We start from the raw sequence: 54465 nt of genomic DNA, 5'->3' as shown, positions 1-54465 counted from the left end.
TCCATGATTTTTAAAGAGAAAGGAGGTGATTTACAGCCACGGCTTGAGAATATTGTTCTCGGCGGTGGCTGTAGATCACCCCAAAAAGTTTTTGGCGAACCGAAGCTGCAGTTGCCGGCCATCATCCGCGTGTCGACCGGGTTGCCCGGATCGCCGATCCGGTATTCGCCGTTGTCGAGCGCGACCGGCGGCGCGGTTTCGACGCCCGGCGGCGGCGGTTCGAGGCTGGACATCGCGACGCCGTAGGCCGCCGGAATCAGCACGAAATCGCCGGGCAGCAGCGCGATCGGCGCGTGTCCGTCGATCGCGATCCGGCACCCGCCGTCGAGGATCGCGCAATAGAACGGCTCGCCGGCGACCGTGCGGTTGATCGACCACGGGCTCGCACCGTGAACGGACTTGGAGTACCGCGCGCCCGGTTGCAGCAGCGTCACGACTTCGGTCAACGGGTCGATCATCGCCGGACTCTCGCAAAAGAAAAGCGGATTTTCGATTGTAGCGAATACGGACCCGGCCATCTATCGTACGGACACATGCCCAACACACCTCAGGAGTTCGCATGAAGACCGTACTGATCACCGGCTGTTCCTCCGGCTTCGGCCTCGAGATTGCCCGCCATTTCCTGGCCCGCGACTGGCAGGTCGTCGCGACGATGCGCACGCCGCGCGAGGACGTGCTGCCGCCGTCGGAACGCCTGCGCGTGCTGGCGCTCGACGTGACGAACGCGGACAGCATCCGCGCCGCGATCGACGCGGCCGGCCCGATCGACGTGCTCGTCAACAACGCGGGCTTCGGCGCGGCCGCGCCGGCCGAGCTGATGCCGCTCGACACGGTGCGCGCGCTGCTCGAGACCAACACGATCGGCACGATTGCAGTTACGCAGGCCGTGCTGCCGCAGTTTCGCCAGCGCGGGGCCGGCGTGATCGTGAACGTCACGTCGAGCGTCACGCTGAAGGCGCTGCCGCTGGTCGGGGCGTACCGCGCGAGCAAGGCGGCGGTCAATGCGTACACCGAATCGATGGCGGTCGAACTCGAACCGTTCGGCGTGCGCGCGCATCTCGTGCTGCCGGGCCGGGCACCCGACACGCGTTTCGGCGACAACGCGCGTGCGCACGTGCATGGCTTCGAGCACGAGGCCTATGCAGAGTTTGTCGGAAAGGCCGTCGCGAGGATGCTCGATGCGTCGGGGCCGATCACCCATGCGCAGGACGTGGCCGACGCCGTGTGGCGCGCGGCGACGGATCCGTCGAGCCCGATGCGCATTCCGGCCGGCGCCGATGCCGAAGCGTGGGCGGCCGAAACGCACTGATCGATCGGGAAGCCGTTGCGCCGGCCGGTCGCACCGGCGCGGCGGATCGCGTGATGCGGAGAAGGGCGTTACCGCACGCCGTTACAGCGCACGTTCGATTGCCTGACCGAGCAGCGACACGCCGAGATCGATCTCTTCGTCGCTGACGGTCAGCGGCGGCGCGATCCGGAACACGCCGCCCATGCCGGGCAACTGCACGATGTTCATGCTGAGCCCGAGATGCATGCATTCGCGCGTGATCTTCGCACCGAGCCCGTCAGCCGGCTCCTTCGTGCGGCGATCCTTGACGATCTCGACGCCGAGCAGCAGCCCGCGTCCGCGCACGTCGCCGATGCAGTCGTAGCGTTCCATCAGGTCGAGCAGGCCGCGCCGCAGCCGGTCGCCCATCACGTTCGCCCGGGCAACGAGCCCGTCGCGCTGCACCACATCGAGCACGCGCAGGCCGACGGCCGCGGGCAGCGGATCCGACACGTGCGTCGTGTAGAACAGGTAGCCGAGTTCGTGCGCGCGTTCCTCGATCGCCGCGGACGTCACGATCGCCGCGAGCGGCAGCCCGGCGCCGAGCGTTTTCGACAGCGTCAGGATGTCGGGTGTCACGCCATCGCGCTGGCACGCGAACATCGTGCCGGTGCGGCCGATGCCGGTCTGCGCCTCGTCGAGGATCAGCAGCATCCCGCGCTCCTCGCACTTGTGTTTGAGCGACGCCATATAGCCCTCCGGCAACTCGATGATCCCGCCGGAGCTGAGGATCGGCTCCGCGATGAAGGCCGCGAGGTTGCCGCTCGACTGGCGATCGATCAGGTCGAACGCGTAGTCGAGTTCGGCGAGGAAGTCATGAGTGCCGTTGCGCTCGAAGCGCGGCCGGTACGTGAACGGCGCCGGAATCGCGAACGAGCCGACGGCGGCCGGGCCGACACCCTTGCGGCCGGCGCTGTACGTGGCCGACGCGGCCGCGCCCGTCATCCCGTGCCACGACTGCGCGAAGCCGACGATCTCGTACTTGCCGGTGACGAGCTTCGCCATCCGGATCGCCGCTTCGTTCGATTCCGCGCCGGTGCTGAGCAAAAGCGCACGATCGAGCCCGGCCGGCGTGATGTCGGCGAGGCGAGTCGCGAGGTCGACGACCGGCCGCGACAGCATCCCGCTGAACAGATGGTCGAGCTTGCCCGCGTATTCGCCGATCACGGACACGATCTCCGGATGGCTGTGGCCGAGCACCGCGCTCATCTGGCCCGACGTGAAATCGAGGATTGCGCGGCCGTCCGCGTCGTACACGAAGCTGCCTTTCGCGCGCTCGATGATCATCGGCTCGAACGTGCTGCCGTAGCGGACCAGGTGCTGCCTGGCGTTGCGCCAGAAGGTCGGGTCGTCGTTCAGGGACATCGGGCGTCTCCAGACAAGAGGCAAGGGGTAGGGGGCAGAGGGCAGGGGTCGCTTGCAGTCTAGGCGCGCGTCTGGTTTGATGGAAACGAATAGTGCTTATGCAAGGTAGAAAAGGAGCTGATACCTTGGCGCTTTCGCTCGAAATCGACCTGCTGCGCTCGTTCGTCGTGATCGCCGAGGTGCGCGCGCTCAGTCGCGCGGCCGCGCGTGTCGGCCGGACCCAGTCCGCGCTCAGCCAGCAGATGAAGCGGCTCGAGGAGATCGTCGACCAGCCGCTGTTTCAGCGCACCGGGCGCGGCGTGGTGCTGACCCATCCGGGCGAGCGGCTGCTCGTGCATGCGCACCGCATCCTGCGGCTGCACGACGAGGCGATGGCCGACCTGTGCGGCACGGGGCTGTCGGGGACGATCCGCTTCGGCTGCCCGGACGATTACGCGCAGGCCTGGCTGCCTGCGCTGCTGCGGCAGTTTTCGAGCCAGCATCCACAGGCGATCGTCGAAGTCGTATGCGGGCCGACGCCGCGTCTGATGGAACAGCTGGAGAAACGCGCAGTCGACCTGGCGATGATTTCATTGCCGGACGACGGCGCGAACGACGACATCATTCGTCGCGAGCAACTGGTCTGGATCGGCTATCCGGGGCTCGAACCCGCGCATTTCGATCCGTTGCCGCTGGCGCTGTCCGATCGCGACACGCTCGATCACATCGCGGCCTGCGAGGCGCTGGATCGGGCCGGCCGCGACTACCGCGTCGCGTATGCGAGCAGCAGTCTCGCGGGGCTGGTCGCGCTGGTGCGTTCGGGGCAGGCGTTCGCGGTGATGACGCAGACGGCGGTGCCGGCCGACCTGGCGATCGTCACCGGCGATCCGCGCTTGCCGCCGTTGCCGGCGGTGGGCATTGCGCTGAAGTTCGATCGCAAGCGGCCGTCGCATCTGACGGCGGCGTTCGCCGAGCATATCCGGCTCACGCTGCCGCTGTTGTGATGCGCGCGGCCGTCGCGCCGAAGCATCACGCGAGCGTCGACGAGGCCGACACCTTGGCCGAGTCACCGGCATTGGCATCCGCCGTCGCATCGCGCACGCGGATCGCCGCCTGCATGCCCGACAACTTGAGTTCGGTTTCCTGATATTCGTTGACCGGCTCGGAATCGGCGACGATGCCGCAGCCCGCGAACAACCGGCAGGCGCCCCCGTCGACCAGCGCCGAACGTAGCGCGACGATGAAGTCGCCGTTGCCGTGCGCGTCGATCCAGCCGACGGGCGCCGCATACCAGCCGCGATCGAAGCCTTCGTGCGCACGGATGTGGTCGAGCGCCGCGGCGCGCGGATGGCCGGCCACCGCCGGCGTCGGATGCAGCGCCGCGACGACCTGCAGCAGCGTCGCATCCGCCTTCAGCGTCGCGCGGATCGGCGTGCTCAGGTGCTGCAGCCTCGGCAACCGGTGCAGCGACGGCTGCTCGGGCACGTCGAGCGCGCGTGACAGCGGCGTGAGCGCGGCGCGGATCGCGTCGACGACGAGCGCGTGTTCGAGCCGCTCCTTGGCGGAACCCATCAGGGCCGCGCCGAGCGCGCGATCGTCGTCGGGCGTGGCGCCGCGCCGGATCGTCCCGGCCAGCGCATGCGTGCGCACGTCGCCGGCCGCGACATGCGCGAGCCGTTCCGGCGTGGCGCCGACGAAGCAGGCCGCCTCGCGGCGGACCGCGAACAGGTGCGCATGCGCGTCGCGCTTGCGCAGCCGGCGCAGCAGCGGCGCGACGGCAACGGGCCGCGCGTATTGTTCGAGCACGTCGCGCGCGAGCACGACCTTGCCGAACGCGCCGCCGTGGATCGCGTCCACCGCGCGCCGGACTTCGTGCTGCCATTCGCTGGCCTGCAACGCCTGCGTGTGCAGCAGGTGCGGGGCATCGTCGTCATGGGTGGCGGCGAGCGTGCCGAGCGACTCGATGCGCGTGAGGCACGCATGCGCGAGCGCGGCAGGATCGTCGTGCGCGGCGACCACGTGCTGGCAGACGGCCCAGTGGGTATCGCCTTCGCGCACGATCAGCAGCTTCGCCACCGTCATGCCGGCGTCGGGAAACGGCGCCCAGTGCGCGCTGCGCGCGCCGCGCGGATCGAACCGGAAGCCGCCGACGAGGCGCGGCGGTTGCGGGCCGGCCGTCACCGCATCGCGAACGAGCGTGCGCCAGCGCGCATCGATCTGCGCGAAGCGCGTGTCGCCGGTGGCGCTCAGTTCGAGCGCGCAATCCCAGCCGAACAGCGTGACGGACGTATCGCCGGCTTCGAGGAAGAACCACGGCGTGGCGCCGTCGTCCCACGCGGCGATCAGGTCGAAGAAGTCGAGCGGGCGCAGCGGCACCGACACCGACGCGAGCGTCGGCGTGCCGGTGTCGGCGGCGCGGCGCGCCGCACGGGCGAACGTGTCGTGCAGCAGCGGGAGGCCGGCGTTCATGCGAGCCCCCGTTGTTGCCGCCAATAGTGCGTTTGCTGCGCGATGTACCACGCGATCAGGCCCGAGAACAGCGTCTCGACGTAGTCGGCGTCGAGGCCGGCCTGCTCGGCCCAGCGGCGCCGGTCGGGCAGCATCGCGGCCACCCGTTCCGGCGCGGCGATGCTCGCTTCGTCGGGCTTGAAGCGCGACGCAGCCTTCACGTACTGCATGCGTCGGCCGAGCGCTTCGATGATGTCGGCGTCCAGGCGATCGATGGCTTCGCGAATGTCGGGTAGCCCCGTGCAGGCGTCCGGTTTCTTCATGTGTGCTCCTTTCCGTAACGAAGGGATTGGCCGATTCGTTCGACCAGATGCGCGATCACCGCCGGGTATTGGTGGCGCAGGTAGAAGTGGTCGCCGCTGAACGTCTCGATGCGGATCGGGCGCGACGCGACGTCCTGCCACGCGTGCGCTTCGTCGTTGTCGAGCTCGGAATCGGCGAGCGGCAGCATCACGCCGAGCGGCGTGTCGATCCGCGGCGGCCGGTCGCGGCGATACGTCTCGATCGCGCGGTAGTCGCTGCGGATCATCGGCAGGTAGATCGCGCGCATCTCCGGATCGGCGAGCAGCGCGGCGTGCTCGCCGGACAGCCGCGCGACATCGGCCACGAGCGCTTCGTCGGATTGCAGGTGCAGATCCGACAGGCGCTGACGGTGCGGCGGCGGCAGCGCGGACACGGCCAGGTAAAGCGGCGCCGCGCCGCGCGCCTCGAGCCGCACCGCCACCTCGTAGGCGAGCGCCGCGCCGAGGCTGTGCCCGAACAGCACGAGCGGCGCGTGGGCATAGCGTTGCAGCGCGTCGGCGGCGGGGCCGGCGAGTGCGTCGATCGTCGTCAGGCACGGCTCGCCGAAGCGTTCCTCGCGGCCCGGATACTGCAGCGCGAGCAGGTCGACGTCCCACGGCAGCGCGCGACGCCAGCCGCGAAAGAAATTCGCGGTGCCGCCCGCGTGCGGGAAGCAGACGAGCTGCGCGCGCGGGCACGGCGACAGGCGCAGTTCGCGGATCCAGTTCGAATCGGTCGGTCGTGCGCTCATGCGGCCGCCGCCTCCAACTGGCGGCGCAGCAGGTCGCGCAGCGATTTCTTGCTGGTCTTGCCGATGCCCGTTTCCGGGAAGCGCGGCATGAACTCAATGCGATCGGGAATCTTGAACGCCGCGAGCCCGCAGTCGCGCAGGTGGCGTTTCAGCACCAGCCTGGACGGCGCGGGTGCGCGGGCGACGACGAACGCGCAGGTGCGCTCGCCGAGCAGTGGGTCGGGCATCGCGACCACCGCCGCGTCGTGCACCTGCGGATGCGCGAGCAACAGGTTCTCCACTTCCTCGGCGGAGACCTTCTCGCCGCCGCGATTGATCTGGTCCTTGTCACGGCCTTCGACGACGAGATCGCCGTCCGCGGTGCGCCGCACACGGTCGCCGCTGCGATAGAAGCCGTCGGCGGTGAACGCGGTCGCGTTGTGCTCGGCGAGCCGGTAGTAGCCGCGTATCGTGTACGGGCCGCGCACCTGCAGTTCACCGATTTCACCGGGCGCGACCGGTTCGCCGGCATCGTCGACGATGCGCACTTCGTCGCCGTCCGACACCGGGCGGCCCTGGGTCTGCGCGATCCGTTCGGGCGAATCGTCGAGCCGCGTGCAGCAGATGAGCCCTTCGGCCATGCCGAACACCTGCTGCAGCCGGCAGCCGAGCACGGGCGTCACGCGCGCGGCCGCGTGGTCCATCAAGCGGGCGCCGCCGACCTGCAGCACGCGCAGGCTCGACAGGTCCGCCTGCCGTTGCGGCTGTTCGTCGAGCCACAGCAGCGCGAGCGGCGGCACGAGCGCGGTATGCGTGACGCGCTCCTGCGCGATCAGCGCGAAGCTCTGTTCGGGCTCGGGCCGCCCGGTCGTGACCACGCGGCCGCCCGCGAGCAGCGCGCCGATCGTGCCGGGGCAGCACAGCGTGAAGTTGTGCGCCATCGGCAGCGCGGCGAGATACACGGTGCCGGCGTCGAAGCCGCTCGCGGCGCTGCACGCGCGCACGTTGTACAGGTATTCGCGATGGCGGCGCGGGATCAGCTTCGGCGTACCGGTCGTGCCGCCGGACAGCTGGAAGCACGCGATGTCGTCGGCGCGTGCCGCGCATTCGCGCAGCGGCGGCGCGTCGTACAGCGCGTCGAATGGGGTGAACGCGTGATCGTCGCCGGCCATCACGATGTGCTCGAGCGCCGGGCAGTCGGCCTGCAACGCGGCCGCGAGCGGCCGGCAGTCGAACTCGCCGAGTCGTGCGGCGCCCAGGTACGCACGCGCGCCGGCGAAGCGGCAGAACGCGCCGATCTCGTAGTGCCGGTGAGCGGGCAGGGCGAGCACCGGCCGTACGCCGAGCTGGAACAGCGCGAAGCACGTCTCGATGAAGCGCGCGCCGTTCGGCAGGTGGACGACGACCGCGTCGCCGCGCGCCAGGCCGAGACGCGCGAGGCCGCCCGCAAGCCGGCGGATGCGCGTGAGCAGGTCGCGGTAGCTGAGCCGGCAGGCGCCGTCGACGATGGCGAGCGCATCGGGATCGCGCTGCGCTTGCGCGTCGAGCGCATCGAAGAAAGTCGTCTCTTGCCAATAGCCGGCGTCGCGATAGCGGCGCGCGAAGTCGTCGGGCCAGTCGGGCGCGTCGGCCGGGAGGGCCGGTGCCACGGAGGGAAGGGAGGGTTGCATGGGCGGACCTTGGGTTCCGGCAAGTTGTCAACAAATGTAAATGAGAGGTATTATCATTTGTAACAAGTGCCGCGATAGCGTCGTTTCTTTCGATATCGCGGCAATTTCATTCGATCGGGCGCCTGTCGCGCGGCGCCCGCCCGGCCCGGCCGGACAATCGGCCGGTTGCCGCCGGCGCGCGCCGGGCCGCGCGTGCCGCCTAACCAACGGACCTCCGATGAGCTCGACCTCCTTCGCATCGTCACGACGTCACCCGCCGGTGCTCGTGCCCGGCAATCATCCGGGCGTGGTGCACATCGACGCGGGCATGAAACTCATGAGCGGCACGCTGTGCTCGGACAGCCGCGACTGGTACGAGGAGCCGCTCGAAAAAGGGCTGAAGCTCGTGCTCGTGCAGAGCGGCCAGTTGCGCTGCCGTGTGCCGGGCCAGCCCGAGCAATGCATCAAGGGGCCGGGGCTGTGCGTGATCGCCAACGATGGCGAATTCACGACGCACCAGATCTACGACCGCGACACGCCGCTGCGCTACACGATCGTGCAGCTCGGCCTCGACGCGCTCGACCGCAACCTGAGCCTGTTGCCGGAGAAGATGCTCGCGCCGGCGGGCGGCGATCCGCGCATCGTCAGCTGCCCGGCGTCGAAGGCGCTGCAGGCGCTCGCGGTGCAGATCGCGACCTGCCCGTTCGAGGGGGCGGTGCGCGAGTACTTCCTGAAGGCCAAGGCGTTCGAGCTGACCGCGCTGAGCGCGCAACTGCTGGCGACGCAGCGGCAGTTCGCGCCGGCCGACGTGCGCGTCACGTCGTCGGATGTCGAGCGCGTGTATGCGGCGAGCGACATCCTGACGCGCGAGCTCCAGCAGCCGCCGACGCTCGACGCGCTCGCGGGCCGGGTGGGGATGAATTCGCGCAAGCTGACGGCCGGCTTCCGCAAGGTGTTCGGCACGAGCGTGTATGCGTACCTGCAGGAATACCGGCTGCGGACCGCGCACGCGATGCTGTGCGCGGAGGACGCGAACGTGTCGACCGTGGCGTATCGCGTGGGCTACAGCCCCGCGCATTTCTCGATCGCGTTCCGCAAGCGCTACGGCATTTCGCCGAGCGATATTCGTGCGTCTTCGAACGCGATCGACGACGTCGGGACGGCGCGCGCGGCAATCTAAAACAACTGACCGGCAGCCTAAAGCAATCGACCGGGCTCATGGGAGTGAATGAGATAGATTCTCATTCACGGGTGGCCGCCGCCGCGCGGATCCGCCATCGAACGACCCATACAAGGCGTGCCCATGAGCCAGACCGCTGTCGATTCCAGCATCGATCATTCCGATCCTTCCCGTTTTTCTCCCATAGCCTTTCGCTCGCAGCTCGTCGCGATGATCGCCGAGCTGCTCGACGAACCCGTCGACGAAATCGCGTCGCTCGACGATGACGAGGACCTGCTGAGCTGCGGCCTCGATTCGATCCGGCTGATGTATCTGCAGACGCGCGTGAATCGCCTCGGTTACGCGCTGACGTTCGATGCGCTCGCGCGCACGCCGACGCTCGGCGCGTGGGCCGAGCTGCTCGCGAATGCGCCGCGCGTCGCGCCCGCGATGCCCGACGTCGGGGCGGCCGAGGCTGCCGAGGTCGACGTGCATGCGCCGTTCGACTTGTCCGCGGTCCAGCAGGCGTACTGGCTTGGCCGCAGTGACGAAGAAGTGCTCGGCGGCGTGAGCTGTCACGCGTTCCTCGAGTTTCGCAGCCGCGCGATCGATCCCGTTCGTCTCGATGCGGCGTGCCAACTTGTGCGTGCGCGCCATCCGATGCTGCGCGCGCGCTTCAGCGGTGGCCGCCAGCAGATCGTCGCGGCGCCGGACGCGCCGGTGTTCGCGCATGCGGACTGGCGCGACAAGATGGCCGCCGATGCGCAAGCCGAATGGGAGTCGCTTCGCGCGCGCCGGTCGCACGAATGTCTCGACGTCGAGCACGCGCAGGTCTTCATGATGGGGCTCGTGCAGATGCCCGGCGGCGAGGATCGCGTGTGGCTGAGCGTCGACCTGCTCGCGGCCGACGTGGACAGCGTGCGGCTGCTGATGCAGGAGATCGGCGCCGCGTATGCCGAGCCATCGGCGTTGCCCGATGCGCCGTCGACGTGGTTCCCGGCCTGGCTCGCGCGTCGCGCGGCCGATACGCGCGAAGCGCGGGCCGCGGCGCGCGATGCCTGGCATGCGCGGCTTGCCGCGTTGCCCGAAGGGCCGGCATTGCCGCTTGCCTGTGCGCCGGAAACGATCCGTGCGCCGCGTTTCAGCCGCGTCGCGCATACGCTGAGCACGGCCGAACTCGCGCGCCTGCAGGCGCGGGCCGCGCAGCATGGCGTCACGCTGTCGTCGGTGTTCGGCGCGGCGTTCGCCGCGGTGCTCGCGCGCTGGAGCGGCCGGCAGGCGTTCCTGCTCAACGTACCGCTGTTCGACCGGCACGGCGATGCGCCCGACCTCGGCCGCGTGATCGCCGATTTCACGACGCTGCTGCTCGTCGAATGCGACATGCGCGCCGACGCGAGCGCGGCCGACACGGTGCGCGCGCTCCAGCAGCGACTGCACGGCGCGATCGCACAGGCAGCCTATCCGGCGCTCGAAGTGCTGCGCGATGCGCGCCGGCAGGGCGCGCCGCGCGCAGCGCCCGTCGTGTTCTCGTGCAATCTCGGCGACGCGCCGTTCGTGCCCGACGCGTTCGCGCGCGTGTTCGGCGATCTGCACGACATGATTTCGCAGACGCCGCAGGTATGGCTCGACCATCAGCTCTATCGCGTGCCCGATGGCGCGCTGCTCGCGTGGGACAGCGTCGACGGCCTGTTTCCCGACGGCATGATCGATGCGATGTTCGGCGCGTATGTCGCGCTCGTGCAGGCGCTGTGCGATCGCGACTGGCGGCTGCCGATCGCAGTCGAGCTGCCGTCCGCGCAGCGGCGCGTGCGCGATGCGCTCAACGCAGTGCCTGCATCCGCGCGGCCGCGCACGCTGCATGCGGACTTCTTCGCATCGGCCGCGCGCGAGCCGGAGGCCGTCGCATTGCGCTGCGGCGAGCAGGTGGTGACGCGCGGCGAACTGGCTGCGCAGGCGCTGGCGATCGCGGGTGGCCTGCGGGCGGCCGGCATCGGTCGCGGCGATGCCGTCGAGATCAGTCTGCCGCGCGGGCCCGCACAGGTGGCCGCGGTGTTCGGCGTGCTGGCCGCCGGCGCGTGCTACGTGCCGCTCGATATCGCTCAGCCACCCGCGCGCAAGGCGCTGATCGAGCGTGCGGCCGGTGTCAAGGCCGCGATCGGCGACGCGACGCTCGCCGATGCGCCGCTGCCGCATTTCGGCATCGCGGCGCTGATGCGGCACGAACCGCTGGCCGCGCCGCTCGCGGTGGCGCCGCAGGCCACCGCTTACGTGATCTACACGTCCGGCTCGACGGGCGTGCCGAAGGGTGTCGAGATGACGCACGCCGCGGCGCTCAACACGATCGATGCGATCGATGCCCTGCTCGGCGTGCATGCGCAAGACCGGTTGCTCGCGGTCTCGGCGCTCGATTTCGACCTGTCGGTGTACGACCTGTTCGGCGTGCTCGGCGCGGGCGCCGAGCTGGTACTGCCGACCCAGGATGACGCGCGCGACGCGGTGCGCTGGATCGAGCTGATCGCGCAGCATCGCGTGACGCTGTGGAATTCGGCGCCCGCGCTGCTGGAAATGGTGCTGGCGGTGCCCGCTGCGGCCGACGCGTGCCGCAGCGTGCGCGCGGCGCTGCTGTCGGGCGACTGGATCGCGCTCGACCTGCCGGCGCGTCTGCGCGAACGGTGCGGCGACGCCTGCGCTTTCCATGCGCTCGGCGGTGCGACCGAGGCCGGCATCTGGTCGAACGTGCAGACGGTGCGCGACGTGCCGCCGCACTGGCGTTCGATTCCGTATGGCCGGCCGTTGCCGGGGCAGGCCTATCGTGTCGTCGACGCCGATGGCCGCGATGTGCCGGATTATGTGCCGGGCGAACTGCTGATTGGCGGCGACAGCCTCGCGCGCGGCTACCGGAATGATCCCGAGCTGACCGCGCAGCGTTTCGTGCAGCAGGCGTCGGGCCGTTGGTATCGCACGGGCGACCGTGGCCGCTACTGGCCCGACGGCACGCTCGAATTCCTGGGGCGCGAGGATCGCCAGGTGAAGGTGCGCGGGCACCGGATCGAACTGGGCGAGATCGAGGCGGCGCTGGCCGCGCATCCGCTGATCGACGGTGCGTGCGCAAGCGTCGTTGGCGGCGAAGCCGCGCGTATCGCGGCTGCGTTCGTGCCGGCCGATCGCGCAGCGGATGCCACGCCGTCGTCGCCCGCGCTCGTGGAAGCGGACCTGGCCGATACCGTGCACGCGGAAGTAGCCGTCGCGCGCGCGGTCGCCGATCGGCTGGTCGACGGCGATACGGGCTGGCCGCCGTCGCTGCGCGCGCATGGGCATGCAAAGGATGACGTAGCGATTTCGATCGACGGCGCGCTCGATCTGCTCGGCTGGCATGCCGCCGATCTCGACGACCTGACCGGCTCGCTGCGCGTGCTCGCCGCCGACCCTGAAGGCGCCGCGCGGCGTGTGCCGCTCGATCCGCGGATCGCGCCGCTCGCGTTCGCGGCGCGCCTGCCGGATGGCGCACGCGCGCTGCGCCAGTTTGGCGATGCGCTGCAGGCCCTGGCCGCCGCGCACACCGAACCGGTGCGGGTCGCGGTGCTCGACGCGCGTGCCGGGCAATGGTTCGATGCGGGGCTCGGCGTGCTTGACGATCCGCGCTTCGACGTGACGCTGTTCGACGCGTCGCCAGGCCTGCTGCACAACGCGCAGGCGTACTTCGTACACACGACGCCGACGCTGCAGGCGATGCAGGACGGCCTGCTGCCCGCGCGCCATCTCGGCCGGTTCGATTGCGTGATCAGCTTCGCGGCGGCCCACCTGCGTGACGATCCGCGCGACACGTTCCGGATCGCAGCGGCGTTGCTGGCGCAGCATGGCCACTTGCTGCTCGCCGACGTGCTGCGCGATTCGCCGCTGCGTGAGCTCGTCGCGGGGGTGACGGGCGATGCGTCGCTGCCGCGGCCGTTCGCGCACGATGCGCTGGCGTCGGCGGCGCACGCGTGCGGCTTTGCGCTGGACGATTCCCGGAGTTGGCGCTCGACTGCCTTTGCGTGCATCGACGCACGCCGTGTCGGCGAGGCGGCTCCGCAAGCGGCGCTGGCCGACTGGTTGCGCGACCGGCTGCCCGACGCGATGCGTCCCGATGCGCTGTGGTGCATCGCGCGCTGGCCGCTCAACGCGAACGGCAAGATCGATCGACGGGCGGTAGGCGACGCGCTTGCGCGAGCGCTCGGCGATGCGCCGGCCGCCCACGATGCGTTCGTGCCGGCCGACGAACGGCAGGCGACGCTGCTCGCGTGTTGGGAGCACGCGCTTGGCCGCCCGGCGAACGCGCGCGACGCGACGTTCTTCGCGCTCGGCGGCGACAGCCTGCTCGCGACGCGCCTGCTCGCGCAGCTGCGCGAGCGGCTCGGCGTGCGGGTCGGGATGGCTGCGTTCTACCGGCAGCCGACGCTCGCGGGTCTCGCCGCGCAGCTTGACGAGGCAGCATCGGCGGTGCCTGCGTCGAAGGCCGAGGGCGGCACACCGGTCGCCGCGATCGAGGAGGGCGTGCTGTGAGCTTCGATGACGTGCTCGATCTTTGCCGCGAACGCCAGATCGAACTATGGTGCGACGACGGCGGCCAGTTGCGCTATCGCGCGCCGGCCGGCGCACTCGATGCGGAGCTGGCCGCGCGCATCAAGGCCGAACGCGACGCGTTCGTCCGCTTCCTGCAGGACGGCGCGTGGCGCAGCGATCCGGCGCGCCGGCACGAGCGGTTCGCGCTGACGCCGGTGCAGGCCGCGTACGTGCTCGGCCGGCACGAATCGTTCGAGTTCGGCGGCAATGCGTGCCATCTGTACGTCGAATACGGCGAGCCCGCGAATCTCGACTGCGTGCGCTTCGAGGCGGCGTGGAATGCGTGCGTCGTGCGGCATCCGATGCTGCGCGCGATCGTCGAGGACAACGCATGGCAGCGCGTGCTGCCCGACGTGCCGTGGCAGCCGCTCACGGTGCACGACCTGCGCGATGCCGATGCGAACGCATTCGACGCGCATGTAGGCAGCGTGCGCGGGCGCCTCGACCATGCGGTGCACGCGCTCGATCGCTGGCCGGTGCTGCAGCCGGAAGTGAGCCTCGGGCCGGATGGCGCGGTGCTGCACCTGTCCGTCGATTTCACGCTGATCGATTACGCGAGCCTGCAATTGCTGCTCGCCGAATGGCGGCGCCGTTACGACGATCCGCAATGGCAGCCCGCGCCGCTCGACGCGACGTTCCGTGACTATGTCGTCAATCAAGCCCATGCCGGCACGCGCGCCGATCAGGCGCGCGACAAGGCGTGGTGGCTGGCGCGCATCGACGATCTGCCGGCGCGCCCCGATCTGCCGGTGGTGCCTGCGAGGCGTGCCGACGCGCGGCCGCGTTTCACGCACCGGCATGCGCGGCTCGATCGTGCGCAATGGGGCGCGCTGAGCGGCCACGCGAGCCGCTTCGGGCTGAGCGCGGCAAGTGTCGCGCTGGCCGCGTTCGCCGAGGTCGTCGGCCGCTGGAGCCAGTCGCCCGCGTTCTGCCTGAACCTGACGGTGCTGAACCGTCCGCCCGTGCATCCGCGCATCGACGCGGTGCTCGGCGATTTCACCGCACTGAGCCTGCTCGCGGTCGATGCGACGCAAGGGCGCGATTTCGTCGAGCGCGCCCGCACGATCGGCGCGCGGATGTTCGACGATCTCGACCATCGCGCGTTTACCGGCGTCGACGTGATGCGCGAACTCGCGCGGCGGCGCGGCAAGGATGCGGCGCTGATGCCGGTGGTGTTCACGAGCGGCATCGGCAGTGTGGGCCGCCTGCTCGGCGAGCACCCGTCTCGCGCCGAGCCGCCGCGCTACATGATCAGTCAGACGCCGCAGGTCTGGCTCGACTGCCAGGTGACCGACCAGTTCGGCGGACTGGAAATCGGCTGGGACGTGCGCGACGAACTGTTTCCGGACGGAATGCCCGCGGCGATGTTCGATGCGTATGTCGCGCTGCTGGGCCGGCTCGCCGCCGATGCCGAATGGTGGTCGCGCGCGGGCGACATCGTGCTGCCGTGCGACGCACCCGTTGCCGATGTCCACCCGGATGCGGATACGCATATCGCGGCCGGCTTCGCCGCGCAGGCGTTGCGTACGCCCGATGCGCCGGTGGTGATCGATGCGCAGGGCGCGCGCACGTATCGCGACGTCGCGCAACACGCTGCGGCGCTGCGATCCGCGCTCGAACAGGCCGGCGCCGGCCCGGGCGACACCGTTGCCGTGCTGATGCCGAAGTGTGCGAACCAGCTCGCGGCCGTGCTCGGGATCGTCCAGGCGGGGGCCGCGTACGTACCGGTCGACTGCCGCCAGCCGGCGCTGCGGCAACAGGCGATCCTGCGCAATGCCCGGGTGCGTGCGGTCGTCAGCGTGCAGGCGCTCGACTTCGAACATGATGGTTGCGTGCGCATCGATATCGATGCGTTGCCGGCCGATCCGCAATGGCCGCCGCGCGCTGCGTGCGATATCGACGGCGACGCGCTCGCGTATGTGATCTATACGTCGGGTTCCACCGGCGAGCCGAAGGGCGTGATGCTGAGCCACGCGGCCGTGTGCAACACGCTTGCCGACATCAGCGCGCGCCATCGAGTCGGCGACGGCGACGTGGTGCTCGGCCTTGCCGAACTGAGCTTCGACCTGTCCGTCTACGACTTCTTCGGCGCGACCGCGCGCGGCGCGTGCGTCGTGCTGCCCGATCCGGCGCGCGGCAACGATCCGTCGCACTGGGCCGAGCTGATCGTGCGCCATCGCGTGACGCTGTGGAACTCGGTGCCCGCGCAAGGGCAGATGCTGATCGACTACCTCGACGGCGAACCGGCGCTCGACGTGCCCGGCCCGCGCCGCGTGCTGTGGTCGGGCGACTGGATTCCGGTGACGCTGCCCACGCGCTGGTGGCGGCGCTGGCCCGACAGCGCGCTGTTCAGCCTGGGTGGCGCGACCGAGGCATCGATCTGGTCGATCGAGCATCCGATTTGTCCGGCGGACACGCAGCTTGCCAGCATTCCATACGGCCGCGCGCTGACCGGGCAGACGATGGAAGTGCTCGACGCACTCGGCCGGCCGTGCCCGCCCGGCGTGCGCGGCGAGATTCATATCGGCGGTGTGGGGCTTGCCACGGGTTACGCGAACGATCCCGTGCGAACGGCCGAACGCTTCATTCTTCATCGCGACGGGCGCAGGCTTTATCGCACCGGCGATCTTGGCCGCGTGCGCGCTGACGGTTCGCTCGAATTCCTTGGGCGGCAGGACGATCAGGTGAAGATCCGCGGTTATCGGATCGAGCTGGCCGAGATCGATGCGGCGCTGACCGCGCATCCGCTCGTCGGCGCGGCCGCGACGATCGTGCTCGGCGAAGGCGCGGAGCGCAGGCTCGCGAGCTTCGCGTCGCTGCACGGTGCCGAGCCGTCGACGTTGGCGCACGACGACGCGCTGCACGAGATCGCGAAGCACGTGCGCACGGCGTTCGACACCGCGCGCTGGCCCGCGCATGCGGACGTGGCGCGGTCGGTCGCCCAGCTCGAGGCGGCCTGCGTTGCGTCGCTGGCCGCGTGGATCGTGCCGGCGGGGGCGCTGACCGAGGATGCCGCGACGGATTTTGCGACGTTGTGCGAACGGTTGCGCGTGCCGGCGGCGCGGCAGCATCTGCTGCGCCACTGGCTCGCGATGCTCGACAGGCACGGCGTGCTGCATGCGGATGCCGAAGCAGGCGGCTGGCGTCTGCGGCCCGATGCCGGCCTCGCCGATGCGCACGCATGCTGGGACGCGTTTGCGAAGGAGGCGTCGCCCGATCTGTGGCCCGCCGTCCTCGTCGACTACTTCCGCGACAGCGCGGGATGCATCGACGTGCAGGTGGACGGCAGCGTGTCGCCTGCCGGCCTGATGTTCCCGGAAGGCGCATCGCATATCGCCGATGCGATGTACAGCGACGGCGAACATGCGCACGCACTGCACAACGGGATGGCACAGGCCGTCCGCGCGATCGTCGCATGCGAGCCGCAGCGGCCATGGCGAATCCTCGAGATCGGCGCGGGAACGGCTGCGGCGACGCGGACGATCGTCGACGCGCTCGCGCCGCTGGTCGAAGCGGGCGCACGGATCGACTACCTGTTCAGCGACGTGTCGAGCTATTTCCTCGCGGCGGCGCGCGAGCGCTTCGCCGCGTATCCGTGGATGCGGTTCGAGCGATTCGACATGAATGCGCCGCTCGACGCGCAGGGCATCGCGCCGCACTCGATCGACGTGATGATCAGCTCCGGCGCGCTGAACAACGCGCGCGACACGGTCGCGCTGGTCGCCGGGCTGCGTGCGTTGTCGGCGGCCGATGCGTGGTGGGTGATTCAGGAACTGACGACCGAGCATCCGGAGATCAGCGTCAGCCAGGGGCTGATGATGGAAACGCCGAGCGACGCGCGCGCCGAGTCGGCGCGGTTGTTCGTGCCGCGTGCGCAGTGGCTCGAATGGTTGCAGTCGGATGGGGGCGATCGTGCGCTGGGTTGCGTGGCACCCGGCACGCCGCTCGACGTGCTCGGTTACGACATCCTGCTCGCGCACGTGAAGCGCGGCGCGGCGCGCATCGCGCCGGATGCGCTGCTGGCGTTCGTCGCCGAGCGCGTGCCGGGCTACATGGTGCCGTCGCAATTGCGTGTGCTCGACCGTCTGCCCGTGACCGCGAACGGCAAGATCGACCGCCGTACGCTGGCCGGCATCGCCGACATCCGCGAGCCGGAGCCGGCGGCCGCTCGACCGGCCTGCGCGCAGACTGCCGCCGATCCGCTGCTGGCGCGGCTGATCGGCTTGTGGGAAGCCGTGCTCGATACGCGCGACGTCACGCCGGATCAGGACTTCTTCGCCGCGGGCGGCGATTCGCTGCTGATCGCGCAGCTCGTGTCGAGGCTGCGTGGCGAGGAACCGCTTGCGCAAGCGCATCCGTTCGACCGGCTGCTGCGCTGGGTGCTCGCGCAACCGACGCCGGCTGCGTTCGCGCAATGCCTGCGCGATGCGGGCGAGCGGCAGGCGGGCGCATCGTCACCGGCCGTCCCGCGCACGACTCGCGCATCGGCGGTGATCCACGCGCCTGCGCCCCGCGTGCGCGCCGGCGTACGCCCGATTCCGCTGGCGCCGGGCGACGGCGTGCCGCGCGTCATCGTGCACGAAGGGCTCGGCACCGTGCATGCGTATCGTCCGGTCATGCCGGCGCTCGCGCGGCTCGGCCCGGTGCTCGGCTTCGCGGTGCGCGACGCGCAGGACTATCTCGATGTGCCGGCGCGCCACCTGAACGCGACGCTCGGCCGGCGTTATGCCGATGCGTTGTGGCGCACCGGCGTGCGCGAGGTCGACGTGCTCGGCTACTGCTCGGGCGGGCTGGTCGCGCTCGAAATGGCGAAGTCGCTGGTGCAGCTTGGCGTTGAAGTGCGCACGCTCGACATCGTGTCGAGCTACCGGATTCCGTACCTGATCGAAGACGAGCGGCTCGTGCTGTTCAACTTCGCGGCGACGCTCGGGCTGCCGCTCGACGCGCTCGGGTTTCCGGAAACGTATGTGCTGGCCGACGCGCTTGCCGACGCATTGAAGGCCGACCCCGCGCGTCTCGCGCCCGGCAGCCTGCAGGCGCAGCTGGAGATTTTCGGCGATCGCTGCGAGCCGCTCGATGCATTGCGCCGCCGCGTGCTGCGCGCGGCCGCCGGATTGTCGATGCAGGACGAGCTCGCGCATCCGCTGCTCGACGAACGCGAACGGCTGTACCGGCTCTTCATGCATTCGGTGCAGGCGAGCCACTGGGCCGGCGACGCGCCCTACGTGGGTGCGCTGCGGCTGTTCGTGCCGGAGCGCTGCAACCCGCTGATTCCGCAGCAGCGCGCGGCGCTCACCGAATACTGGACGGCGCAGGCGCTCGGCGGCATCACGCCCGTCGATATTCCCGGCGGTCATTTCGACTGCCTGAACGGCGCGTTCGTCGACACCCGCCTGAAGGAGGCGCAATGAAGGTCCATCTGCTGCCGGTCGTCGTGGCCGGCTCCCGCTTCGGCCAGTTTTATGCGGCGGGCATCGCCGCGTCCGATGCGTATTGCGTCGCGGGCATCCTGGGGCAAGGCAGTGCGCGCACCGCCGCGCTGGCCGCGCGCGTCGGCGCGCCTGTATTCGACCGTCCGGAAGCGCTGCCCGACGACGTGCGCGTGGCGTGCGTCGCGGTCGGTGGCGCGGCGCGCGGCGCCGACGGGGCCGCGCTCGCGTGCCGGCTCCTCGAACGCGGGATCGATGTCGTGATCGAGCATCCGCTGCTGCCGGACGAATGGGATCGCGTGCTGCGCACCGCGTCGCGTCATGGCCGCCGCTGCCTGCTCAACAGCTTCTATCCGAACCTGCCGGTTGTCTCCCGCTTCATCGCCGTCGCGCGGCGGCTGCGCGAGACGAGTGCGCCGGTGCATGCGGATGTCGTGTGTTCGGTGCAGGCCAGTTTCGCGGCGCTCGACGTGCTCGCGGCCGCGCTGCAGGGCGTGGGCCCGTGGTCGGTCGAACCGATCGGGCCGGCCCTGTCGTCGATGCGCGAATGCGCGATGGTGCTGGCCGAAACGCCGGTCTCGCTGCGCGTGCACAACGAGATGGCGGCGGCCGACGACGGCCGGATGAGCATGCTGTTCGGCATCACGCTGACGACGGATGCCGGCACGTGGACGCTCGCGTCGCCGCATGGCCCGCTGTGGTGGGCGCCGGCGCTGCGCGAACCGGAGATCGACGAACACGGGCTGTTCCCGATCTTCGGCGACGCGGCGGGCAGCGACATGCCGAGCATCCAGATTTGCGACGATGCGCGCGACACGTGGGGCGCGATTCATACGCGCGGCTGGCCGCAGGCGGCCGTGCGCGCGGTCGATCGGCTCGTGTCGGGCGAAGGGCTGCAGGCGTGCAACCAGCGCTGCATCGACGTGACGCGCGTCTGGCAGCAACTGACGATGCAGCTCGGTTTTCCGGAGCCGCCGCCGGGCGACGCGTGCGCGGCCACGCTCGGCATGCTGCTGGAGCGTGCCGCATGAAGGGGCCGTTGCTGTCGATGTTGCGGCCGTTCGCGGTGCCGCTCGTGGCGGCGGTCGTGCTGCAGGCGCTGGCGGGTGTCGCATCGCTCGTGCCGTGGCTCGCGCTCGGCCGGGTCGCCGACGCGTGGCGTGCGGCGGCGCAGCTCGACGCATCGGCGCGCGGCTGGCTCGTCGCGGCCGTGGTGGCCGGCGTGGGCTGGCTGGGCGGGCAGACGGTCGCGCTGCACCTGACGCACCGTGTCGACGCCGATCTCGCCGATCGCTTGCGCAGGCGCCTCGCCGATCATCTGCAACGCTTGCCGCTCGGCTGGTTCGCCCGTGTGGGCAGCGATCGCGTCGCGCGTCACGTCGACCAGGACGTGCGTGCGCTGCACCAGCTCGTCGCGCATGCGCCGGCCGACGTCACGCAGCTGATCGTCGTGCCGTGCGCGGCGCTCGCGTGCCTGCTTTACCTGAATCCCGCGCTGCTCGCGTTCGCGCTCGTGCCGCTCGTCGTGGGTGTCGCACTGTTTCGCTGGATGCGCTCGGCGCGGTTCGCACCGGCCGTCGCGGCGCGCAACGCGGCGCTCGAAGGGCTGATGGGCGACTACGCACAGCTCGCGCAGAACCCGGCGCTCGTGCGGCAGTACCCGGGCGCCGGCATCGAAGCGGCCGCGCTGGAGTCGACCGGGCGCTTCGAACAGGCGTTTTCGGCGTGGGTCGGCCGTGTCGGCGGGCCCGGTGCATGCACGCAGGTGCTGCTCGGCACGCCGTTCCTGCTCGCGTGGGTCATGCTCGGCGCGATGGGGCTGACGGCAGGCCGCTTGCCGGTCGGTGAACTGTGCGCGTTCGCGCTGCTGATCTGGGCGGTCGCCGCGCCGGTGCGCGCGCTCGGCCACGGCGCCGACGCATTGCGCGAAGCGCGAGCGGCCGCTGCACGCCTTGATGCGTTGCTCGCCCAGCCGGGCCTGCCCGAGCCGGCCGATGGCACCGCACAGGTGCCGCGCGACGCGTCGATCGAGCTGCGCGGTGTGCGTGTCGACATCGACGGTACGTCGATCCTGCGCGGCATCGATGCGACGATCGCGGCAGGCACGACCACCGCGATCGTCGGGCCGTCGGGCGCGGGCAAGAGCACGCTGCTGATGCTGCTCGCCCGTTTCATGGATCCGGACCACGGCACGGTGGGGCTCGGCGGCGCCGACCTGCGGCTGCTCGCGTCGGATACGCGGCGCGAACAGGTGGCGATGGTGTTCCAGCAGGCCGCCGCGCTCGACGTGTCGATCGCCGCGAACATTGCGCTTTACCGGCCGGATGCCGATCGCGACGCGATTTGCGCGGCCGCGCGCGCGGCCTGCCTCGACGAACGCATCGACGCGTTGCCGGGCGGCTACGATTGCGTGTGCGGGCGCGACGTGCGGCTGTCCGGCGGCGAACTGCAGCGCCTTGCGATCGCGCGCGCGTGGTTGTCGCCGGCGCCGTTGCTGCTGCTCGACGAACCGGCCTCGGCGCTCGATCCGCAAACCGGGCGTGCGTTGCGCAATGCGCTGCGCGGCGACGCGCGCACGCGCGTGATCGTCAGCCATGATCTCGACGCGATCCGGCATGCGGACCAGATTCTCGTGATGGATCGCGGCCGCATCGTCGAGCGCGGCACGCATGCGGCGCTGCTGGCCTCGGGCGGGTTGTATGCGCGGCTATGGCGCGAACGCGGTGCCGCTGGCGGGGAGGCCGCATGATGACGAAGACGCTCAAACGTTTGCAGTGCCTGCCCTCCGAAACCCGCCGCGCGCTGTGGCGCGGGGTCGGCTGGGCGGTGGCCGCCGCGTTGCTCGACGGCGCCTGCGGGTTGCTGCTCGTGCCGTTGATCCGCGCATGGTTCGCCGGCGTGCCTGCGGCCGTGCTGCACTGGACGATCGCGCTCGGCGCGCTGACCCTGTGCCACGCCTTCGTGCTGTACGTCGCGCAGCGCGGCGGCTATCGCGCGGGCGGCGCGCTCGCGGCCGGTCTCGTCGAACGCCTCGTGCGGCACCTGCCGCGCATCGCGTCGTGGCAGACGGTGCGCGACAGTCATCCGGCCGGGCTGCTGCGCGGGCCGGTCATGCAGGCGATGGGGATGCCGGCGCACCTGCTCGGGCCGCTGATCGGCGCGGTCGTGACGCCGCTCGCGGTCGTCGCGGGGCTCGTGTGGATCGACTGGCGCATCGCGCTGTGCCTCGCGGCAGCCGCCGTGTTGTTGTTCGCGCTGCTCGAACGCGGCGGGACGCGGACGCTCGCTTTCGAACAGGCCCGCGCGTCCGGCGATCGCGAGATGGCCGTGCAGCTTCAGACCTTTGCCGCGCATCAGGGGCTGTTGCGCTTCGCGGGCCGGGAAGGTGACGCGCGCGCGGCGCTGCAGCACGCGTTCGACGAGCAGCATCGCCGCACCCGTGCACTGATGCGACGCTCGCTGCCGATCGAGCTCGGTTTCGCGGGCGCGGTGCAGGGCGTGTTCGTCGCGATGCTGGTGGGCGGCGCGTGGGCCGTCTCGACCGGCCGGCTCGATGCCGCGACGGCCGTGGCGGTGCTCGTGCTGCTCGTTCGCTTCATCGAGCCGCTCGCGCAGCTCACCCAGCTCGACCAGGCGCTGCGCGGCGGCTGGCGCGCGCTCGACACCGTGCTCGCGGTACTGCATGCGCCGCGTTTCGACAGCCCGGAGCGCGGTACGCCGGTACACGATGCGAGCGTCGACGCGGTGCGCGTCGGCTACCGGTCGGCCAGCGGCGCAACGCTGCTCGACGGCGTCGACCTGCATTGCCCGGCGGGCGGCTTCGTCGCGATCGTCGGCCCGACGGGCGCCGGCAAGAGCACGCTGCTGGGCCTGCTTGCACGGCTCGACGATCCGGGTGCCGGGCGCGTGCTGCTCGGCCGCTCCGATGTGCGGCACCTGAGCGAGGCGACGCTCGCCGCGACGCGCAACCTCGTGTTCCAGGACAACGGGCTGTTCCGCGGCAGCCTCGCGTGGAATGTGCGGATGGGCCGCCCGGATGCGACCGACGCCGAACTGCGCGCCGCGCTCGACGCGGTCGGCCTGCTGCGCGACGCCGAGCGCTTGCCGGGCGGGCTCGAGTCCGACGTGGGGCCGGGCGGCCAGTTGCTGTCGGGCGGGCAGCGCCAGCGTGCGTGCCTCGCGCGCGCGCTGCTGGCGCGTGCGCCGGTGCTGATGTTCGACGAGCCGACCGCGAGCCTCGACGAACTGAGTGCGCGGCGCGTACGCGACAGCCTCGTCGCGCTGCGCGGGCAGCGCACGCGCATCGTCGTCACGCACCAGCCGGCGCTCGCGGCCGCCGCCGACACGATCGTCGTGCTCGACGCGGGCCGGGTGCGGGCGACCGGCACGCACGCGCAACTGGTCGAGACCGATACCTGGTACGCGACGTTCGCCCGCGCCGGACGGCCGCCCGACAAGCCATCGGCCGCCGAAGCGGACGCGGACGTGGACGCGCAAGCGCGGCCGGCCGAATCCGAACACTGACGTGAACAATGCGATCCGGCATGCCCGGGATCGATAGGAAAAGCCCCTCGATCGAAAAAGCGCCCGCCGGTTCTATTTGATAATGAGAATGATTATCAAATACGGGGGCGTGAATGCGGTACGAGGTGCTGGAACCTGGGAGATCAAGGACGAAGGGTGCGCGCGTTGCCCGTTTGGGGCGAGGGCGCTGGCGTTCGTCGCTGTATCTGGGCCTGCTGATCGCCGCGCATCCGGCGGCGGCGTTCGCGGATGCGGCGCCGGCGGCCGGCGCGGAAGTCCGGAAGGAGGAAACGACCGCCGTGAAGCCCGCCGCGGGCGAGCTGAAGGCGATTTCGGTGAACGCGTCGCGCGGCGTGGCCGACGATCCGTCGGTCGCGACGGTCGGCAAGATGCCGCTTGCGCTGAGGGAGATTCCGCAGTCGGTCAGCGTGACGACGCGCGAGCGGATCGACCAGCAGAACCTGTACTCGCTCGACGAAGTGATGCAGCAGTCGGCGGGCGTGACGGTGCAGCCTTACGTGCTGCTCACCACCGCGTATTTCGTGCGCGGCTTCAAGGTCGATTCGTTCGAATTCGACGGCGTGCCGGTGGTGATCGGCGACATGGCGAGCGCGCCGCAGGACATCTCCGTGTACGAGCGCGTGGAAATCCTGCGCGGCGCGAACGGCCTGCTGCACGGCTCGGGCAACCCGGCCGCGACGGTCAACCTCGTGCGCAAGCGGCCGCAGTACCAGTTTTCCGCGAACGCGAGCGTGAGCGTCGGCAGCTGGGACCGCTATCGCGCGGAAGCGGACATCGGCGGGCCGCTCAATGCGGCCGGCACCGTGCGCAGCCGGCTCGTCGCCGCGTACGAGGATCGCCATTTCTTCTACGACCACGCCAAGCAGGACACGCGGTCGATCTACGGCATCACGGAAGTCGACGTGACGCGCGACACGCTGCTCACGTTCGGCGCGCAATACCAGACGACCCGATCGGTGCCCGACATGTCCGGCGTGCCGATGGCGCGCGACGGGTCGAGCCTCGGCCTGTCGCGCTCGACGTTCCTCGACACCGCGTGGGGCCACTTCGACTGGGACACGACGCGCGCGTTCGCATCGGTCGAGCAGAAGCTCGGCGCCGGCTGGAAGGCGAAGGTCAGCGGCGAATACCAGAGCGTGCGCTCGGACCTGAAATACGCGGGCTCGTACGGCGCGATCAACCCGGCGACCGGCGCGGGCGGCGCGCTGACGGGCGGCGCGTACCAGTTCAGCAGCTACAGCCGCAGCCTCGATGCGAACGTGCAGGGCCCGGTGCACGCGTTCGGGCTCACGCACGACCTGTTGTTCGGCATGACCTACGCGAACAGCAGCAGCGGGCAGATGTCGGCGCAACTCCTGGGCAACGTGGTCGGCACGCCGGTGAACGTGTACCGCTGGAACCCGAGCAGCGTGCCCGAGCCGGACGTTGGCCCGTACCAGCAGTCGCAGCAGAACGACATTTCGCAGAAGGGCGTGTACGGGCTCGGCCGCATCAAGCTCGCCGAACCCGTCACGCTCGTGCTCGGCGGCCGCGTGAGCTGGTGGAACCAGGACAGCCTCGGCGCGCACTACAACACCGGCCACCAGTTCACGCCGTACGGCGGGCTGATCTGGGATTTCGCGCGCGACTGGTCGTGGTACGCAAGCTATGCGGAAGTGTTCCAGCCGCAAACCAAGTCGATGTGGGGCGGCGGCATCCTGACGCCGGTGAAGGGGCGCACCTACGAGACGGGCGTGAAGGGCGAACTGGCGGGCGGCAAGCTCAACGTGTCGCTCGCGGCGTTCCGCATCGATCTCGACAACAACCCGCAGGTCGATCTCGCGCATCCGTGCGCGGGGCCGAACTGCTACTACGTGAACGGCGGCAGCGTGCGCAGCCAGGGCTTCGAGTTCGAGGCGAACGGCCGCATCACGCCGTGGTGGAGCGTGTGGGCGAGCTACACGTACGACACGATGCGCTATGCGGACAACCTCGCGAACGCGGGCTCGTCGTTCGCGCCGCTGCTGAACCCGCGCCACCTGTTCCGGCTGTGGACCAACTACGACCTGCCGTGGCAGGAGCGGCGCTGGAGCATCGGCGGCGGCTTGCAGGTGCAGAGCAATTACTCGGCGCAGGCGAACGGCGTCACGATGAGCCAGGGCGGCTACGCGCTCGCGAGCGTGCGGCTCGGCTACCGCTACGACAAGCACTGGAGCGCGGCGGTCAACGTCAACAACCTGTTCGACCGCAAGTACTACCTGAGCCTGAGCAACCCGGGCTGGAACAACCGTTACGGGGAACCGCGCAACGTGATGCTGACCGTGCGCGGGCAGTTCTGATGGCGGGCGGCTGGGGTACGCGGGCGGCGCTCGCGATCGGCGGCGTGCTGCCGGGCTCGGTCGCGCTGGCGGTCACGCTGGCCCGTCATTACCCGGCCGACGGATTGAACCGGCTCTACGCGGCCGTGCTGCTGTCGCTTGCCACGGGCGTCGCCGCGCTGCTGTGGGTGCTTGTCGCGCCCGGGCAGCGGCAGGCTGCGTGGCGTGCGGGGGCATGGCTCGCGGTGCTCGTGCCCTGCGCGATGCTCTGGGGAGGGCGCTGACATGGATGCTTCGTCGCGTTCGCGCTGGCGCGCGCTGCACCGCGGCGCCGGTGCGCTGTTCGGCGTGGTGCTGTTCGTCGTGCTGTTCAGCGGTACCTGGAGTCTCGCGACCGATTCGATGCAGGGCTGGTGGCGGCCAGCGTCGATCGCCGTCGCGCGGCCCTTGCTGCCGCTCGATGCGCTCGTCGCGCGTGCCGCGGCGCTCGGCGTTTCGTTGCGCGATGCGCACATTGTGCTGCCGCAACCGGACGATCCGGCGATCCGCTTCTGCGACGCGCGCCAGGCGTGCACGCTGGCGCTCGACCCGGCGACGGGCGAGCGGGTGGCCGACGGCGCACGCGCGGCGTTGCTCGTCACGCTGCACAAGACGCTGTTCGCGGGCTTTCTCGGGCGCATCTTCGTGAGCCTGTGGGGCATCGTGCTGCTCGTGCTCATCGTTGCGGGCCTGGTCGTGCATCACCGGCGCTGGCCTGACGCGGCGCGTATCCGGCGCGGTAAAGGGCTGCGCGCCGCGCTGTTCGACCTGCACGCGTGGATCGGCCTGTGGGGCTCCCCGTGGCTCGTGTTGTTCGCGTTCACGGGCGCGTTGTCGGGGCTCGGCGCGCTCGGCACGGTATCGCTCGCGGGCGTCGCTTATCCGGGGCAGCCGCAGCGCGTGTTCGCCGAACTGCTCGGCGGGCCGCCGCCCGCCGCGGCCGGCGATGCGTGGCAACGCCCGCCCGATCTCGATGCGCTGCTGCGGCGCGACGCGGCGCGCATCGCGGATTTCCGACCCGAAGCGGTCGTGCTGCATGGCTGGGGCGACGCGAACGCGCGCGTCGAGATTGCCGGTACGACCGCCGGCCTGCCGAGTACGGCGGTGTTCGAGCGTCACCTGTATCGCGCGGCGGACGGGCAATGGCTCGCGGATGCCACGTCGCGCGGCCGCGGCTTCTGGCTGCGTACGTTCATCGCGGTGCAGCCGCTGCATTTCGCGCAATACGGCTGGGTGGGGGCGATGGGCGGCGTGCTGCGCGTCGTGCATTTCCTGATGGGGCTCGCCGCGTGCGCGCTGTGCGCGACGGGGCTGCATCTGTGGATCGAGCGGCGGCGGGCGCAGCAGGATCGCGCCGCGAACGGGCTGGCCGCGATCGCCGTCGGCACATGCGGCGGGCTCGTGCTCGCGGGCGGCGTGCTGCTGTTCGCGGGGCGCGCGTTACCCGATGGCGTGCACGTCGACCATGTGCTCGCGATGCTGTTCTGGGCCGTGTGGGGCGGCGCGGTCGTGCTTGCGGCCGGTGTGGCCGATCGCGCGGCATGGCTGCGCAGGCTGATGCGTGCGGCCGGCGCCGCGTACGGGCTGGCCGGCGTGACGCACTGCGCGATCGCACTGCTCGGCACGGGCGAACCCGTGTACTGGCCGATCGACGCAGCACTCGTCGCGTTCGGCGCATTGCTGTTGCGTGCCGCGCGTCGTCCGCGCCGCGACGCGATACGTGCCGCGCGCGTGCCGGCCGGCGTCGAACCTTTTTAATGTCATGCAACTGGAGACTTCGATGCGCGATCTGCTCGAACATCGCCGCCTGGTCATCACGATCACGCTGCTTTACCTGTCACAGGGAATCCCGATCGGCATTGCGATGGATGCGATGCCGACCCTGCTGCGCCACGACGGCGCGCCGCTTCACGCACTGGCGTTCCTGCCGCTCGTCGGTTTGCCATGGGTCGTGAAATTCCTGTGGGCGCCCGTCGTCGACAACCGCTGGTCGCCGCGCATCGGCCGGCGGCGCAGTTGGATGCTGCCGATGCAGGCGCTCGTCGTGCTGTGCCTCGGCAGCCTCGCGCAGATCGGCATGACGGTCGCGACGGCCGGCTGGGCGGTCGGCCTGCTGGCCGTCGCGTCGCTCGCGAGCGCGACGCAGGACATCGCGAACGACGGGATGGCCGCCGAGCACTTCCGCGGCGACACGCTCGCGAAGATCAACGCGATCCAGATCGCGGGCGTGATGATCGGCTTCTTCGGCGGCGGCGCCGGCACGTTGACGCTGATCGGCCTGTTCGGGCAGCGCGCCGCGTTTCTCGCGCTGGCCGCCGTGCCGCTCGCGAGCCTTGCGTGCGTACTGTGGGTGCTGCCGCGCGATGCGGATCGCGCACGCGTGCACGCCGAACACAACGCAAGCCTCGTGCGCTTCGCGAAGCGGCCGCGTTCGTGGTCGCTGCTGTCGCTCGCGCTGCTGTCGGCGATGACGGCCGTATCGGGCTTCGGCCTGTCGAAGCTGTTTCTCAACGACGCGGGCTGGTCGCTCGACGCGATCGGGAAGCTCGGGATGGCCGGCGGCATCGTGACGGTCGTGCTCGGTTGCGGCGGCGGCGCGTGGCTCGTCCGGTGGCTCGGGTTGTGGCGTGCGTTTACGGCCGGCGTGAGCTGTGCGGGCGCGGCCGCGCTGCTGTGGTTCGCTCAGGCGAGCGGGTGGCTGCCGGTGTCGCCGTCGTGGGCATGGCTGTGCACGGTACTCGGTTCGCTGGCGACCGGCATCACGTCGGTGTCGATCATGACGGCCGGCATGCGCTTCGCGGGCGGCAGCGACCAGGCCGGCACCGACGTGACGGCCGTGCAGAGCACGCGCGATCTCGGCGAGCTGATCGCGTCGTCGACGATCCTGTCGCTCACCGCGAAGGTCGGTTATACGGGCGGGTTTCTGGCCGGTGTGGCGCTGGCGGTGCTGGCCGCGTTGATCGCGCTGCGGTTGCGGCGGCGGGAGGCGGCGTATGCGGTGAAGGGGGAGGATGTGCTGGCATCGTGATCGTCGTCATGCATTCGCTCGCGCTCGGCCGGAGAAGGGCGAATGCGCAGACGCGCCGCACGATGCTCAAGCCGACGATTCCGTCGGTCGTGCTTACGCGGAACGTGCTCGAATCCGGCGGCGATTGACCGGAAAACGCGGGGTGCCCGCCGCGTCCGTTACGCGCGGGCCAATCGCCGCGCAGCCATCAGTCCGAGGACGAGCAACACCGCGACATACGCGGCGACGCTTGCCCACGCGCCGTGCTGCCAGAACGACCCGCCGACCGAGCCGAGCACGCTCGATCCGAGATAGTACGCGAGCAGGTACAGCGAGGCAGCGTGCCCCTTCGCGGATCCCGCGAGGTAGCCGACCCAGCCGCTCGCCACCGCATGGGCGACGAAGAAGCCGATCGTGACGAGCACGATGCCGACGACGATCGCAGCGAGCGAGTGCGACAGCGTCAGCGCGAGGCCCGCCGCGAATACGAGAATGCCGCCGACAAGCACCGGTGCGCGCCCGAGACGATCGGCGAGCGCACCGGCGCTCGATGACGACATCATCCCGAACAGGTAGGCGCCGAAGATCAGGCCGCACTCGGTCGAGCTCAGGTTGAAAGGGGCCGCCGTGAGCCGGAACCCCGCGTAGTTGTAGATCGTCACGAACGCGCCCATCACCAGGAAGCCGATCGCGAACACGAACGGAAGCCGGGCATGATGCAGTTGCGCGTTCCACAGCCGAAGATGATGACGCAGCGTCAGATCGGTGCGCTTCACGAAGCGCCGCGATTGCGGCAGCAGCATCACGAAGGCAACGGCCGCGACGAGATCGATGACGCCGATCGTCAGCATCGCCGTCCGCCACGAGAAATGTTCTTCCAGCGCGCTCATGCCGATCCGACCGATCATGCCGCCGAACGCGGTCCCGCCGACATAGAGCCCCATCGAGAAACCGAGCCCCTCGGACGCGATTTCTTCCGCGAGATAGGCCATCGCGACCGCCGGGACGCCGCCCAGCGCGAACCCTTCGAGCGCACGCCAGACCAGCAGCAGGTTCCAGTTGGGCGACAGCGCGGCGAGCACATTGAACAGCGCGGCCAGCGTCATCGACGCGAACATCAGCCCGCGTCGTCCGACGCGTTCGGACAATGCGCCGGCGCACAGGATGGAGACCGCCAGCATCCCGGTCGACAGCGACAGCGAGAGCGAACTCGATGCGGCGCCCAGCCGGAACTCCCGTGCGAACGCGGGAAGCAGCGGCTGGACGCAGTACAGCAGCGAGAAGGTGGAAAAACCGGCAAGGAAAAGCGCCAGCGCGATGCGCTTGTACGCGGCCGAGCGCGGGGACACGCCTGCAGGCAGCGCGTCGGATGCGGCGTTCTGCGTGCCGGGCGTGGATCGGGAAATCGAAGCGGAGGACATGGGTGCACTCGATGTGCGACGGAATGCCTGAATTCTTGCGCACCGTCATGTATATGTCCAATATATGAAAGAAACCGTAGCGATATGTTTTACCACTGGCTGAAGAGCCGGTCCGGCTCACCGTGAGGTCACCTGGCGAATGGAACTCCGACATCTCCGATACTTTCTGGCCGTGGCGGCCACGTCGAATTTCACCAAGGCTGCCGAGACGCTCGGCATCGGGCAACCGCCGTTGAGCCAGCAGATCAAGGCGCTCGAGAGCGAACTCGGCGTGGAACTGTTCAAGCGGACCGCGCGCGGTGCCGAGCTGACGCTGGCGGGCGAGGTCTTCGCGGAAGAGGCGCGCCGCGTGCTCGACGATGCCGAGCGGGCGGCGCGGGCGGCCAGGCGGGCCGCACGCGGGGAAACCGGGCATCTGCGGGTGGGCTTCACCGGGACGGCGGCGTTCAATTCGAAAGTGTCGGATCTGATCCGCCGCTTCAGGGAGGCGTTTCCGGAGGCCGAGCTGACGTTGCAGGAGGCGACGTCGCGCGTCCTGCTGGAGGCGCTGGACGCCGGGCATCTGGACGTCGCGATCGTGCGGCCGGAACGCCGTGCCGCCGCGACGTTGCGGGTGTCGGACTGGGACGAGGAACCGATGTTCGTCGCGCTGCCCGTGGCGCACCGGCTGGCGCGGCGTCGGCGCATCGATCTGGCCGAGCTGGCCGACGAGTCGTTCGTGCAGGTGCCGCGGGAAGCCGGCAGCGCGCTGTTCGACGACATCGTCGCCGCATGCAACGCCGCCGGATTCGAGCCGCGGATGGCGCAACCCGCACCGCAAATCGCGTCCGCGGTGACGCTGGTCGCTGCCGGGCTCGGCGTGTCTGTCGTGCCGAAGGCGATTACGCAGGTGCAGGTTGCCGGTGTCGTCTATCGGCCGTTCGCCGGTAATGCGCTTCGTGCAAGGCTGGCCATTGCGTCGCGATGCGACGAGCCGTCGGCGGTCGTTCGCAATTTTCTGTTGCTGGCCTAGCGGGGTGCGCCGAGATGCTTGCGGCGGATCCGTCCCGCGCTTGAATCTCCCGGTGCGCGCCGGGCTTGCATCGGCATCGTGTCGTCGAACGCGATAAAAACAAAAAACCCGCGAGGCCATGCGCTGTCGCGGGTTTTTGAAAATGCTGGAAACGCGGAGAAACCGCATCTGGTGCCGACGGCGAGACTCGAACTCGCACAGCTTTCGCCACTACCCCCTCAAGATAGCGTGTCTACCAATTTCACCACGTCGGCACTGCACTGCAAGGGGCGCAATTCTAGCGCCACATTGCGCGTTTGTGAAGGGGGTATGACAGGGTTGCGGTGTGCGCGAAAGCGATCCCGGTAGAATTCGGGCGATCGGTCCGACGACCATCGCTACTGCCATCCGCTTTCTCCCCGTGACCACCACCCTCGAACAACTGCAGGCCGGACAACTGTCGGGCGCCCGGCAACTCAAGCTCGCGTGCGGGCTGACCGAGTTTCCGCGCGAGATTTTCGATCTGGCCGACACGCTCGAAGTGCTCGACCTGTCCGGTAACGCACTCGCCGCGCTGCCGGACGACTTGCCGCGGCTGCATCGCCTGCGCATCCTGTTCGCGTCCGGCAACCGCTTCACCGCCTTCCCCGACGTGCTCAGCGCGTGCGCTCAACTCGACATGATCGGCTTCAAGGCGAACCGGATCCGCACGGTGCCGCGCGGATCGCTGCCACGTGCGCTGCGCTGGCTGATCCTGACCGACAACGAAATCGACGCGCTACCCGCCGGGATCGGCGACTGCTCGCGATTGCAGAAGCTGATGCTCGCGGGCAACCGGCTGCGCGCGCTGCCTGCCGAAATGGCCGCGTGCCGTGCGCTCGAACTGGTGCGCCTGTCGGCGAACCGGCTGGACCAACTGCCCGACTGGTTGCCGCGCCTGCCGCGCCTCGCGTGGCTCGCATACTCCGGCAATCCGTTCAGCGCCGCGCCGGACGCCGCGGCGTCGGCCGGGCCGGAGGTCGCGGACGTCGACTGGGCGTCGCTCTCATGCGAACAGAAGCTGGGCGAAGGCGCGTCGGGCGTCATTTACCGCGCGCAATGGCGCGCGGACGATCATGCGTCGCGAGCGGTCGCGGTCAAGCTGTTCAAGGGCGCGGTGACGAGCGACGGTCTGCCCGACTGTGAAATGGCCGCGTGCCTGCATGCCGGGCGCCACCCGAACGTGATCCCGGTGATCGGCAAGGTGCGCGGTCATCCGGACGGTACGCACGGGCTCGTGATGGAACTGGGCGATCCGGCGCTCGCGAACCTTGCCGGGCCGCCGAGCTTTGCAACCTGCACGCGCGACGTGTATGCGGCCGAGGCGCGATTCGAGCCGGATGAGGCCGTGCGGATCGCGCACGGCATCGCATCGGCCGCACGCCATCTGCACGCGCGCGGCATCATGCATGGCGACCTGTATGCGCACAACATCCTGCACGACGGCGAGGGCGGTGCGCTGCTGGGCGACTTCGGTGCGGCATCGTTCTACGACACGAGCGACTTACGGCATGGCGCCCGGCTCGAACGGCTGGAAGTTCGCGCGTTCGGCCATCTGCTCGGCGAATTGCTCGCCCATTGCGCACCGCACACCGGGGCCGGGGTGCGTGAGCTGGAAGTGCTCGCGGCGGCTTGCGTGAGCGAGGACATCGACACCCGGCCGTCGTTCGACGAGATCGTGGATGCGCTGGCCGCGTGGAAGGTCTGAGGGGAATGAGCTGCCTGCCGGGCGGTCCGTCGACTGACGTGCGTACGCTTGTTAAACCTGCCGCGCGGTCAGCAGCTTGATCCCGAGCCCGACGAACAGCAGCCCGCTGGCGCGCTTGAGCGCACGCACCGCGCGGCTCATGCCGAAGCCGCGATGGAAGCGGCGCACGCCGGCCGAATAGACGCAGTGAACGACCACGACGGTGCCCGCGATCGTCGCGTACATCACGACGAACTGCAGCGCGAGCGGGCGGTCGTGCACGATGAACTGCGGCATGAACGCCGACAGGAAAATCATCGTCTTCGGATTGCTGCCCGATACGAACAGCGCCTCGCGGAACAGTTTCCTGCGGTCGGGCACGGCGATCTCCGCCGCCCCGGGTGAAGCGGCAGCCTTGCGGTCGCCGCGCAGCTGCCGGACACCGACGAACATCAGGTACGCGGCGCCGACCACTTTCATCGCGACGAACAGCGGCGGCATCGCGGCCAGCACCGCGCCGACGCCGAGCGCGACGAGTACCACGACCACGCCTTGCGCCGCGAGGTTGCCCGCGATCGTCGCGGCCGTGCCGCGCGTGCCGTAGCGCACCGTGTTGCGGATGACGAGCAGCACGTTGGGCCCCGGCGACAGCGTCGTGGCGAGATAGGCTGCGGCAAACAGCATCCAGGTCTGAATGGACATGCGGCGCTCCAGGAGGCGGTTCCGGCGGTCGGGATGAAGCGATGGTGCCACGCCAATAAGTGACGCAGGCTTGCGCCGGAACCGTGCGGTCGTGCGCGTCAGCTCGCGTCGCGCATGCAGTACGCGGGGATCGACGGCGGCGTATCGATCGCGGCGGGCCGCGTCATCCACGCGATCCACCCGGCCCAGATCCCGCAGACGATCAACACGGCGACGTTCAGCGGCGTCCGGTAGCGGACGATCAGGTCGGCCAGCGGCAGGCGATGTTTCATGTGCATCTCCTTCGATCGAGGGTGGTGGCGTTACTGGCCGGCGTAGTTGGGCGCCTTGGCGTCGCAGGTCACGGACACCGTCGAGCCGTCCGCGAAATGCAGCCGGAACGGCACCTTCGCGCCGGGCGCGATGGCTTCGCGCGGTTGTTCCAGCATCACGTGATAGCTCTTCGGCTTGAAGGTCACCGTGCCGTGCGCGGGCACTTCGACCGCGTCGACGTGAACCATCTTCGCGGTGCTGCCGTTCGTCTGCGTTTCATGCAGCATGGCCATCCCGTACGCGGGCGTGTCGAGGCCCGTCAGCGTGACGGGCGCGTCGCCGTCGTTCTTCAGCGTGAAGTAGCCGGACGACGGCACGGTTGCCGGCATTGCGCGGATCCAGCAGTTTTCTGCCTGTACGGCCGGCGCGGCGAACGTGGCGGGCGCTTGCAGTGCCAGCAGCGCGAACAGCAGGCCGGTCGGAATCGGGCGTTTCATGGTTGGTTTTCCTTATGGATGGAAGCAGCGGGTAAGGGGGGGCGATGCGGCCGGCGCGAACGTGCGCGACCGGACATTCGCCCGCGAGCGAATGTCGGTGCGACAGTACGAACCGGATGCAGCGCGCCGCGCGCACGGCACGACGCCGCGCGCGATACGGTGAGACATGATCGTCCTTCGAAACGTGACACGTCGCGCACGCCGGGGGCGTGCACGAACCACGCGATGCGCGACGGCATCACGGGCGTTGATGACGGATCAGGACGCGATCGGAGGGGCGCGCGGCTGCGCGGCCGTGAGCGGCAGCGCGCGGCGCAGGCTTTCGAAGCGGGTCGCTTCGCGGTGCTGAATGACGTGCACGTTGGCCGCGAACGTCAGTTCGGGCGCGGGCAGTGCAGGTGTGTGAGCCAGGAGGCTGCAATAGCCGCATGCCTGGAGGTGGGCCTGCAGGCTTTTCTGCGACGCGTCGGCGGCGCGCTCGCCGGTGGCCGGCGTGGCCGTGCAGTAGCCGGCCAGCAGCGTATCGACGCGCTGCTGCGTCGTCAGTGCCTGCGAGATCGTCGGCGCGAGCGCCGACATCAGGATGGCGAGCATCCCGATCAGACTGCCGATCTTCCGGAGGCGACGACTCAGCATGCGATGCGCGGCGGCGGGTGGACGACGATGGAGCGGATTATGCCACGCACGCCGATTCGCATGTCGGTGCGGACCTGCGGCGTGGCGGCGCGCTACGCGTGCTTCGCCAGGTATTTCGTGATCAGCGCCATCTGCGCGGCCCAACCCTGATCGTTCATCTCGCGCGCCTTCGCGCGGCGCGTTTCGATCAACTGGTCGAAGCCCGTTTCGGTGACCGTGAGCAGCGTGCCGCCGGCCTGTGAGGCGAGTGCGAACGTGACGAGCGTCATCGGCTCGGAGGTGTAATCAAAATTCGGGTCGATCGCGAACGGGTGCCAGCGAAACGAAAAAACCTGCTTCGGCTCGAGGCGGTCGACGACGATTTCGAACACCGTGCCCGCATAGGGCTCTTGCGCCTTGGCGACGTCGTCGTCGACGCGTGTCGGCGTAATGCGGCCGAACAGCGGCTGGCCGGCCGCGAACGGCCCGTCGAACGTGACGCCGAACCACTGGCCGAATTCGCCGGAATTGCTGACGGCTTCCCACACACGGTCGGGCGACGCGTTGAGCACGGCCTGTTTTTCGATGCGATCGGTTTGCTGGGTCATGACGTTCTCCACACAGGATCAACTTTCGCTGGGCGGCACGCGTGAACAGGCCCTAGTCGAGCATGACCGCGTCGGGCACGTCGAGCACGAGGTCCGACGTCGCGACGGCCACGCACGGCAGCGTATAGCCGTCGGCCTTTTCCTCGCGGCTCAGCCCCGGCCATTCGATCGTGTAGCGTACGCTGCCGCTGACGATCCGGCAAAGGCAGCTTCGGCACGTGCCGTTGCGGCACGAGCGCGGCAGCGACACGTGCGCGAACGCGGCGGCTTCGAGCAATGTGAGCGAATCGGGCGCATCGAAGGTCGCGCCGAGCGGCTCGATGCGCACGAGGGGCAGGTGTTCCGGATCGGTCATGGCGGAGGCGGTTCGGCGGTTCGGCGACAACGCGCCAAGCATACCCGAACGTGCGGGCGGCCGGCGCCGGCCGGCCGCTGGCGTCAATGCCGGCGCAGGTGCCGGTACACGGTATTGCGGGCGAGACCGAGCTCGCGCGCGGCCGCCGACACGTTGCCGCCGTGCCGCGCGAGCACGGCATCGATCACCGCGGCCTGATGGCTTTGCAGCGTCGTTCCTTCGCGCGTGCCGGCCGATGCGTCCGGCATTGTGGCGGCCGGCGCGGCCGGTGCGTCGTCGCAGTCGAGCCAGAAATCGTCGGGCAAATGGGCAAGCGTGATTTCCGCTTCGTCTTCGGCGAGCATGCCGGCCGTGCGCAGCACGTTGGTCATCTGGCGCAGGTTGCCGGGCCAGCGATGGCGCGTGAACGCGTCGAGCACGTCGGCCGCGATGCGGCGCGGCATCGGTTCGCTGCGCGCGAGCCGCGCGAGAATCCGCTCGACGAGCGCGGGCAGGTCGGTGCGTGCGGCAAGCGCCGGCAGCGTGACCGCGAGCCCGTTGATCCGGTAGAACAGGTCTTCGCGGAACGTGCCTTCCGCGATCATCGCGCGCAGGTCGCGATGGGTCGCGCAGACCACGCGCACGTCGACCGGCACCGCGCGCGCCCCGCCGAGCGGCACCACCGCGCGTTCCTGCAGCACGCGCATCAGCCGGACCTGCTGCGCGAGCGGCATGTCGCCGATTTCGTCGAGAAACAGCGTGCCGCCGTCGGCCTGCACGATCTTGCCGGGGCTGCCGCGCTTGCGCGCGCCGGTGAACGCGCCGTCTTCGTAGCCGAACAGCTCGGCCTCGATCAGCGAATCGGGCAGCGCGGCGCAGTTGACCGCGACGAACGGGCCGTCCGCGCGCGGCGATGCCTGGTGCAGCGCGCGGGCGAGCCATTCCTTGCCGGTGCCGGTCTGGCCGAGGATCAGCAGCGGCAGGTCGCGCCCGCGGATCTTCGCGACACGTTCGAGCACGGCGGCCATGCGCGCGTCGCCGGTGTCGAGCGTCGCGAACGTGATCACGTCGGGGTCCGGCGTGCGCACGCGCGCGGCGGGCGCGGGCGGCGTGACGGCGATGGTGGTCTTGTGTGCTTCCGCGAATTCGCAGCGCGCCAGTACGCGTACGCCGGTCGACAGCGTGAGGCGGAACATCGCACCGGGCGCACGTGCCGCCTGTTGCGCGAGCTGGCCGAAGCGCAGGCCGAACAGCGCGTCGCTGGCCTGGTGCTGCAGTGCGTCGAACGATGCGCCGAGCTGGAATTGCGCGCTGCGGTTCGCGGCGATCAGCCCGCCGTCTGGGCCGAATGCGACGAGCCCGGCGAATAGCGAATCGACGCATTCCTCGTGCGCATGGAAGCGCAGCCGCAAGGCTTCCGAGCACTGGTTCGCGAACAGGTGGTTCTCGATCAGTTGCGCGGACATCCGCACGAGCGCGAGCGTATGCGGGCTCGAGCCGCGCGGATCGCCGCTGACGTCGAGCGTGCCGAGCGTGCGGCCGAACGGGTCGAAGATCGGCGCGCACGAGCAGGTGAGGATGTGATTGGCGCGCAGGAAGTGTTCGGAGCCGTGGACCGCGACGGCCTGGCCCGATGCGAGCGCGGTGCCGATCGCGTTGGTGCCGCGCGCGCCTTCCGCCCACGAGACGCCGGTACACAGCGCGACGCGGTTGGCTTTCTCGATGAAGTCCGCGTCGCCGATGCTGTGCAGGATCACGCCGTCAGCGTCTGTCAGCAGCACGAGGCTTTGCGTGTCGGCGATTTGCGCGTGGAGGTTCTCCATCACCGGGCGGGCGTGCGAGAACAGCGTGTGGTTCGTGTCGAGCAGTTCGCGCAGCGCGATGTGCGACAGTGGCGAGAAATCCGGGCGTTCGTGCGCGCGCAGGCCGACTGCGGTCGAACGCGCATGTGCCTGCGCGAGCAGGTCGGTGCGACCCGCGGTGGCGGGCAGCACGAAGTGTTGCGGCATGACTTGTCTCCTGTCGGCAGCAGTTAGCGCTTCAGCGCTTACTGATGCCCCATGCTTCGCGGTCGGCAGCAGTTAGCGCTTCAGCGCTTACTGATGCCCCATGCTTCGCGGTCGGCAGCAATTAGCGCTTCAGCACTTACCGATGCCCGATGCTTCGCGGTCGGCAGCAATTAGCGCTTCGGCACTTACCGATGCCCCATGCTCCGCAATCGGCCCCAGCGAGCGCTTCAGCGTCTACTTGGGCCCCATGCTTCTCGAAATTGACCGTCTCCCGGCACACGCACATGCACCGAAACACTCCCACGGATTCCCGTCGCCACGTGCGGCGCACCATCGGTGCGCGAACGGCAAGCATCCGGGTACGCATCATCATACAAGCGTCGCGTACGCCGCGCGACCGCGAACAAAATCCCCTTGCTTTTAAATGCCCGCCTGCAATGATGGAAATGGAGCACGCGCGCGCCGTGTTCCGCATTGCAACATGCATGCGACGCGACATGCATCCGTTCGGGAGACGCATCATGGTTCGGACGGAACTGAGGGTCGTGCTGGCGGCCATCGCCACTTTCATCATGCTGGGCGGCATCGCCGTGGCGATCCACGGGCTGCTGTTCGATCTGACCGATGCGGTGCGATACGGGGCGGCCGCGATTGCGGTGGGCGCCACGACGGCGGCAATCGCGCTCAACGTCTGGCCGACCGATCCTCACTGACGCCGGTTTCCGAAACGGTGCCGGATGCCGCGCTGATCAGATGAAATGCGCGTCGGAACGACGCACGCCGTAAAATTTGTCTCCTGCGCGAAACCGTCTAAAGTGGAAAGCAACCGGCATGCATTGTCCGCGCCTATCCCCGCGGGCCGTGCCTCCGCCGGCGAGCCCGCGTACACTTCGTCCGGCCGGTAGCGGACGACGGACGCGGTCATTCGTTTTCTACCGGTCGAGGCGGCTCCCATGCAGATCCATTTCACGAACGAGAAGCCCGAGTATTCGGGGCGCGACCTGATGCTTGCGTTCACGGCGTTGGTCAATGGCGAGCGTGTCCAATGTCAGATCACCGCCGAGGCGCTGGAGGATCATTTCGGCGCGGCATCGCCGCGCTTCGAGGACATGGTCGGCGCATTCGACCAGCATCGCGACCGTATCGAGGCGGCCGCACGGCGCCTGCTGTCGGAGACGCGCGCGCAGTGCGTGACGCTGCGCAGCGGCTACGTCCGTTTCTACGAGGCCAACTGGCGCTGATGACACGACGCTCGTCTTGCGGCGCGCATCGCCGAGCGTTGCGCACGCGAAGGCGATGCCCCTCACGCGATGCCGTTCGGCGGGGCCGGGCGGCATTTTCGTATGCGGGCCGCACCGGATTGCTGCCGCACCGGGCCGGCTGCTAGCGTGCCGATACGATCCGGCGTCTCGATTCATCAGGATCGCAGAGGAAATCATTCGAAATCCGACACAATAAAAAGAGGGCACCGCACGTGGGGAATCGTTCGGGATGGAGGAGGGCGCGCCGTCTGCTGGCAGGCGCATGGTTGCTCGCAGCCGGCATGTCGATGGCCGGCGGGGCGGCTCGATCGGATGACGACGCGATCGGTCAGGGTGCGCCAGGTGAAGTCGACATCGTCGCGGGCGACGTCACGACAGGGGGCATCGTCGTGGCGCCGGGTCGCGTCGCGACGCCGTGTCATCGGCTCGCCGGCCGGCCGGCGTTCGACATCGCATCGGCCGATGGCCACCGTCTTCCCGCACGTCTCGTCGCGGGCAACCAGGATCGCGACATCTGCATCGTCGAAGCGACGGGTCTCGACGTCGCTGCCGTGCCGTTGACGGCGCGAAGTCCGGAATCGGGCACGACCGCTTATCTGGCGGGTGCGCGATTCGGCCGCCGCGATCCCGTTGCGCTTCGCGTGTGCTGCCATGGATGGGCCGCGGACGGCGGCATGCATTCCGGTGTGCTCGCATCGTCGGATCCGGCATCGGCGCGCCTGCCCGAACCGGGGGCCGGTGTCTACGACGTGCAGGGCAATCTGATCGGCATGGTGGGCGCCCGCGCGGACAATGCCGCGTCGCTCCACATGGTGCTGCCGGTCGAATGGATTGCGACCGTGACGGCGCGGATGCCGGCCGTCGACCTGCCGCTCGAAGCGACCGCATGGATGAGCCAGGCGCGCGCGTATGCGGTGGCGAACGACGTCGACGGGTTGATTCGCCACGACCGTGCATGGACGGCCGCGCGACCGCAAAGCGCCTGGGCGTGGAACAACCTCGGCAATGCATATCGCATGAGCCGGCTGCCCGATCGCGGCGCGCTCAGCCTGGCCGCCTTTCGCCGTTCGGTCGAAATCGATCCGTCGTACGTATTCGGCTGGACCGCGCTCGGCACCACCTATGCCGAGCAGGGGCAGATGGATCTCGCGCTCGACGCGTTTCATGCCGGCATGCGTGCCGATCCGTCGGACGCGATGCTGCCGATGAATCTCGGCATCGTGTATTGGCGGCGCGGCGACAAGGCCGATGCGCGACCGTTGTTCGAACGGGCCGTGCGTGAGCTGTCCGGTTCGCGCCAGGCCGATGCGTGGAATCTGCTGGCTTCGACGCAACCGGATGCCCAGGCAACCATCGGCGTGCTGCACGACGGGTTGAAGGCCTTTCCCGACGATGTGCGGCTTTGGTACGCACTCGGCCGTGCGTAATACGATCTCGGCCACCTGGCGGACGCGATCGCCAGTTACCAGCAAGCGCTGAAGGTGCAGAAGGACGGCGATCCCGCCGCGACCGCGCGCATTCAGGGCGCGCTCACCCAGGCGTATGCACTGCAAGGCCAGTCCGGCAACGCGGCCAGTGCGATGCACAGTGCGGTTGAAGCGGCGCCGGACAATGCCGAATACTGGTTGCGGCTCGGTGCGCTGTACATGACACAGTCGAACTACGTCGATGCGTTGAGCGCGCTCGACCGATCCATCAAGCTGAACGACGGCGACGTGAGGGCATGGCGGATGCACGGGGTGACGCTGGCGCGGCTGGGCCACCATGTGCAGGCCGTCGCATCGTTCCGGCGCGCGGTTGCGCTGGACGAATCGCTGGCGGACGGGTGGGTGGTGCTCGCGGGCGAGCTGAACGAGGCGGGCCAGCCCGATGAAGCGACGACCGCGGCCGCGCACGCACTGAAGCTTGATCCCGCGAACCGGCTCGCGCGGGAGGCGATGGGCGTCGCGGCGATTCGCGGCAGGCGGCCCGATGCGGCGGTCGGGATTTTCGAGGAAATGAATCGCATGTATCCCGACGACGCGCAGGTCATTGCCAACCTGGCGGTCGCTTACCGCCGCACCGGGCGGGTCGAAGACGCGGTGCAGTTGTATCGCCGCGTCAAGACGCTCGATCCGACGCTGGCGCAGCGGCTGTACGACGAGGAACTCAAGGGCGTCGCGACACCGTAGTCCGCGCGGACCAGGCGGCACGGCACGTACAACAAAAACGCCACCCGAAGGTGGCGTTTTTTTTCAGCATGCATCGCGCCGCAGCGCAGCCGTCACTCGCTGCCGAGATAGAAGAAGCGGAACAGGAACACGGCCGCGATGACCCACACGATCGGCTTGACCGAGCGGGCCTGGCCCGTCAGCAGCTTGAGGCCGCCGTAAGCGATGAAGCCGAACGCGACGCCGTTCGCGATCGAGTACGTGAACGGCATCAGCAGCGCGGTCAGCGCGGCCGGCACGGCTTCCGTCGCATCGTCCCACGGCACCTCGACCATCTCGCGCAGCATCAGGCACGACACGTACAGCAGCGCCGGTGCCGTAGCGTACGCCGGCACGACGCCGGCGAGCGGCGCGATGAACAGGCACGCGAGAAACAGCACCGCGACGGTGATGGCCGTCACGCCCGTACGGCCGCCGGCCTGCACGCCCGACGCGCTTTCGATATACGCGGTGGTCGACGACGTGCCGAGCACCGAGCCCGCGACGATCGCCGTGCTGTCGGCGAGCAGCGCCTTGTTCAGGCGGTTCATCTTGCCTTCGACGAGCAGGCCCGCGCGGTTCGCGACGCCCATCAGCGTGCCCGTCGCGTCGAACAGCTCGACGAGGAAGAACACGAGGATCACGTTGATGATGCCGGTCGACAGGGCGGCGCCGATGTCGAGCTTGAACAGCGTCGCGTCGATCGACGGCGGCGCCGAGAACACGCCGTGGAACTGGTTGTCGCCGAAGAAGAACGACAGGATCGTGACGCCGATGATGCCGATCAGGATTGCGCCGCGCACGCGCAGGTGGTCGAGCGTGACGATCGTGAAGAAGCCGACGATCGCGAGGATCGTGTCGTGCTTGTGCAGGTCGCCCAGCGTGACGAGCGTGGCCGGGTTGCCGACGATCACGCCCGAGGTCTTCAGCGAGATGATGCCGAGGAACAGGCCGATGCCCGCGGTGATCGAGATCCGCAGCGATTTCGGAATGCCGTTGACGATCGCCTCGCGCACGCGGAACAGCGTGACGAGCAGGAACAGGCAGCCGGAGATGAACACCGCGCCGAGCGCGGCCTGCCACGTGAAGCCCATCCCCTTGACGACCGTGTACGCGAAATACGCGTTCAGGCCCATGCCGGGCGCGCACGCGATCGGGTAGTTCGCGTACAGCCCCATGATGATCGACGCCAGCGCCGCGACGAGGCAGGTCGCGACGAATACGGATTCCTTCGGCATGCCGGCATCGCCGAGGATCGCGGGGTTGACGAAGATGATGTAAGCCATCGTCAGGAACGTGGTGACGCCCGCGAGTATTTCGGTGCGGAAGTCGGTGCCGGCTTCAGCGAAGCCGAAATACCGCTTGATGGATTCCATTAGGGCGTTTCTCCGGTCGGGTTGTCGTGTTGCTTGTTGTGCCGAATTGTTGTAAAGGCAGCGGCGGCTTAATGTAACCAGCCACTATTGCCCGGCTATCGGCGGATTGTAATAGCGCGGATAGCTCGGACGATATAGTTGGAGGGCACGACCGAAAGATCGATCGGCTGCCTGCGCGCGAACGGTCTGGCAGCCCGGCCGCGCGACGAAGGCGCGCATTTTACCGGTTCGGGCGGAACGAGCCGGAAGAAATGGCTGAAGCGGGAGCGGGATGCGCGAACGACGCCGGCCGATGCGCGCGCAACGGCGTGAACGACGACACCCGCGGCGTATCGCGCGGGGCGGGAGCGGGATGACATCCGGCTGAAACGGAGCGCCTGCCTAATGCACGAACGCGGGGCGGGAGGCGCGTGCGCGTGAACGCATGTGCGCGGCCGGTACGGATGCCCGGCCGCGACGTGCGGCGGCCATTCGTCAGTCCAGGCGGTTGCAGATATCGGGCTATCCTGCGCCGAAGCCGTCCCACCCGCAACTGTCATTTCGTGATGCGGGGGCGACTGTGGTTTCTGTGTAAAAGATTGCAAGACCCCATCGCATAAACCGGCAAGTCTTTCTAGGATAGATACACCGCACATGCACACGCCGGCCGGTAATTGCCGACGCGGGGGAGTCGCAGTCCGTGCAGGCCGGGCGGTGAGGTGCGGTCAAGGCCGTTGCGTGTTCGGGCAGGCACGGCCGCTTGCGATTGCCCGATGCGGGTTCGTCCGTAATCACGGAGGTCAGCATGTTGAACTGGATCAGCCGGTGGGCGATGCGACACGCCCCGACGCCGGAAAAAACCGCTGCGTCGATGCTCGTGACGGCGCGCATGGAACTGTTCGCTGCCGAACAGCGCGTCATCGATGCGAAATTACAAGCGGATTACTGGCGTACACGGGTGTCATTCCTCGAGGAGGTGCAGAAGCAGGGCATCGATCCGTGGGTGACCTCGCAGGCAGCGCAACGTCCCGACTTCGATTCCACTCCCCGAAGCACGGGCCCGCGTCTCGCCGCCAGCACCTGATGCACCTGCTGCATCCCGTCGCTGCGCACGGCGCGCGATCGCGCGCGGCACGCACCGGCGTGCCGCGTCATTCGATGCGCACCTGCGGCGCGTTACGCCGCGGGTGCGTCCGTTTCCGGTCGCGGCCGTTCCGCGCCTCGCGTGCCTGACGGCGCGTCATTCATCCGCTCGTTCTCCCTGCCCCGAAGAGCAAACGTTGCACTAGCGCGAGCGTGCGCCTGAAGCGCCCGCCGCGACGCACGTATGCGGTCGTGAGCGTCGCTTCCGCCGACCGGCCGGCATCGGTGCCGAGCCAGATGCGCTCGCCGCGTGCGATGCGCAGCACGTCGCCGGGCTGCACCCAATAGTCGTCGACGCTCGGCGGGCGCGTGACCCACAGCGCCGCGCCATGCGCGCGGAGCTCCGCGTCCTGCGGCGCGCGCCACGTCAGCGTCGTACGCGGCGCGACCGCGAAACGGATCACGACAGTCGGTAACGCGATCGCGCCGGCGCGGCGCCGATCGGGACGGTCAAACAGCGGGCTTGCCTGGTCCATCGTCTTCTCCATTCAGTGAGCCGGACGGATGACGCGCACCAGAACAAAAAGGCCTCATCCGTTTCCGGTGAGGCCTGGTGTGACATGCGGTACTGCTCGATTGCTAACGCACACGCGCCTCCCGTGAACCATTCTTTCGAATGTTCATCGAGCGGTGAATCGCGACGGCGATGAGCGTATACGTAGGCATGCGAACGAGTTTGTCTGCGTGGAACGATGTTGTCAACGATAATTTTCGAGTTAGGCGAGCGCGATGCATCGACGTGCGCGCCGCTGCGTATCCGTAGCGAGTGAGCAGCAGCGCTTTCGTCACGTACGACTTCGACATCGCTCGCGCAGCAAGCTGCGCATTCGCGCGAGCGCATGCGCCAGCCACGCGCCGCGTCGCATCGCGTAGGCGGTCGTGATCGATGCTTCGGCCGGACGGTCGTCGTCGGTGCTCATCCAGATGCGATCGCCGCGCCGCACGCGCAGCACGTCGCCGGTTCGTATCCAGTAATCGTCGACGCTGCCGAGCCGCGTGACCCACAGTGTGGCGTCGTGCACGCGGATCTCGGCGTCGTTTTGCGCGCACCATGTCAGCGTCGTGCGCGGCGCGACCGTGAATTGCATCACGACCCGCGGCAGTGCGATCGCATCGGTGCGGCACCGATCGGGGCAGACAACCAGCCGGCTTGCTTGGTCCATCGTCATCTCCATCCGTTGAGCCGGGCGGGATGACGCGCACGCAAACAAAAAGGCCTCATCCGTTTCCGGCGAGGCCTTGTGACATGCGCAACTGAATCTCGATGCTAACGCACAAGCGCCTCCGGTGATCGCCGCGGGTGGGCGTTCACTCGGTTTTTATGCGCGATGGCGGCGGGCTTGAGCGTAGGCATGCGAACGAGTGTGTCGTGGCAGCGCAGCAATGTCAACGGAAATTTCGAGACACTTGGCGGTCACGCGTCGCGTTGCGCGAGCCCGTTCACGAGCAGCTCGGACAGCAGGCCCGTCATCCCTTCCGGGTGCGTGGCCGCGCGGGCCTTGAGCTGTTCGACGAGTTCGGCGTTGAGCTTGCAGGCGAACGGCACGAGGCCCTGTTCCTGGTCGAGCTTGCGCTGCGCGCGGCGGTCGAGCTTGACCGCTTCTTCGGCGCCCTTGCCGAAACGCGCGGCGTTCGACTGCTTCATCGCGTGCGTCAGCTTGAGCGCCTTGTTCTTTTCGAGATCGGTTTTCTTCATGGCCATCGCGGCACCTCCGGGAAATGAAGCCGCGATTGTACGCATTTCGGCGGGCGCCGCCCGCCGAACCGGCAGGAAACCCGTTCAGGCGCCCTTCGTCGTGCCCCAGTTGCCGCCGTGCGCAGCCGCCTGCGCGGCCGGCGAGCGGGCGAGGTAGGCGAGCGCCTGTTCGGTCGAGCCCTCGTGGTGCGGCGTGTAGCTCGGCTTGAAATAGCGCAGCGCCGCGCCGATCACCTTCCAGAACGACGGCAGGTGCCCGCGCCGCGAACCCTGCCACCACGCGAGCACGAAACCCGGGTAGCGGCCGGCGGCCGGATCGCGCCGGTACATGAACTTCGCGCCTGTAGTGATGTAGTAGAGCAGCAGCAGGATCACGAACGCCATGTGCACGCAGCGCTCCGGGTAGCTGCCGCCCATGTGCCGGTAGATGTCGAACGCGACCGTGCGGTGCTCGACTTCCTCCGCACCGTGCCAGCGCAGCAAGTCGACCATCGTCGGGTCGGCCTTTCCTTCGTCCAGCCCGTGCGCGTTGAGCACCCAGTTGCCGAGATAGCCGAAGAAATGCTCGAGCGACGCGATCACCGCGAGCTGCTGGCGCAGCCAGAAACGCGTGTGGCCGATCTTCAGCCCGAGCGGCTGTTCGCCGAGCACGCGCGTGAAGAGGCGGTTGAGCTTCTGCGTGAACGGCTTCGTGTCGATCCCGTGCCGGTCGTAGTAGTGCTTGAGCACGCCGCCGTGCGAACGCGAATGCACGGCTTCCTGCCGCAGGAAGCCTTCGGCCTCGTCACGCAGGCGCGCATCGGTGATCAGCGGCAATGCCTTGTTGTACACGCGGCAGAACCACAGCTCGCCTTCCGGGAACAGCAGGTTCAGCGTGTTGATGATGTGCGTGCTGCCCGGGTCGTTCGGCACCCAGGTGATCGGCGTGTCGCTGAAGTCGAACTTCACGTGCCGGGCCTTGATCTGGTGATAGTCGGCGGTATCGGTCATCTGTGTCTCCCTGTGCGGCGTCGTGCGCCGTCAATGCGATGCCATGCTGACGCGGGCGATCATCCGGCCGAGCCACGGCATGAAGCGGCCGACGAAGCGCATCGCGTGCGCCTCGCCGCCGACCGCGACGACGGGGCGGTTGCGCAGCACGCCGTCGACCATCGCCTGCGCAACGGTTTCGGGTTTCAGGCCGCGCATCTGGTACAGCTTCGTCGCGCGCTTGCGCAGCCGCGCTTCGTCCTGTGCATTGGCGCCCGCGTATTGCGTCGACGCCATGATGCCGGTCTCCGCGAAGCCGGGGCACACGGCCGTCACGCCGATGCCTTGCTCCGCAAGTTCCGCGCGCATGCATTCGCTGAGCATCAGCACGGCGGCTTTCGTCGTCGCATACGCGGGCAGGTCGCGCGACGGCCCGAACGCGGCGGCCGATGCGGTGTTGACGATGTGGCCGCCGGTGCCGCGCGCGGCCATCTGCTGCGCGAACAGCCGCGAGCCGTGGATCACGCCCCACAGGTTCACGTGCAGGATGCGTTCCCAGTGGCGCGTGCTCGTGTCGAGGATGCCGCCGGCCATGCCGATGCCCGCGTTGTTGATCACGACGTCCGCGCCGCCGAGTTCGCTGCCGACCCACGTCGCCAGCGCTTCCATTTCGTCGGCGGACCCGACATCGACGCGCTTCGCGTGCGCTTGCGCGCCGGTCAACCCGATCAGCAGCGCGGTGCGTTCGGCGCTCGCGAGGTCGATGTCGCACGCAACGATCGTCGCGCCTTCGCGGGCGAACGCGAGCGCCGCGCAGCGGCCGATGCCGCTGCCCGCGCCGGTTACCACCGCGACCTTGCCGCTGAAGCGGCCGCTCGTTGCGCGGCGGCGTGCCTTCGCGAGCGCGGGCGGTTCGTTGCCCGATTCGACCGCGTCGATCAGTTGCCCGGCGAGAGCCGCGAAGCGTGCCGGATCGGCGAGCGGCAGCCAGTGGCCGGCCGCGACCTCGCGGCGGTAGTACTGCGGCACCCAGCGCGACAGGTTCTCGGACAGCGCGGGGCTCACGTATTTGTCGCCGAGCGGCACGATCGTCTGCACCGGCGCATGCGCGTAGCGTTCGCGCGGCGCGAACAGGCAGCGGATGAAGTTCGCGCGATAGAGGCGCACGCCGCGCGCGCCATCATCGGCCTGCGTCGGGCGCGGCGCGGCGGGCGTTTTCTCGAGCCGGCGCAGCAGGCGCGGCCACGCACGGCCGAGCCACAGCCGCCAGCCGAGTTCGGGGATGAGCGGCAGGTGGAACAGGTACACGTACCACGAGCGCACGAGCTGGCCGCCGAGCTTGGCGAGCGACGCGGGTGTCGGGTGCAGCACGCGCTCGCGCAGCCAGAAGCCGACGTGATCGAGGCACGGCCCCGAGCACGACGTGTACGACGCGATGCGGCCGGCCAGGCGCGAATCGGTGACGAACTCCCAGCCCTGGATCGAGCCCCAGTCGTGCGCGATCAGGTGCACGGCGCGGCCGGGGCAGAGCGCGTCGATCACCGCGACGAAGTCGTCGGTCAGCTTCGCGAGGTGGTAGTCGGCCGTGCGCGTCGGCACGCCGGACAGGCCCGCACCGCGCACGTCGTACGCGATCACGTAGTGCTTGCGCGCGAGCAGCGGCGCGACGTGCTGCCAGACGCTGCTGTCGTCGGGATAGCCGTGCACGAGCACGACCGGCGAGCGGGCCGGGTCGCCCCAGGTCCTGACCGCGAGCGTCAGGTCGCCGGAGGCGACCGCCGTTTCGCTATGAACCGATTCGAACAGGGCCAGCGGCGCTTCGTCGGAAAGAGGCTGCATCGTGAGTCCGTCGTTCAGGGATTCGGGAGGAAGGGCGCGTTCGCGTCGGGCGTCAGGCGGCGGCCGGCACGGTCGCGACGGCCTGCATACGCTCGGCCTGGCGGCGCTGCCAGCGGCGCACGTGCGGCAGGTCTTCGTCGAGCCAGTACGCGTCGTCGTCGGTGATCACGAGCAGCTCCTCGAATTTCGCGCCGACGCCGGCGAAGCCGAGGTGCGGCTCGACCGCCCACAGGCCCGGCACGGGCGCATGCTCGGAGCGGCGGTCGATCGACCACAGCGGCGACCAGCCTTGCCGTTTCGCCGCGCGGCCCTGGTCCAGCAGCAGGTTGCGCGTCGCGTTCAGCCCGAAGCGCGCGACGAAGCGCGGCTTCGACAGCTTGTGGATCTTCGCGACGCGATGCGCGAGCACCTTGAACGGATAGGCCTTGTGGCGCGGCTCGACACCCTGGCGGCGGCACAGCCCGTCGACCTCCTGCGCGACCTCGGCCATCGACCGGCGCTCCTTCACGAGCCGCACGATCATGTCGCGGTGGTCCATCAGGTCGTCCTGCAACTGTTCGAGGATCGGGTTGCGGCCAAGGCAGTGCGCGTAGCCGACGTCGGCGACGATGCCGTCGAGTACCGGCGCGACGTCGAGGATCACCGGCATGTCGGTCTCGAGCTGCCGGTTGCTCGGGAAGAACGCGAGATTGAAGCCGCCCATGTGCTTGAGGCCCGAGAAACCCTCGAATGCGGTGCGGTCGCCGAACCACGCGAACGGCTTGTGCAGCCAGTCGTGCACGCCGTTGTCCTGCAGCCATTCGGTCAGCAGGCGCGCGGCTTCCTTTTCGGTGATGCCGGGGTAGAGCATCGCGCCGACCGTTTCGACGCAGCGGTACGCCAGTTGCTGTACCGCGCGGAATTGCGGCAGTTCGTCGAGGTGGACTTCCGGCAGCGGATGGTGGTCGGCCATGATGTGTCTCCCTATGTCGGCCGGAGTGGGCGCGGCAGCGCTTGTCGACCGGTGTTGGTGCTTCGGCACTGACGCCGGTCCCACGCAAAGCGCGCTCCGGTCCGGTGCAAAGCGGGGTGCTGATCCGGAATGCATCCGCCGGTGTTCCCGGTGCGAATTATTCAGTCAGCATTTAATGTGCCATTGAATGATGTAATGATAATAGCCGGTTCGGCGTGGCGCGCCAGCCTCCGGGGGTGAGGATTTGTCCTAATGAAGGGCCGAAATGGAGGAGAGACTCTAGGTTTCCGGAGGTCCTGGCCGGATGGCCGCAGGCGCGCACGCGCATGGATCGGGGGCGTCGGTCGGAGGTGGTCGGACAGGCGGGCCGAGCGCCGACCCGGATGGCCGCGCGTGCGACCGCCTTGCGACGGCCCGGCATGTCGCGCCGGATCAAGTCCCCGTCGTGTCGTGATGTGACGTTGTCAAATTGCCGAAATAATTTCGTCACATCATTCGCCCCCGGTTCGAAGCCGCCCCGGCTTCGCCGCGCCGATGAGCCGCCGGCACGCGGTGCGCCGCGCGGGGTAGCGACCGCAGCCGATTCGAGATTCGACATTTCCACGGAGAGAGACCATGCAACGCCGCAAGTTCATGAACACCCTTGCCGCGGCGACCGCCGCGACGTCGCTGATGCTCAAGGCCGGCACGGCCGACGCGAAGCGCGCAACCGCGCCGGATGCGCTGGACCCGGGCCGCTGGTCGCCGTTCAACGCCGCACGCCTGCAGGCGGTAATCGACCGGCATGGTGTCGCGAGTGCGCACTACGACGAAAAGCGCCGCCCGTACGCGGTGTTCGACTGGGACAACACGTGCATCATGAACGACTGCGAAGAGGCGTTGCTGATGTACCAGATCAACCATCTGCAGTACAAGCTGACGCCGGACGAATTCGTCGACGTGATGTGGAAGGACGTGCCGAAGGGCGCGTTCATGAAGGACTACACGACGATCGACGGCAAGCCGGTGACGATGGAAGACCTCGCCGCCGACGTCGAATCCGACTATCGCTGGCTCTACGCGAACTACAAGGGATTCGGCGGAGACAAGAGCCTCGACGAGATTCGCGAGACCGATCAGTTCAAGGATTTCCGCGCGAAGCTGTACTTCATGTACGACGCGATCTGCGATACGCACCCGCTCGAGATCGGCTACAAGTGGATCATCTATTTCTACAAGAACATGACGACCGCCGAGTTGCAGGCGATGGCGGAAGCGTCGAACAACTACGGTATCGGCGACGCGCTGCGCAAGGTTCGCTACGAAAGCCCGAAGACGCTGCCGGGCAAGGCCGGCGTGGTGGCCGACACGCATTTCCACGGCATCCGCATTCATGAGGAAATCCGCGCGGTGATGCACACGCTGCGCGCGAACGGCATCGACGTGTACGTGAGCACCGCGTCGCTCGACGATGTCGTGCGCGTGTTCGCCGGCAATCCGAACTATGGCTACGGCGTGCCGCCCGGGAACGTGATCGGCCTGCGCCTCGACATGCAGGACGGCAAGTACACCAGCACGTATCCGGCCGGCTGGCATTTCAACTGGGGGCCCGGCAAGACGGTGGGCATCCGCAACGTCCTCGAGTCGAGGAAGGGCTACGGCCCGCTGCTGGTGTTCGGCGACAGCGACGGCGACGCGTGGATGCTGCGCGACTTCAAGGACACCGCGGCCGGCGTGATCGTCAACCGGATGAAGAAGGGCGAGATCGGCGCGGACAGCAAGCTCGCGGCCGAGCAGATCGGCAAGCCGGATGCGCGCTTCCTGCTGCAGGGCCGCGACGAGCACACGGGCCTGATGATTCCGGACGAGAAGTCGATCAAGTACGGCAAGACCGAGCGCAAGCTGCTGGCTTGACGTGCGCCGGATGCCGGGCCGTCGTGGCCCGGCGTCCATCGGGATCGACGGCGGCGTCGCGCCGGCCGGGAAACGCGCGTCTCAGCGCGCGCTCGGCGGGCCCAGCCGATCCAGCAACGCGCCCAGCAAATCGATCGGCAGCGGAAACACGATCGTCGAGTTCTTGTCCGCCGCGATCGTCGTCAGCGTCTGCAGATAGCGCAGCTGCATCGCCTGCGGCTCCTGCGCGAGCTTTTGCGCGGCCTGCAGCAGCTTCTCCGACGCCTGCAGTTCGCCTTCCGCATGGATCACCTTCGCGCGCCGCTCGCGCTCGGCCTCGGCCTGCCGCGCGATCGCGCGGATCATCGTTTCGTTCAGGTCGACGTGCTTGATCTCGACCGTCGACACCTTGATCCCCCATGCATCCGTTTGCGCGTCGAGCGTCTTCTGGATGTCGGCATTCAGCTGCTCGCGCTCGGCGAGCAGCGCGTCGAGTTCGTGCTTGCCGAGCACCGAACGCAGCGTCGTCTGCGAGAGCTGGCTGGTCGCGTCGAAGAAGCGCGCGACCTGGATCACCGCCTTCTCCGGATCGACCACGCGGAAATACACGACCGCATTCACCTTCACCGACACGTTGTCGCGCGTGATCACGTCCTGCGGCGGCACGTCGAACACGACGGTGCGCAGGTCCATCCGCACGGCCTGCTGGACGATCGGGATGATCAGCACGAGCCCCGGCCCCTTCACTTTCCAAAAGCGGCCGAGCATGAACACGACGCCGCGCTCGTACTCGCGGAAGATGCGGATCGACGACGCGACCAGCGCGACGGCGAAGACGATCAGGACGCTGCTGAAGCCGAACGTATAACCGATCATGACGGGACTCCCTGGTGTTGTTCTTGCGTCGGCACGTCGTACAGCGGGGCGACGGTGAGCAGCAGCCCCTGGCGTCCGGTGACCCGCACGCGGCAACCGGCGGCGAGCGGCACGCTGCTCGCGACGCGCCAGCGCTCGCCGTGCACGCGCGCCCAGCCCGCGGCCGACGGTGCGGGCCCGGCCGCGCCGTGCGGCTGGTCGGCCAGCAGGCCATCGTCGAGCACTTCGCCGATGCTGCCGACCATCGCCTCGGCGCCCGTCACGACCGGGCGGCGGCGCGCGCGCAGCGCGACGCTCGATACGCCCGCGACGAGCGGCCCGCCGCCGAGCGCGAGGCTCGCGATCACGGGCCACGGAATCCCGTAGCCGGGCACGTCGGTATCGATCAGCATCAGCGCGCCGATCGTGAACGACACGATTCCGCCGAACCCGAGCACGCCGAAGGTCGGCAGGAACGCCTCGGCGACCAGGCAGCCGAGACCGAGCAGCACGAGGCCGAGGCCCGCATAGCTGATCGGCAGCAATTGCATCGCGAACAGCCCGACCAGCAGGCAGATCGTGCCGACCACGCCCGGCAGCACGAAGCCGGGGTTCGCGAACTCGAAGAAGAGGCCGTAGATGCCGATCGTCAGCAGGATCAGCGCGACGTTCGGGTCGGTGATGATCGCCAGGAAGCGGCTGCGCCAGTCGGGCTCGACCACGACGAGCGGCGCATGCGCGGTTGCGAGCCGCACCGTGCCGGCGGTGGTCGTCGCGCTACGGCCGTCGAGCTGGCGAGCGAGGTCGGCCGGGTCCTGTGCGATCAGGTCGACCACATGCTGCGCACGCGCCTCGTTCGCCGACAGGCTCACTGCCTCGCGCACCGCGCGCTCGGCCCATTCGGCATTGCGCCCGCGCAACTGCGCGAGGCCGCGGATATAGGCGGAGGCGTCCTGCGTCGCCTTGCGGATCTCGGTCGATTGGGTATCGGTCGGCAGCGCGGCTTGCGCGGCGGCCGCATCGGACGGCCCCGACGCTCCCGGGGTGGCGGCCGGCGCCCGCGGTGCCGCAGGGTTCCCGCCAGGCGGCGCGGCGCCGCCGATGCCGAACTGCACGGGCGACGCCGCACCGAGATTGGTGCCGGGCGCCATCGCCGCGAAGTGGCTGGCATAGACGATATAGGTGCCCGCGCTTGCGGCCCGCGCGCCGCCCGGCGCGACGAACGCGGCGACCGGTACGGGCGAGCCCAGGATGGCCTTGATGATCTGCCGCATCGACGTGTCGAGGCCGCCGGGCGTGTCGAGCTGCAGGATCGCGAGCGGTGCATGCCGGCGGGCAGCGCGGTCGAGCGAGCGCACGATGAAATCGGCGCTGGCGGGCCCGATCGCGCCGTTGATGGGGATCACGACTACCGGGCGGGCGGCGAGCGCGTCGGCGGGCGGTGGCGCGGCGACCGCGGCACACACGACGAGCAGCGCCGCGAACAGCGCGGCGCGCGCGACCCGCGCGGACAGCGGGTGACGTGGGTGGCCGCCGGGCATGGCAGGCGCCGGCGACGGCCCGTGGCGGTGAAAGTGCATCGAGGCGTCCGGGCGGCGCGCGGCCGCGTGCCGTCCGGCTGGCGGAAAGGGCGTGAGCCCGACACTTAAAGAGTAGGCGGTTTCGACACAAAGCGCGAAACGACGGCCGGCCGGCTTCAGCTCGCGCCGCCGCCCCGCGCGAGCACTTCGTCGCGATAGTCGGCCGGGCTGCGCCCGCTCCATTTGCGGAACGCGCGGTAGAACGCGCTCGGCTCCGCGAAACCGGTTGCAGCCGCGACGTCGGCGATCGTGCGCGCGGGGTCGGCCAGCGCCTCGAACGCGAGATCGCGCCGCAGCGTGTCCTTGATCGACTGGTACGCGTGGCCTTCCTGGTGCAGCTTGCGGCGCAGCGTGGCCTCGGCCACGTGCAGCCGCGCGGCCATCCCGCCCGCGCCCGGCCAGGAAGCGGGCGGCATCCCGCGCAGCACCGCGCGCACGCGCTGCGCGAGCGCGTTCGGGTTGCGGTACTTGACGATGAAGCTCGCCGGCGCGTTGCGCAGGAACGTCTTCAGCGTCTTCGCGTTCTGCACGACCGGCAGCGTCGCGAATTCGGGATCGAAATCGACATACGAATCGGGCTCGTTGAAACGCATGTCGTCACAGAACATCGACGGGTATTCGTGGTCGGCGGGCGGCGTGTCGCAGCGAAAGCTCGCATGCAGCAGCGGGATGCGCCGCCC

Annotated in this window: 46 protein-coding genes, 1 tRNA gene and 1 pseudogene (1 of these 48 running past the window's edge); 23 read left to right on the top strand and 25 right to left on the bottom strand. The window is 69.2% G+C overall.

Going from position 1 to position 54465, the window contains the following annotated elements; genetic code table 11:
* Positions 1-518, bottom strand: a 518-nt coding sequence (locus HWX39_RS16015; RefSeq protein ID WP_244135016.1) for a cupin domain-containing protein, incomplete at its 3' end; no start/stop codon positions are given.
* A 41-nt stretch (positions 519-559) separates the two neighbouring features.
* Here HWX39_RS16015 and HWX39_RS16010 point away from each other — a divergent pair.
* Positions 560-1309, top strand: a complete 750-nt coding sequence (locus tag HWX39_RS16010; RefSeq protein WP_175968969.1) for an SDR family oxidoreductase — start codon at positions 560-562, stop codon at positions 1307-1309.
* Positions 1310-1390: 81 nt separating this feature from the next.
* Here the strand turns inward: HWX39_RS16010 and HWX39_RS16005 are convergent, their stop codons facing one another.
* Positions 1391-2692, bottom strand: a complete 1302-nt coding sequence (locus HWX39_RS16005; protein ID WP_175968968.1) for an aspartate aminotransferase family protein — start codon at positions 2690-2692, stop codon at positions 1391-1393.
* Between the two features lie 98 nt (positions 2693-2790).
* Between HWX39_RS16005 and HWX39_RS16000 the strand changes: the two genes are divergently transcribed.
* Positions 2791-3675: a LysR family transcriptional regulator gene (locus tag HWX39_RS16000; protein ID WP_175968967.1), complete on the top strand. Its 885-nt coding sequence runs from the start codon at positions 2791-2793 to the stop codon at positions 3673-3675.
* Between the two features lie 25 nt (positions 3676-3700).
* Here HWX39_RS16000 and HWX39_RS15995 read toward each other — a convergent pair whose 3' ends face one another.
* Genes HWX39_RS15995 through HWX39_RS15980 form a run of 4 tightly spaced genes read right to left on the bottom strand, consistent with a single transcriptional unit; the run spans position 3701 to position 7861 of the window.
* Positions 3701-5140, bottom strand: coding sequence for an isochorismate synthase (locus HWX39_RS15995; RefSeq protein ID WP_175968966.1), 1440 nt, complete (start codon positions 5138-5140; stop codon positions 3701-3703).
* Positions 5137-5442 carry an isochorismate lyase gene (locus HWX39_RS15990; protein WP_175968965.1) on the bottom strand — a complete coding sequence of 102 codons (306 nt, stop codon included), beginning with the start codon at positions 5440-5442 and terminating at the stop codon, positions 5137-5139. Before HWX39_RS15990 ends, HWX39_RS15995 begins: the two co-directional genes overlap by 4 nt.
* Positions 5439-6212 carry an alpha/beta fold hydrolase gene (locus tag HWX39_RS15985; protein ID WP_175968964.1) on the bottom strand — a complete coding sequence of 258 codons (774 nt, stop codon included), beginning with the start codon at positions 6210-6212 and terminating at the stop codon, positions 5439-5441. Before HWX39_RS15985 ends, HWX39_RS15990 begins: the two co-directional genes overlap by 4 nt.
* Complete coding sequence (locus tag HWX39_RS15980; RefSeq protein ID WP_175968963.1) at positions 6209-7861, bottom strand: AMP-binding protein; 1653 nt, start codon at positions 7859-7861, stop codon at positions 6209-6211. Before HWX39_RS15980 ends, HWX39_RS15985 begins: the two co-directional genes overlap by 4 nt.
* Before the next feature lie 217 nt (positions 7862-8078).
* Between HWX39_RS15980 and HWX39_RS15975 the strand changes: the two genes are divergently transcribed.
* From HWX39_RS15975 to HWX39_RS36655, 11 genes are all read left to right on the top strand, one after another.
* Positions 8079-9020 (top strand): AraC family transcriptional regulator, encoded by a 942-nt coding sequence (locus HWX39_RS15975; RefSeq protein WP_175953178.1) that lies wholly within the window; start codon positions 8079-8081, stop codon positions 9018-9020.
* Between the two features lie 123 nt (positions 9021-9143).
* Complete coding sequence (locus HWX39_RS15970) at positions 9144-13541, top strand: non-ribosomal peptide synthetase (RefSeq protein ID WP_175968962.1); 4398 nt, start codon at positions 9144-9146, stop codon at positions 13539-13541.
* The gene (locus HWX39_RS15965) at positions 13538-19012 is read left to right on the top strand and encodes a non-ribosomal peptide synthetase (protein ID WP_175968961.1); all 5475 of its coding nucleotides are present in this window, start codon (positions 13538-13540) and stop codon (positions 19010-19012) included. The genes HWX39_RS15970 and HWX39_RS15965 overlap by 4 nt, the downstream gene beginning before the upstream one ends.
* Positions 19009-20061: a Gfo/Idh/MocA family oxidoreductase gene (locus HWX39_RS15960; RefSeq protein ID WP_175968960.1), complete on the top strand. Its 1053-nt coding sequence runs from the start codon at positions 19009-19011 to the stop codon at positions 20059-20061. The genes HWX39_RS15965 and HWX39_RS15960 overlap by 4 nt, the downstream gene beginning before the upstream one ends.
* Complete coding sequence (locus HWX39_RS15955) at positions 20058-21779, top strand: ABC transporter ATP-binding protein (RefSeq protein WP_175968959.1); 1722 nt, start codon at positions 20058-20060, stop codon at positions 21777-21779. Before HWX39_RS15960 ends, HWX39_RS15955 begins: the two co-directional genes overlap by 4 nt.
* Positions 21779-23554 (top strand): ABC transporter ATP-binding protein, encoded by a 1776-nt coding sequence (locus HWX39_RS15950; RefSeq protein WP_175968998.1) that lies wholly within the window; start codon positions 21779-21781, stop codon positions 23552-23554. The genes HWX39_RS15955 and HWX39_RS15950 overlap by 1 nt, the downstream gene beginning before the upstream one ends.
* A gap of 212 nt (positions 23555-23766) precedes the next feature.
* Complete coding sequence (locus HWX39_RS15945) at positions 23767-25893, top strand: TonB-dependent siderophore receptor (RefSeq protein WP_175968997.1); 2127 nt, start codon at positions 23767-23769, stop codon at positions 25891-25893.
* Entirely contained in the window at positions 25893-26156 is a 264-nt protein-coding gene (locus HWX39_RS15940) for a hypothetical protein (RefSeq protein ID WP_175968958.1), read from the top strand. The genes HWX39_RS15945 and HWX39_RS15940 overlap by 1 nt, the downstream gene beginning before the upstream one ends.
* A gap of 1 nt (position 26157) precedes the next feature.
* Positions 26158-27669 carry a PepSY-associated TM helix domain-containing protein gene (locus tag HWX39_RS15935; protein WP_175968957.1) on the top strand — a complete coding sequence of 504 codons (1512 nt, stop codon included), beginning with the start codon at positions 26158-26160 and terminating at the stop codon, positions 27667-27669.
* Between the two features lie 22 nt (positions 27670-27691).
* Positions 27692-28939, top strand: coding sequence for a RhtX/FptX family siderophore transporter (locus tag HWX39_RS15930; RefSeq protein WP_175968956.1), 1248 nt, complete (start codon positions 27692-27694; stop codon positions 28937-28939).
* Positions 28936-29067 carry a hypothetical protein gene (locus HWX39_RS36655; RefSeq protein ID WP_279613085.1) on the top strand — a complete coding sequence of 44 codons (132 nt, stop codon included), beginning with the start codon at positions 28936-28938 and terminating at the stop codon, positions 29065-29067. Before HWX39_RS15930 ends, HWX39_RS36655 begins: the two co-directional genes overlap by 4 nt.
* 30 nt (positions 29068-29097) lie before the next feature.
* Here HWX39_RS36655 and HWX39_RS15925 read toward each other — a convergent pair whose 3' ends face one another.
* Positions 29098-30339 carry an MFS transporter gene (locus HWX39_RS15925; RefSeq protein WP_175968955.1) on the bottom strand — a complete coding sequence of 414 codons (1242 nt, stop codon included), beginning with the start codon at positions 30337-30339 and terminating at the stop codon, positions 29098-29100.
* Between the two features lie 139 nt (positions 30340-30478).
* Between HWX39_RS15925 and HWX39_RS15920 the strand changes: the two genes are divergently transcribed.
* Positions 30479-31351 carry a LysR family transcriptional regulator gene (locus tag HWX39_RS15920; RefSeq protein WP_175968954.1) on the top strand — a complete coding sequence of 291 codons (873 nt, stop codon included), beginning with the start codon at positions 30479-30481 and terminating at the stop codon, positions 31349-31351.
* A 169-nt stretch (positions 31352-31520) separates the two neighbouring features.
* Here HWX39_RS15920 and HWX39_RS15915 read toward each other — a convergent pair.
* Positions 31521-31605: transfer RNA gene (locus HWX39_RS15915), tRNA-Leu, on the bottom strand.
* Positions 31606-31751: 146 nt separating this feature from the next.
* On the opposite strand from HWX39_RS15915, the gene HWX39_RS15910 reads away from it, so the two are divergent.
* Complete coding sequence (locus tag HWX39_RS15910) at positions 31752-33077, top strand: protein kinase (RefSeq protein ID WP_175968953.1); 1326 nt, start codon at positions 31752-31754, stop codon at positions 33075-33077.
* 51 nt (positions 33078-33128) lie between these two features.
* Here the strand turns inward: HWX39_RS15910 and HWX39_RS15905 are convergent, their stop codons facing one another.
* From HWX39_RS15905 to HWX39_RS15875, 7 genes are all read right to left on the bottom strand, one after another.
* Entirely contained in the window at positions 33129-33758 is a 630-nt protein-coding gene (locus HWX39_RS15905) for a LysE family translocator (protein ID WP_175968952.1), read from the bottom strand.
* Between the two features lie 98 nt (positions 33759-33856).
* A complete protein-coding gene (locus HWX39_RS15900; protein WP_175968951.1) occupies positions 33857-34030 on the bottom strand; it encodes a hypothetical protein in 174 nt (57 codons plus the stop codon).
* Positions 34031-34060: 30 nt separating this feature from the next.
* The gene (locus HWX39_RS15895; protein WP_175968950.1) at positions 34061-34507 is read right to left on the bottom strand and encodes a copper chaperone PCu(A)C; all 447 of its coding nucleotides are present in this window, start codon (positions 34505-34507) and stop codon (positions 34061-34063) included.
* 258 nt (positions 34508-34765) lie between these two features.
* Positions 34766-35143, bottom strand: a complete 378-nt coding sequence (locus tag HWX39_RS15890; RefSeq protein WP_175968949.1) for a DUF2946 domain-containing protein — start codon at positions 35141-35143, stop codon at positions 34766-34768.
* Between the two features lie 92 nt (positions 35144-35235).
* Positions 35236-35730 carry an SRPBCC family protein gene (locus HWX39_RS15885; protein WP_175968948.1) on the bottom strand — a complete coding sequence of 165 codons (495 nt, stop codon included), beginning with the start codon at positions 35728-35730 and terminating at the stop codon, positions 35236-35238.
* Positions 35731-35782: 52 nt separating this feature from the next.
* On the bottom strand, positions 35783-36085 hold the full coding sequence (locus HWX39_RS15880; protein ID WP_089426933.1) for a 2Fe-2S iron-sulfur cluster-binding protein: 303 nt from the start codon (positions 36083-36085) through the stop codon (positions 35783-35785).
* Positions 36086-36168: 83 nt separating this feature from the next.
* Entirely contained in the window at positions 36169-38073 is a 1905-nt protein-coding gene (locus HWX39_RS15875) for a sigma-54-dependent Fis family transcriptional regulator (protein ID WP_175968947.1), read from the bottom strand.
* Positions 38074-38510: 437 nt separating this feature from the next.
* Here HWX39_RS15875 and HWX39_RS36820 point away from each other — a divergent pair, with 437 nt between their 5' ends.
* The 5 genes and pseudogenes from HWX39_RS36820 to HWX39_RS36810 all read left to right on the top strand — a co-directional run bounded on the left by HWX39_RS36820 (position 38511) and on the right by HWX39_RS36810 (position 41506).
* Positions 38511-38786: a DUF2964 family protein gene (locus HWX39_RS36820; protein ID WP_240674446.1), complete on the top strand. Its 276-nt coding sequence runs from the start codon at positions 38511-38513 to the stop codon at positions 38784-38786.
* Between the two features lie 240 nt (positions 38787-39026).
* Positions 39027-39314 carry a DUF1488 domain-containing protein gene (locus tag HWX39_RS15865; RefSeq protein WP_011354308.1) on the top strand — a complete coding sequence of 96 codons (288 nt, stop codon included), beginning with the start codon at positions 39027-39029 and terminating at the stop codon, positions 39312-39314.
* 302 nt (positions 39315-39616) lie between these two features.
* On the top strand, positions 39617-40762 hold the full coding sequence (locus HWX39_RS36260) for a serine protease (RefSeq protein ID WP_244135014.1): 1146 nt from the start codon (positions 39617-39619) through the stop codon (positions 40760-40762).
* Between the two features lie 12 nt (positions 40763-40774).
* Positions 40775-41131, top strand: a pseudogene (locus HWX39_RS36815) (tetratricopeptide repeat protein); the annotation flags it as partial.
* 33 nt (positions 41132-41164) lie between these two features.
* The gene (locus HWX39_RS36810; protein ID WP_347879575.1) at positions 41165-41506 is read left to right on the top strand and encodes a tetratricopeptide repeat protein; all 342 of its coding nucleotides are present in this window, start codon (positions 41165-41167) and stop codon (positions 41504-41506) included.
* Between the two features lie 92 nt (positions 41507-41598).
* Here the strand turns inward: HWX39_RS36810 and HWX39_RS15855 are convergent, their stop codons facing one another.
* Complete coding sequence (locus tag HWX39_RS15855; RefSeq protein WP_175968946.1) at positions 41599-42900, bottom strand: NCS2 family permease; 1302 nt, start codon at positions 42898-42900, stop codon at positions 41599-41601.
* Positions 42901-43038: 138 nt separating this feature from the next.
* Between HWX39_RS15855 and HWX39_RS36250 the strand changes: the two genes are divergently transcribed.
* Positions 43039-43212: a hypothetical protein gene (locus HWX39_RS36250; RefSeq protein ID WP_244135012.1), complete on the top strand. Its 174-nt coding sequence runs from the start codon at positions 43039-43041 to the stop codon at positions 43210-43212.
* A gap of 472 nt (positions 43213-43684) precedes the next feature.
* Positions 43685-43963, top strand: coding sequence for a hypothetical protein (locus tag HWX39_RS15845; protein WP_124503675.1), 279 nt, complete (start codon positions 43685-43687; stop codon positions 43961-43963).
* 160 nt (positions 43964-44123) lie between these two features.
* On the opposite strand, the gene HWX39_RS15840 is transcribed toward HWX39_RS15845, so the two are convergent.
* From HWX39_RS15840 to HWX39_RS15815, 6 genes are all read right to left on the bottom strand, one after another.
* Positions 44124-44498, bottom strand: a complete 375-nt coding sequence (locus HWX39_RS15840; protein ID WP_175968945.1) for a DUF2917 domain-containing protein — start codon at positions 44496-44498, stop codon at positions 44124-44126.
* 309 nt (positions 44499-44807) lie between these two features.
* Positions 44808-45185 (bottom strand): DUF2917 domain-containing protein, encoded by a 378-nt coding sequence (locus HWX39_RS15835; protein ID WP_175968944.1) that lies wholly within the window; start codon positions 45183-45185, stop codon positions 44808-44810.
* Between the two features lie 251 nt (positions 45186-45436).
* Positions 45437-45724 carry a hypothetical protein gene (locus tag HWX39_RS15830; RefSeq protein ID WP_175968943.1) on the bottom strand — a complete coding sequence of 96 codons (288 nt, stop codon included), beginning with the start codon at positions 45722-45724 and terminating at the stop codon, positions 45437-45439.
* A gap of 78 nt (positions 45725-45802) precedes the next feature.
* Positions 45803-46708, bottom strand: coding sequence for a metal-dependent hydrolase (locus tag HWX39_RS15825; protein ID WP_175968942.1), 906 nt, complete (start codon positions 46706-46708; stop codon positions 45803-45805).
* 30 nt (positions 46709-46738) lie between these two features.
* The gene (locus HWX39_RS15820; protein ID WP_175968941.1) at positions 46739-48526 is read right to left on the bottom strand and encodes an SDR family oxidoreductase; all 1788 of its coding nucleotides are present in this window, start codon (positions 48524-48526) and stop codon (positions 46739-46741) included.
* Between the two features lie 52 nt (positions 48527-48578).
* The gene (locus HWX39_RS15815; protein WP_175968940.1) at positions 48579-49478 is read right to left on the bottom strand and encodes a M24 family metallopeptidase; all 900 of its coding nucleotides are present in this window, start codon (positions 49476-49478) and stop codon (positions 48579-48581) included.
* 615 nt (positions 49479-50093) lie between these two features.
* Between HWX39_RS15815 and HWX39_RS15810 the strand changes: the two genes are divergently transcribed.
* Positions 50094-51371: a haloacid dehalogenase-like hydrolase gene (locus HWX39_RS15810; RefSeq protein WP_175968939.1), complete on the top strand. Its 1278-nt coding sequence runs from the start codon at positions 50094-50096 to the stop codon at positions 51369-51371.
* Positions 51372-51452: 81 nt separating this feature from the next.
* Here the strand turns inward: HWX39_RS15810 and HWX39_RS15805 are convergent, their stop codons facing one another.
* The 3 genes from HWX39_RS15805 to HWX39_RS15795 all read right to left on the bottom strand — a co-directional run.
* Positions 51453-52226 carry a slipin family protein gene (locus tag HWX39_RS15805; RefSeq protein WP_175968938.1) on the bottom strand — a complete coding sequence of 258 codons (774 nt, stop codon included), beginning with the start codon at positions 52224-52226 and terminating at the stop codon, positions 51453-51455.
* Positions 52223-53785 carry a nodulation protein NfeD gene (locus tag HWX39_RS15800; protein WP_175968937.1) on the bottom strand — a complete coding sequence of 521 codons (1563 nt, stop codon included), beginning with the start codon at positions 53783-53785 and terminating at the stop codon, positions 52223-52225. Before HWX39_RS15800 ends, HWX39_RS15805 begins: the two co-directional genes overlap by 4 nt.
* Positions 53786-53901: 116 nt before the next feature.
* Positions 53902-54465: the 3' portion of an AraC family transcriptional regulator gene (locus HWX39_RS15795; RefSeq protein ID WP_175968936.1), read on the bottom strand. Its footprint extends 471 nt past the window's final position; the window shows 564 of its 1035 coding nt (coding positions 472-1035); its start codon lies beyond the right edge, outside the window; the stop codon is at positions 53902-53904.

The sequence above is a fragment of the Burkholderia sp. BCC0322 genome (assembly GCF_902833045.1).
Classification (GTDB): Bacteria; Pseudomonadota; Gammaproteobacteria; order Burkholderiales; family Burkholderiaceae; genus Burkholderia.
This window is presented reverse-complemented; position numbering and strand designations above follow the sequence as displayed.

What these genes read in the sequence shown, in the direction of transcription:
- HWX39_RS16010 (WP_175968969.1), top strand. Translation starts at nt 560, where the DNA reads ATGAAGACCGTACTGATCACCGGCTGTTCCTCCGGCTTCGGCCTCGAG.
- HWX39_RS16005 (WP_175968968.1), bottom strand. Translation starts at nt 2,692, where the DNA reads ATGTCCCTGAACGACGACCCGACCTTCTGGCGCAACGCCAGGCAGCAC.
- HWX39_RS16000 (WP_175968967.1), top strand. Translation starts at nt 2,791, where the DNA reads ATGCAAGGTAGAAAAGGAGCTGATACCTTGGCGCTTTCGCTCGAAATC.
- HWX39_RS15995 (WP_175968966.1), bottom strand. Translation starts at nt 5,140, where the DNA reads ATGAACGCCGGCCTCCCGCTGCTGCACGACACGTTCGCCCGTGCGGCG.
- HWX39_RS15990 (WP_175968965.1), bottom strand. Translation starts at nt 5,442, where the DNA reads ATGAAGAAACCGGACGCCTGCACGGGGCTACCCGACATTCGCGAAGCC.
- HWX39_RS15985 (WP_175968964.1), bottom strand. Translation starts at nt 6,212, where the DNA reads ATGAGCGCACGACCGACCGATTCGAACTGGATCCGCGAACTGCGCCTG.
- HWX39_RS15980 (WP_175968963.1), bottom strand. Translation starts at nt 7,861, where the DNA reads ATGCAACCCTCCCTTCCCTCCGTGGCACCGGCCCTCCCGGCCGACGCG.
- HWX39_RS15975 (WP_175953178.1), top strand. Translation starts at nt 8,079, where the DNA reads ATGAGCTCGACCTCCTTCGCATCGTCACGACGTCACCCGCCGGTGCTC.
- HWX39_RS15970 (WP_175968962.1), top strand. Translation starts at nt 9,144, where the DNA reads ATGAGCCAGACCGCTGTCGATTCCAGCATCGATCATTCCGATCCTTCC.
- HWX39_RS15960 (WP_175968960.1), top strand. Translation starts at nt 19,009, where the DNA reads ATGAAGGTCCATCTGCTGCCGGTCGTCGTGGCCGGCTCCCGCTTCGGC.
- HWX39_RS15955 (WP_175968959.1), top strand. Translation starts at nt 20,058, where the DNA reads ATGAAGGGGCCGTTGCTGTCGATGTTGCGGCCGTTCGCGGTGCCGCTC.
- HWX39_RS15950 (WP_175968998.1), top strand. Translation starts at nt 21,779, where the DNA reads ATGACGAAGACGCTCAAACGTTTGCAGTGCCTGCCCTCCGAAACCCGC.
- HWX39_RS15940 (WP_175968958.1), top strand. Translation starts at nt 25,893, where the DNA reads ATGGCGGGCGGCTGGGGTACGCGGGCGGCGCTCGCGATCGGCGGCGTG.
- HWX39_RS15935 (WP_175968957.1), top strand. Translation starts at nt 26,158, where the DNA reads ATGGATGCTTCGTCGCGTTCGCGCTGGCGCGCGCTGCACCGCGGCGCC.
- HWX39_RS15930 (WP_175968956.1), top strand. Translation starts at nt 27,692, where the DNA reads ATGCGCGATCTGCTCGAACATCGCCGCCTGGTCATCACGATCACGCTG.
- HWX39_RS15925 (WP_175968955.1), bottom strand. Translation starts at nt 30,339, where the DNA reads ATGTCCTCCGCTTCGATTTCCCGATCCACGCCCGGCACGCAGAACGCC.
- HWX39_RS15920 (WP_175968954.1), top strand. Translation starts at nt 30,479, where the DNA reads ATGGAACTCCGACATCTCCGATACTTTCTGGCCGTGGCGGCCACGTCG.
- HWX39_RS15905 (WP_175968952.1), bottom strand. Translation starts at nt 33,758, where the DNA reads ATGTCCATTCAGACCTGGATGCTGTTTGCCGCAGCCTATCTCGCCACG.
- HWX39_RS15900 (WP_175968951.1), bottom strand. Translation starts at nt 34,030, where the DNA reads ATGAAACATCGCCTGCCGCTGGCCGACCTGATCGTCCGCTACCGGACG.
- HWX39_RS15895 (WP_175968950.1), bottom strand. Translation starts at nt 34,507, where the DNA reads ATGAAACGCCCGATTCCGACCGGCCTGCTGTTCGCGCTGCTGGCACTG.
- HWX39_RS15890 (WP_175968949.1), bottom strand. Translation starts at nt 35,143, where the DNA reads ATGCTGAGTCGTCGCCTCCGGAAGATCGGCAGTCTGATCGGGATGCTC.
- HWX39_RS15885 (WP_175968948.1), bottom strand. Translation starts at nt 35,730, where the DNA reads ATGACCCAGCAAACCGATCGCATCGAAAAACAGGCCGTGCTCAACGCG.
- HWX39_RS15880 (WP_089426933.1), bottom strand. Translation starts at nt 36,085, where the DNA reads ATGACCGATCCGGAACACCTGCCCCTCGTGCGCATCGAGCCGCTCGGC.
- HWX39_RS15875 (WP_175968947.1), bottom strand. Translation starts at nt 38,073, where the DNA reads ATGCCGCAACACTTCGTGCTGCCCGCCACCGCGGGTCGCACCGACCTG.
- HWX39_RS36820 (WP_240674446.1), top strand. Translation starts at nt 38,511, where the DNA reads ATGATGGAAATGGAGCACGCGCGCGCCGTGTTCCGCATTGCAACATGC.
- HWX39_RS15865 (WP_011354308.1), top strand. Translation starts at nt 39,027, where the DNA reads ATGCAGATCCATTTCACGAACGAGAAGCCCGAGTATTCGGGGCGCGAC.
- HWX39_RS36260 (WP_244135014.1), top strand. Translation starts at nt 39,617, where the DNA reads ATGTCGATGGCCGGCGGGGCGGCTCGATCGGATGACGACGCGATCGGT.
- HWX39_RS15855 (WP_175968946.1), bottom strand. Translation starts at nt 42,900, where the DNA reads ATGGAATCCATCAAGCGGTATTTCGGCTTCGCTGAAGCCGGCACCGAC.
- HWX39_RS15845 (WP_124503675.1), top strand. Translation starts at nt 43,685, where the DNA reads ATGTTGAACTGGATCAGCCGGTGGGCGATGCGACACGCCCCGACGCCG.
- HWX39_RS15840 (WP_175968945.1), bottom strand. Translation starts at nt 44,498, where the DNA reads ATGGACCAGGCAAGCCCGCTGTTTGACCGTCCCGATCGGCGCCGCGCC.
- HWX39_RS15835 (WP_175968944.1), bottom strand. Translation starts at nt 45,185, where the DNA reads ATGGACCAAGCAAGCCGGCTGGTTGTCTGCCCCGATCGGTGCCGCACC.
- HWX39_RS15830 (WP_175968943.1), bottom strand. Translation starts at nt 45,724, where the DNA reads ATGGCCATGAAGAAAACCGATCTCGAAAAGAACAAGGCGCTCAAGCTG.
- HWX39_RS15825 (WP_175968942.1), bottom strand. Translation starts at nt 46,708, where the DNA reads ATGACCGATACCGCCGACTATCACCAGATCAAGGCCCGGCACGTGAAG.
- HWX39_RS15820 (WP_175968941.1), bottom strand. Translation starts at nt 48,526, where the DNA reads ATGCAGCCTCTTTCCGACGAAGCGCCGCTGGCCCTGTTCGAATCGGTT.
- HWX39_RS15815 (WP_175968940.1), bottom strand. Translation starts at nt 49,478, where the DNA reads ATGGCCGACCACCATCCGCTGCCGGAAGTCCACCTCGACGAACTGCCG.
- HWX39_RS15810 (WP_175968939.1), top strand. Translation starts at nt 50,094, where the DNA reads ATGCAACGCCGCAAGTTCATGAACACCCTTGCCGCGGCGACCGCCGCG.
- HWX39_RS15805 (WP_175968938.1), bottom strand. Translation starts at nt 52,226, where the DNA reads ATGATCGGTTATACGTTCGGCTTCAGCAGCGTCCTGATCGTCTTCGCC.
- HWX39_RS15800 (WP_175968937.1), bottom strand. Translation starts at nt 53,785, where the DNA reads ATGCACTTTCACCGCCACGGGCCGTCGCCGGCGCCTGCCATGCCCGGC.